The 57,671-nt window shown below is 39.0% G+C and carries 53 protein-coding genes and 1 pseudogene (1 of these 54 running past the window's edge); 37 read left to right on the forward strand and 17 right to left on the reverse strand.

From position 1 onward, the window contains the following. The first annotated feature begins 188 nt into the window (after positions 1 to 188). A complete protein-coding gene (locus I6E72_RS16185; RefSeq protein ID WP_197113123.1) occupies positions 189 to 1,001 on the forward strand; it encodes a hypothetical protein in 813 nt (270 codons plus the stop codon). Positions 1,002 to 1,036: 35 nt separating this feature from the next. Here the strand turns inward: I6E72_RS16185 and I6E72_RS19940 are convergent. After that, positions 1,037 to 1,279: pseudogene (locus tag I6E72_RS19940) on the reverse strand (IS110 family transposase); the annotation flags it as partial. Between the two features lie 146 nt (positions 1,280 to 1,425). On the opposite strand from I6E72_RS19940, the gene I6E72_RS16190 reads away from it, so the two are divergent. The 15 genes from I6E72_RS16190 to I6E72_RS16260 all read left to right on the forward strand — a co-directional run bounded on the left by I6E72_RS16190 (position 1,426) and on the right by I6E72_RS16260 (position 11,416). Beyond that, positions 1,426 to 1,755, forward strand: a complete 330-nt coding sequence (locus I6E72_RS16190) for a hypothetical protein (protein ID WP_197113124.1) — start codon at positions 1,426 to 1,428, stop codon at positions 1,753 to 1,755. Positions 1,756 to 2,380: 625 nt separating this feature from the next. Beyond that, the gene (locus I6E72_RS19785; protein WP_231620578.1) at positions 2,381 to 2,584 is read left to right on the forward strand and encodes a hypothetical protein; all 204 of its coding nucleotides are present in this window, start codon (positions 2,381 to 2,383) and stop codon (positions 2,582 to 2,584) included. A gap of 109 nt (positions 2,585 to 2,693) precedes the next feature. Continuing rightward, positions 2,694 to 3,206 (forward strand): hypothetical protein, encoded by a 513-nt coding sequence (locus I6E72_RS16200; RefSeq protein ID WP_197113125.1) that lies wholly within the window; start codon positions 2,694 to 2,696, stop codon positions 3,204 to 3,206. A gap of 163 nt (positions 3,207 to 3,369) precedes the next feature. Further along, positions 3,370 to 3,549, forward strand: a complete 180-nt coding sequence (locus I6E72_RS19790; RefSeq protein ID WP_231620579.1) for a hypothetical protein — start codon at positions 3,370 to 3,372, stop codon at positions 3,547 to 3,549. A 447-nt stretch (positions 3,550 to 3,996) separates the two neighbouring features. Continuing rightward, positions 3,997 to 4,395, forward strand: a complete 399-nt coding sequence (locus I6E72_RS16210; RefSeq protein WP_197113126.1) for a hypothetical protein — start codon at positions 3,997 to 3,999, stop codon at positions 4,393 to 4,395. Positions 4,396 to 4,473: 78 nt separating this feature from the next. After that, on the forward strand, positions 4,474 to 4,896 hold the full coding sequence (locus I6E72_RS16215; RefSeq protein WP_169044704.1) for a hypothetical protein: 423 nt from the start codon (positions 4,474 to 4,476) through the stop codon (positions 4,894 to 4,896). Positions 4,897 to 5,222: 326 nt separating this feature from the next. Beyond that, positions 5,223 to 5,627, forward strand: coding sequence for a GNAT family N-acetyltransferase (locus I6E72_RS16220; protein ID WP_024599991.1), 405 nt, complete (start codon positions 5,223 to 5,225; stop codon positions 5,625 to 5,627). 552 nt (positions 5,628 to 6,179) lie between these two features. Next, positions 6,180 to 6,527, forward strand: a complete 348-nt coding sequence (locus I6E72_RS16225; protein ID WP_024593237.1) for a hypothetical protein — start codon at positions 6,180 to 6,182, stop codon at positions 6,525 to 6,527. Positions 6,528 to 6,656: 129 nt separating this feature from the next. Beyond that, on the forward strand, positions 6,657 to 6,959 hold the full coding sequence (locus tag I6E72_RS16230) for a hypothetical protein (RefSeq protein WP_165721720.1): 303 nt from the start codon (positions 6,657 to 6,659) through the stop codon (positions 6,957 to 6,959). A gap of 115 nt (positions 6,960 to 7,074) precedes the next feature. Beyond that, positions 7,075 to 7,392 carry a hypothetical protein gene (locus tag I6E72_RS16235; RefSeq protein ID WP_165721719.1) on the forward strand — a complete coding sequence of 106 codons (318 nt, stop codon included), beginning with the start codon at positions 7,075 to 7,077 and terminating at the stop codon, positions 7,390 to 7,392. 501 nt (positions 7,393 to 7,893) lie between these two features. Beyond that, positions 7,894 to 8,190, forward strand: coding sequence for a hypothetical protein (locus I6E72_RS16240; RefSeq protein ID WP_197100839.1), 297 nt, complete (start codon positions 7,894 to 7,896; stop codon positions 8,188 to 8,190). Positions 8,191 to 8,691: 501 nt separating this feature from the next. Further along, entirely contained in the window at positions 8,692 to 10,230 is a 1,539-nt protein-coding gene (locus I6E72_RS16245; RefSeq protein ID WP_197113128.1) for a glucan biosynthesis protein, read from the forward strand. 234 nt (positions 10,231 to 10,464) lie between these two features. Then, entirely contained in the window at positions 10,465 to 10,827 is a 363-nt protein-coding gene (locus I6E72_RS16250) for a 2OG-Fe(II) oxygenase (protein ID WP_101216351.1), read from the forward strand. Further along, a complete protein-coding gene (locus tag I6E72_RS16255; RefSeq protein WP_101216352.1) occupies positions 10,821 to 11,069 on the forward strand; it encodes a DUF1272 domain-containing protein in 249 nt (82 codons plus the stop codon). The genes I6E72_RS16250 and I6E72_RS16255 overlap by 7 nt, the downstream gene beginning before the upstream one ends. Before the next feature lie 44 nt (positions 11,070 to 11,113). After that, on the forward strand, positions 11,114 to 11,416 hold the full coding sequence (locus I6E72_RS16260) for a hypothetical protein (RefSeq protein ID WP_007584337.1): 303 nt from the start codon (positions 11,114 to 11,116) through the stop codon (positions 11,414 to 11,416). A gap of 138 nt (positions 11,417 to 11,554) precedes the next feature. Here I6E72_RS16260 and I6E72_RS16265 read toward each other — a convergent pair whose 3' ends face one another. The 7 genes from I6E72_RS16265 to I6E72_RS16295 all read right to left on the reverse strand — a co-directional run bounded on the left by I6E72_RS16265 (position 11,555) and on the right by I6E72_RS16295 (position 19,178). After that, the gene (locus tag I6E72_RS16265; protein WP_197113130.1) at positions 11,555 to 12,838 is read right to left on the reverse strand and encodes an allantoate amidohydrolase; all 1,284 of its coding nucleotides are present in this window, start codon (positions 12,836 to 12,838) and stop codon (positions 11,555 to 11,557) included. A 14-nt stretch (positions 12,839 to 12,852) separates the two neighbouring features. Then, on the reverse strand, positions 12,853 to 14,082 hold the full coding sequence (locus I6E72_RS16270; protein ID WP_197113132.1) for a pyridoxal-phosphate-dependent aminotransferase family protein: 1,230 nt from the start codon (positions 14,080 to 14,082) through the stop codon (positions 12,853 to 12,855). A 3-nt stretch (positions 14,083 to 14,085) separates the two neighbouring features. Next, a complete protein-coding gene (locus I6E72_RS16275) occupies positions 14,086 to 14,910 on the reverse strand; it encodes a sulfite exporter TauE/SafE family protein (protein ID WP_024599978.1) in 825 nt (274 codons plus the stop codon). Then, on the reverse strand, positions 14,898 to 16,499 hold the full coding sequence (locus I6E72_RS16280; protein ID WP_076924282.1) for a gamma-glutamyltransferase family protein: 1,602 nt from the start codon (positions 16,497 to 16,499) through the stop codon (positions 14,898 to 14,900). The genes I6E72_RS16275 and I6E72_RS16280 overlap by 13 nt, the downstream gene beginning before the upstream one ends. Next, entirely contained in the window at positions 16,496 to 17,701 is a 1,206-nt protein-coding gene (locus tag I6E72_RS16285) for an amidase family protein (RefSeq protein ID WP_197113134.1), read from the reverse strand. The genes I6E72_RS16280 and I6E72_RS16285 overlap by 4 nt, the downstream gene beginning before the upstream one ends. A 337-nt stretch (positions 17,702 to 18,038) precedes the next feature. Then, positions 18,039 to 18,521, reverse strand: a complete 483-nt coding sequence (locus I6E72_RS16290; protein ID WP_197113136.1) for a putative 4-hydroxy-4-methyl-2-oxoglutarate aldolase — start codon at positions 18,519 to 18,521, stop codon at positions 18,039 to 18,041. Positions 18,522 to 18,524: 3 nt separating this feature from the next. Then, on the reverse strand, positions 18,525 to 19,178 hold the full coding sequence (locus I6E72_RS16295; RefSeq protein WP_024597735.1) for a TetR/AcrR family transcriptional regulator: 654 nt from the start codon (positions 19,176 to 19,178) through the stop codon (positions 18,525 to 18,527). Positions 19,179 to 19,626: 448 nt separating this feature from the next. On the opposite strand from I6E72_RS16295, the gene yddG reads away from it, so the two are divergent. Next, complete coding sequence (gene yddG / locus I6E72_RS16300; protein ID WP_197113145.1) at positions 19,627 to 20,547, forward strand: aromatic amino acid DMT transporter YddG; 921 nt, start codon at positions 19,627 to 19,629, stop codon at positions 20,545 to 20,547. Positions 20,548 to 20,609: 62 nt separating this feature from the next. On the opposite strand, the gene I6E72_RS16305 is transcribed toward yddG, so the two are convergent. Further along, complete coding sequence (locus I6E72_RS16305; RefSeq protein WP_197113147.1) at positions 20,610 to 22,160, reverse strand: PepSY-associated TM helix domain-containing protein; 1,551 nt, start codon at positions 22,158 to 22,160, stop codon at positions 20,610 to 20,612. A 671-nt stretch (positions 22,161 to 22,831) separates the two neighbouring features. On the opposite strand from I6E72_RS16305, the gene I6E72_RS16310 reads away from it, so the two are divergent. After that, complete coding sequence (locus I6E72_RS16310; RefSeq protein WP_197113233.1) at positions 22,832 to 24,883, forward strand: TonB-dependent receptor; 2,052 nt, start codon at positions 22,832 to 22,834, stop codon at positions 24,881 to 24,883. 116 nt (positions 24,884 to 24,999) lie between these two features. Here I6E72_RS16310 and I6E72_RS16315 read toward each other — a convergent pair whose 3' ends face one another. Together I6E72_RS16315 and I6E72_RS16320 are read right to left on the reverse strand one after the other, a co-directional pair. Next, positions 25,000 to 25,680: a LytR/AlgR family response regulator transcription factor gene (locus I6E72_RS16315; RefSeq protein ID WP_197113149.1), complete on the reverse strand. Its 681-nt coding sequence runs from the start codon at positions 25,678 to 25,680 to the stop codon at positions 25,000 to 25,002. Continuing rightward, positions 25,674 to 27,182: a sensor histidine kinase gene (locus I6E72_RS16320; RefSeq protein ID WP_197113151.1), complete on the reverse strand. Its 1,509-nt coding sequence runs from the start codon at positions 27,180 to 27,182 to the stop codon at positions 25,674 to 25,676. Before I6E72_RS16320 ends, I6E72_RS16315 begins: the two co-directional genes overlap by 7 nt. 343 nt (positions 27,183 to 27,525) lie before the next feature. On the opposite strand from I6E72_RS16320, the gene I6E72_RS16325 reads away from it, so the two are divergent. Beyond that, on the forward strand, positions 27,526 to 28,389 hold the full coding sequence (locus tag I6E72_RS16325; protein WP_197113153.1) for an ABC transporter ATP-binding protein: 864 nt from the start codon (positions 27,526 to 27,528) through the stop codon (positions 28,387 to 28,389). Further along, on the forward strand, positions 28,383 to 31,538 hold the full coding sequence (locus I6E72_RS16330) for a M1 family aminopeptidase (RefSeq protein ID WP_197113155.1): 3,156 nt from the start codon (positions 28,383 to 28,385) through the stop codon (positions 31,536 to 31,538). Before I6E72_RS16325 ends, I6E72_RS16330 begins: the two co-directional genes overlap by 7 nt. Before the next feature lie 72 nt (positions 31,539 to 31,610). Here I6E72_RS16330 and I6E72_RS16335 read toward each other — a convergent pair whose 3' ends face one another. Both I6E72_RS16335 and I6E72_RS16340 read right to left on the reverse strand, forming a co-directional pair. Then, positions 31,611 to 32,126, reverse strand: coding sequence for an ankyrin repeat domain-containing protein (locus tag I6E72_RS16335; RefSeq protein WP_024591942.1), 516 nt, complete (start codon positions 32,124 to 32,126; stop codon positions 31,611 to 31,613). Positions 32,127 to 32,225: 99 nt separating this feature from the next. Next, positions 32,226 to 33,752 carry a catalase gene (locus tag I6E72_RS16340; protein WP_197113157.1) on the reverse strand — a complete coding sequence of 509 codons (1,527 nt, stop codon included), beginning with the start codon at positions 33,750 to 33,752 and terminating at the stop codon, positions 32,226 to 32,228. Positions 33,753 to 34,179: 427 nt separating this feature from the next. Here I6E72_RS16340 and I6E72_RS16345 point away from each other — a divergent pair, with 427 nt between their 5' ends. From I6E72_RS16345 to I6E72_RS16365, 5 genes are all read left to right on the forward strand, one after another. After that, positions 34,180 to 34,854 (forward strand): HAD family hydrolase, encoded by a 675-nt coding sequence (locus I6E72_RS16345; RefSeq protein WP_149593207.1) that lies wholly within the window; start codon positions 34,180 to 34,182, stop codon positions 34,852 to 34,854. Positions 34,855 to 35,064: 210 nt separating this feature from the next. Next, the gene (locus tag I6E72_RS16350; RefSeq protein ID WP_121954407.1) at positions 35,065 to 36,786 is read left to right on the forward strand and encodes a purine-cytosine permease family protein; all 1,722 of its coding nucleotides are present in this window, start codon (positions 35,065 to 35,067) and stop codon (positions 36,784 to 36,786) included. A gap of 60 nt (positions 36,787 to 36,846) precedes the next feature. After that, on the forward strand, positions 36,847 to 38,370 hold the full coding sequence (locus tag I6E72_RS16355) for a mannitol dehydrogenase family protein (RefSeq protein ID WP_197113159.1): 1,524 nt from the start codon (positions 36,847 to 36,849) through the stop codon (positions 38,368 to 38,370). 2 nt (positions 38,371 to 38,372) lie between these two features. Next, positions 38,373 to 39,290: a carbohydrate kinase family protein gene (locus I6E72_RS16360; protein WP_007584308.1), complete on the forward strand. Its 918-nt coding sequence runs from the start codon at positions 38,373 to 38,375 to the stop codon at positions 39,288 to 39,290. Between the two features lie 269 nt (positions 39,291 to 39,559). After that, positions 39,560 to 41,029 carry a carbon starvation CstA family protein gene (locus tag I6E72_RS16365; RefSeq protein ID WP_165721703.1) on the forward strand — a complete coding sequence of 490 codons (1,470 nt, stop codon included), beginning with the start codon at positions 39,560 to 39,562 and terminating at the stop codon, positions 41,027 to 41,029. An 88-nt stretch (positions 41,030 to 41,117) separates the two neighbouring features. Here I6E72_RS16365 and I6E72_RS16370 read toward each other — a convergent pair whose 3' ends face one another. After that, complete coding sequence (locus I6E72_RS16370; protein ID WP_165721702.1) at positions 41,118 to 41,636, reverse strand: TetR/AcrR family transcriptional regulator; 519 nt, start codon at positions 41,634 to 41,636, stop codon at positions 41,118 to 41,120. A 390-nt stretch (positions 41,637 to 42,026) separates the two neighbouring features. On the opposite strand from I6E72_RS16370, the gene I6E72_RS16375 reads away from it, so the two are divergent. The 4 genes from I6E72_RS16375 to I6E72_RS16390 all read left to right on the forward strand — a co-directional run bounded on the left by I6E72_RS16375 (position 42,027) and on the right by I6E72_RS16390 (position 44,501). Continuing rightward, positions 42,027 to 42,647, forward strand: coding sequence for a glutathione S-transferase family protein (locus tag I6E72_RS16375; RefSeq protein WP_024593260.1), 621 nt, complete (start codon positions 42,027 to 42,029; stop codon positions 42,645 to 42,647). Between the two features lie 49 nt (positions 42,648 to 42,696). After that, the gene (locus tag I6E72_RS16380) at positions 42,697 to 43,389 is read left to right on the forward strand and encodes a cupin domain-containing protein (protein ID WP_121954411.1); all 693 of its coding nucleotides are present in this window, start codon (positions 42,697 to 42,699) and stop codon (positions 43,387 to 43,389) included. A gap of 121 nt (positions 43,390 to 43,510) precedes the next feature. Further along, positions 43,511 to 43,891: an STAS/SEC14 domain-containing protein gene (locus I6E72_RS16385; RefSeq protein ID WP_002960091.1), complete on the forward strand. Its 381-nt coding sequence runs from the start codon at positions 43,511 to 43,513 to the stop codon at positions 43,889 to 43,891. 157 nt (positions 43,892 to 44,048) lie between these two features. Continuing rightward, positions 44,049 to 44,501 carry a nuclear transport factor 2 family protein gene (locus I6E72_RS16390; protein ID WP_024597778.1) on the forward strand — a complete coding sequence of 151 codons (453 nt, stop codon included), beginning with the start codon at positions 44,049 to 44,051 and terminating at the stop codon, positions 44,499 to 44,501. Between the two features lie 84 nt (positions 44,502 to 44,585). Here the strand turns inward: I6E72_RS16390 and I6E72_RS16395 are convergent, their stop codons facing one another. Continuing rightward, on the reverse strand, positions 44,586 to 45,479 hold the full coding sequence (locus tag I6E72_RS16395; protein WP_197113161.1) for an AraC family transcriptional regulator: 894 nt from the start codon (positions 45,477 to 45,479) through the stop codon (positions 44,586 to 44,588). A gap of 172 nt (positions 45,480 to 45,651) precedes the next feature. Between I6E72_RS16395 and exaC the strand changes: the two genes are divergently transcribed. From exaC to I6E72_RS16435, 8 genes are all read left to right on the forward strand, one after another. After that, a complete protein-coding gene (gene exaC, locus I6E72_RS16400; protein ID WP_007584266.1) occupies positions 45,652 to 47,172 on the forward strand; it encodes an acetaldehyde dehydrogenase ExaC in 1,521 nt (506 codons plus the stop codon). A gap of 745 nt (positions 47,173 to 47,917) precedes the next feature. Next, positions 47,918 to 48,265, forward strand: a complete 348-nt coding sequence (locus tag I6E72_RS16405) for a BufA1 family periplasmic bufferin-type metallophore (RefSeq protein WP_076924258.1) — start codon at positions 47,918 to 47,920, stop codon at positions 48,263 to 48,265. Then, positions 48,255 to 49,178: an MNIO family bufferin maturase gene (gene bufB, locus I6E72_RS16410; protein WP_197113163.1), complete on the forward strand. Its 924-nt coding sequence runs from the start codon at positions 48,255 to 48,257 to the stop codon at positions 49,176 to 49,178. The genes I6E72_RS16405 and bufB overlap by 11 nt, the downstream gene beginning before the upstream one ends. After that, positions 49,178 to 50,005 carry an HvfC/BufC N-terminal domain-containing protein gene (locus I6E72_RS16415; RefSeq protein WP_197100831.1) on the forward strand — a complete coding sequence of 276 codons (828 nt, stop codon included), beginning with the start codon at positions 49,178 to 49,180 and terminating at the stop codon, positions 50,003 to 50,005. Before bufB ends, I6E72_RS16415 begins: the two co-directional genes overlap by 1 nt. Before the next feature lie 32 nt (positions 50,006 to 50,037). Next, entirely contained in the window at positions 50,038 to 50,580 is a 543-nt protein-coding gene (locus tag I6E72_RS16420) for a DoxX family protein (protein ID WP_231620580.1), read from the forward strand. Positions 50,581 to 50,769: 189 nt separating this feature from the next. Then, entirely contained in the window at positions 50,770 to 52,008 is a 1,239-nt protein-coding gene (locus tag I6E72_RS16425; protein ID WP_197113165.1) for a cation:proton antiporter, read from the forward strand. A gap of 98 nt (positions 52,009 to 52,106) precedes the next feature. Continuing rightward, positions 52,107 to 52,661 (forward strand): GNAT family N-acetyltransferase, encoded by a 555-nt coding sequence (locus I6E72_RS16430; protein WP_197113167.1) that lies wholly within the window; start codon positions 52,107 to 52,109, stop codon positions 52,659 to 52,661. Between the two features lie 63 nt (positions 52,662 to 52,724). After that, complete coding sequence (locus I6E72_RS16435) at positions 52,725 to 54,197, forward strand: S41 family peptidase (protein WP_197113169.1); 1,473 nt, start codon at positions 52,725 to 52,727, stop codon at positions 54,195 to 54,197. A 52-nt stretch (positions 54,198 to 54,249) separates the two neighbouring features. Here I6E72_RS16435 and I6E72_RS16440 read toward each other — a convergent pair whose 3' ends face one another. Together I6E72_RS16440 and I6E72_RS16445 are read right to left on the reverse strand one after the other, a co-directional pair. Then, on the reverse strand, positions 54,250 to 57,183 hold the full coding sequence (locus I6E72_RS16440; protein ID WP_197113171.1) for a TonB-dependent receptor: 2,934 nt from the start codon (positions 57,181 to 57,183) through the stop codon (positions 54,250 to 54,252). 65 nt (positions 57,184 to 57,248) lie between these two features. Continuing rightward, positions 57,249 to 57,671 carry the 3' end of a glycoside hydrolase family 16 protein gene (locus tag I6E72_RS16445; RefSeq protein ID WP_197113174.1) on the reverse strand. Its footprint extends 2,238 nt past the window's final position, so the window shows 423 of its 2,661 coding nt (coding positions 2,239-2,661); its start codon lies off the right edge, out of view; it ends in the stop codon at positions 57,249 to 57,251.

Raw genomic sequence — 57,671 nt, forward strand, 5'->3', positions numbered from 1 at the left:
GCAGCCAAAGCTTGGGCCTCACATTACCCGAACTTGGTTAAAGTATTAATTAATTTATGGGTTTATTATCCATACAAGAAAATCAACAAGGACTAAAAACAGCGGCTGTTCGCTCCGCTCCATTTTAGCCCACTATTTTTAGCCTGTTATTTAGCCTGTTATTTAGGCGTTGTTTTACAGGAAGTATCGTGAGTGATTTAGATAAGTTCATTAAACAAATAAACCAATTAACAGAGCCTGCTCGAAAGATTTCACGGCAAATGGATAAAATAATTCCACCTTATGTGCAAAAGCTTAACCAAGCATTTGCTCCATTGCGTCATCAAGCAAACGTGTTATCTCAATTACATAGCCCCTTGTTTGAACAAGTTCACTCATTAGTTCAAAAAACTGCAGCAGCTGCGAAAGAGTGGCAAACTGCGAGAAAAGCTGATGTTACAGTTATGGCGGAAAATGGCTGGTACCCGAATTGGTTTACTTTCTTTTATCAGCCAGAAGAAGAACCAAACTCTTTAGATGAGTTAATGGTAATGCACTTAGAAGATAAATGGGCTGATTTAACGGTAAAAATAATCGAACTTTGTCCTAATCGCGAACATGTTCTAAAAACGGCTTTCAAGTTACATGAAGAAGGAAATTATATTGCAGCAATTCCTTTGTTTTTCTCTCAAGCTGACGGTATATGTTGTGAAGTTTTAAAAAGTTTCCTATTTACCGGAAATGACACAAATGAAAAGCTTGATACACTGATAGAAAATGGGGAGCTAGAGGTTAACATGCTACTCGATGTTTTCTTAGAGCCTTTTAAATTAAAAAACCATCATAATGCTGGGATTTCAAAAGCAAGTGTAGCTCACAAAAAGAAAGCCCCAAATAGAAATGGTATTTTACACGGACATCGTAAGCATTTAGATTACGGAACCAAAATAAATTCTTTAAAATGCTTTTCTCTACTTGCTTTTACCGTATATACAGTTAAAGAAATGGTCAGTGGTAAGTAAAACATAACAACACGCCCTGAGGTGGACAGCAAGCGCTAAAGCTCACTTTCCACCGCAAATTTCAATAGCGATGATCCCTTACTTTTCAATGCAGTTAAGTAAGTTGATTCATCGTAGGGCGTATGTGTTTTCCAGCACCTAAATAGTATTCGTATCCGCTTAAATGCCAATGATCTGATGATGGTATTATAGAGTTTTCCTTTGGCTCCTTGCTGCCAACTATCGTGACCAAGTAGCGATGCTTTAGCCTAAAATAAATAACGCACAGATAATCCTGCTCATTCTAGAAAGAGTAAAAAAACACCCAGACTAAATTTTCCAGTAATACTTTCAAAACGCCAATTGAAACAACATCAAACACTTTTTTATATGCTATGTAAAAGTACAGTAATAGATTGAACCAAAATAGGAACTCAGCTATGGTTTGTTTATCAAAAATAATAAAAAACGAGTCAATCTACAGGCTCGTTATAATTCAAATCTGATAGGTGTTTATGCGTTATATATTTTTTTCTTACTATTATTTTTAAGTGGTTGTGCTTCAGCCCAAAGAGATGCTTTAACTTTTGACCAGGTACAGCTACCTCAACCAAATGAAGAGCTAAGTGTTTTAGTATTCCATAGGTTGCTTACCCCACCAGCAGCATCAGGTATGCGTGTAAGTATAAATGATAAAAAAATTGTAGCACTACCAAACAATACTTTCTCTTACATAAAATTACCGGCGGGTAATTATGATTTAAAAATTAGCTAGAGCCCACTCACAGGAGTGTGGAGTAATACAAAACAGCTAATAATTGCACCTAATCAAACTAAATATTTACAATTAAATAGCAGTGTTTATACGGCAATGGGTGTTGAACTTGGTTCGAGTAAACACGATCCATCTAACAAAGAGGCCGCAGAGACCTTGTTAAGGGAATGCTGTAAATATGTACAAGCTACTGAACTCTAATAGTTAGCTTTTTTGTTCGTACTTAGCTTATTTTAACCAGCTATTTTACGCTGTTTAATTGAGGCGTTGAGGTTGTAGAGTTACTCCTTTTAAGAAGAAACAGTCTGTTTAATGGGTAATACATTTATTACACATTGCATTAAAATGCTTAGAATTAATTAAAGAAACTCATTATTTAATTGAATTTGGCTATTGGAACTATTCTACAGCCTCGTTGTATTGCTAAAGGATTATCGTGAAATACTCTAGGATTGTACTCTTTTCAGTAGGTTTGTATTTATTGCTAGTTGCTCTATCAATAATAGCAACAAAGATTGTTGGCTTTGATGAGATGACTCAAAGTACATCATACATTTTTATTCATTAGGTCTTCGGCTTTATAGCCTCTTTAATCGCGTATTGTTACTTAGGCTATAAGCAAATAGTGAGTCCCTATAAACAAGCCTTTTTAGTTGCGGCGGTTTATTGGTTTATTGATCTAAGTGTCGGTGCCTTACTATACATTTTGTTAAAAATACCAATGGAGCTTTTGATATATTTACATCCAGCTTTGCTGCATGTTATTGCTGTTTTATTAGGGACATTACTTGGTATTCAATTACGTCGTAAAATAGTTGAGCGTAAATAAATAAATCGTAAAGCAGAGCAAAAACAGCTGGTTTTTGCTTTTTCACCCTAACCTTAGATAACAACCTTACGGCCTATTTATTCGGCATAAGTAAAAAAGGAATTTAAATTTGCTATTCGATTGGTTTAGCTCTGAAAAGCCAAATGTTTATTTGGGATCGTTAGCTGTAGCTAATAAAAGCCATTTTTCTAAGGTAGAGTCGTTTTTTTATATAACGGGCGATTCACTACAAGATCATATGCACAAGAAGCTTGAAGATATTTTTTGTCTTCACAGCATTTCGTCTATTAAAGAGCCTAAAAAGTCAGATATTGGTTTAGATGTTGTTATAGTTACTTTACATGGTGGTGATGCATTCACTATAGATTTTGATACAGCTGTTATTCCGCTATTTTGGCGACCAAAAGTTAAGTTAGTATCGCGCTTGTATAATATTAAACACAATAAGACGATTAAAACGTTCAGCGTTTCTAAATCTGTTACGTGGCGCGAATTCATAGCTAAAAAATTTAGCTTAAGAGGCTTTTTTCGTTGGGGTCCTTTGTATCATAACGAAGACATGGAAATACTGTTGTATAAAGCATGCTACGAGTTATTAAATAAAATGCGAAAGGCTATTTAACCAGTAGCCAATAAGAATAATTAAAATAAGATAAAAATACATTTTGCTCTTGGTGAACATTATTACAAACAAAAGAGGAACTCAGCTATGGTTTGTTTATCAATAAAAACAAATAAAAAACGAGTTAATCTAAAGGCTCGTTATGTTTTCAGGGAGTCCGTAGTTGAATTCAAGTAACTGGGATAATGCTGTAATAAAAAGTATTGGCTATGTTGGTATAGGAATCCCTGTATGGTTTTTATTCAATGGGCTGGCACCTTCATCACTTGGTGATATTTCTGGACTTGCCGTTACTTTTTTACTTTATATTGGCGTTTACCTACTAATTTCTATCGTTGGTTAGTGGTTGGCTTTCCTGTTCACTGGTTTTCAAAAAAGTACACTAACGGCTCTTATGCTTTTTATATCGCAATACCACTAATAGTTGTGGTTGATGGCTTGTTTAATAACACCCCTCAAATATTAGGTTTGGCGGCATTATTCCAAGCCTTTTTGTTTAGGTATTATCTGTACAAAAAAACATAACAAAATAATTTGACATCATCCATCCTAAATTTTGCTACGCACTAAGAAGAGTAAGCCCTTTCAACCTAAATTAAAGCTGTTCAACCACCCGTAATACCTTACAAGATGCCAATTAAAACAACATCAAACCCTTTTATATTCTGCGTAAAAATACAGTAATCGATTGAACCAAAATAGGAACTCAGCTATGGTTTATTTATCAATAAAAACAAATAAAAAACGAGTTAATCTACAGGCTCGTTATGTAACTACGTGAGGAGAGATGATGAACAAGGAAACTATAGGGAAATACGTCGCAGTTTTGGGATTATTGCTTTTCTGGGCACCTCTTTGGGGAATTGTTGATTCGTATTTAATTATGTCCTCTTCATTTCAAGAGATAACACTGTTTGGAAGTAATGAACCTAAAATATCACAAGAAGAAATGTCATCAACAGCTTTGTCTACAGTAACAGGGTTCATCTTATTTTTAGTTGCACTTTGCTTTTTAACATTTTCCGTTGTGGGCTTAAACTATCGAACTAAGTGGCTTTTTTGGGCACTAATAATATATTCAACATTGTTACTCTTCATGTTCCCTGTTGGTACAGTGTTAGGAGTAACTGTGCTGGCAGCGCTAGTTTTAAACAAGAAAAAATTTGGACTTGACGGTGACGCTATATAACAAAACCATTAACCGGATTAGTACAAGAGCGCCACAAATCGGTTATGGCAGGCGTTAGCTTTCTAAGAAGGTTTCGAGTTGAGAACAATATTTAGCTTTATTTTAGCCTCTTTAGTTGTTGCATTTTTAGCGCCAATGGCAATTGAAATGAAATTTACTATTATTCCTTTTGGTATATTTATTTGGACGTTAATAGTTGTTCTAATTTTGGTTCCAGTAACAGCATTTCCCATTTATAAATTTATCACTAAAAGCTGTGGTTATTCGCTAAATACAGTGCTCAAATCTTCAGTTATATCTACTTGCTTAGTTTCTTTCTTTTTTGTTTTCCCTTCAGGTTTAGATAGCTCAATTATTAATGGTAAGGTATTGGTCGAAAATGGTTCAATTACGTTAATAGGTTATGGATATAGCTTTTTACAATTGTTTTTATTTTCTATAGTAGGTCTTGTTGCTGGTATTGTATTTTACGTTTCAAAAATAGAGTTAAACAAAAGCTAAAGAATTAGGATGAAATTCATTCTAACTTTTACATAAATAATAAATTAAAGCAGCGGGTTAAGTGAGTTTTATAAAAATGAATCACGCAAAAAGCTGAGCTACAATGAAAGAAAGAGTAAAAAGCCAACCACACTAAACTTTCCCGTAATACCTTCCAAAACACCAATTAAAACAACAGCTAACTCTTTTTATATTCCACGTGAAATACAGTAAAAGATTGAACCAAAATAGGAACTCAGCTATGGTTTGTTTATCAATAAAAACAAATAAAAAAACGAGTTAATCTACAGGCTCGTTATAAGCCAATGGAGGCTCTGCAAAATCATATGGAAATTCGCAATATTTCCTGGGAGCAAACAATCCCGCTTCGACAAAGTGTTCTTTGGCCAAACAAGCCTCCGGAATATTGCCATGTTGATGGCGATCATGACGCAATGCATTTTGGTGCCTTTGTTAATGACGAGCTTGTTTGTGTTGCCTCCGTATACATAAAATCAGATAAAGCTCGCCTACGTAAGTTTGCTACTAAAACTGATTATCAAGGGCAAGGCATTGGCTCTCAAATGCTAAAGTTTATTCTTCACTCTCTTAATAATACGGTTGTAAATTTTTTTTGGTGTGATGCTAGAGAATCAGCTTTAAGTTTCTATCAGCGCTTCGGTATGCAGCCATACGGGGAACGTTTTTATAAGGCTGATGTTTCTTACTTTAAAATGGAAGTTGCTTTATAGTAAGTTTAAAGCGGCATATAACAACACGCGCTGAGGTGGGCAGCAAGCGCTAAAAGTTAGGATGACACCCATTCTGACTTTTACGTCAATTATCAATGATAGCAGTGAGTTAGGTTACATCCATGAAAGTGCATCACGCAAAAGTCTGAGCTGTATTGACAAGATGAAAGTAGTAATTGGTAGCCCGATAGACGACAACAATTTTTATTAAAAAATGGTAAATAACTCGGCTTCATTGAGCCTAACTTCCTTTAAAATAAAAGTGGGATATTACCAACGTTATGATGATCCTCAACTGCTAGGTTTTTTCTGCTGCATCACTTATTTTAACAAATATATTTTGCCCATCAGAGTAAAAAACACCCACACCAAATTTTCCAGTAATTCCTTCCAAAACGTCAATTAAAACAACACCAAACTCTTTTTATATTCCACGTAAAATACAGTAAAAGATTGAACCAAAATAGGAACTCAGCTATGGTTTGTTTATCAATAAAAACAAATAAAAAACGAGCCAATCTATAGGCCCGTTATAAACCATAAGGAAGTGTCATGAAAAAAATATTTGTCGGAGCAATAATTCTGGTTAGTTCTAGTGTATTCGCTAACCCATATAAAAGTGGGTTCGTTGATGTTTCAATTCAAACACAAGAAGGTAAAGAAACTTTTAAACTAGTTTGTCAGCCTAAAATCACTGTGGGGAAATTACCAAAAAACTGGGTTAGTTCTTGTAACGATATCGGCAAGAAACTTCTGGAGTTAGCTGTCGAAAACGGAGTGAAAGTCGATCCAGTTGACAAAGTATTTGGTATGGCTGGTGACTTTGCTCAAAAGGCTTCTAGTGATCTACCAGAAGATATTGTCCCCGCAGCAATTGTTAGCCGAGAATTTGGTAGTTAATGGTTTATAACAAGTAATAAACTAGGACAAATAACATTTTTCTGCGTCTCTATTTTAACTTACTATTATTTGGCTGTTAGAGCTATTCTACAGCCTCGTTATACGCTTCTAAAGCTCGGTGTAAATAAAATGTTTGATGATGCAATTAGACTTGCTACCAAATTACTTGAAAGCGATGATGATTACTTAAATATAGTTATGAATCTTTGTCAAATTGGAAATAAAAAGTATGGTCAATGCTGGAATACTGAGTTTCATGTATTTGGTGTAATTTCATCTGATACAGATCATTTACCTTTAATTCATGTTAGAGAAAGATGTTCCGCTGAGTTCTTAGTTAAATCAGATAAAGAGTTAGCTGAAATTGTAGAGTATTACCGATCTGATGTGGTGATAGCTTGTAATCTAATAGTGAGTAGTAAAAACGTATAACAAGTCGTAAAGCAGAACAAAAAAAATCTGGTTTTTACTGCTATGTCGCTTACTTTAGCAAATATATTCTGCCTATTTAAGGCAGTACTAGATATAAAAATACAAGGATGCATAATTGAATTATTTAAATTGGTTACAAAAAACATACCCAGAGCTAAATGAGATATCAAATGAAACTATTAACTCTCATATCGACAAAGCAAAGTCTGATACAGAGCTTTTTAGGGAATTCATTAAAGTACTAGGTAGCTTATTTTTTATTATCCCGTTCAACTTATACCTTTATATTTCGGGTATTCAGGAATCTAACAGCTCTTTATATTGGTTGTTGGTTGTGGCTTCAATTGCTGTTGGTGGTTTTATCGGGCTTTATTGCGAGCAAAAGGTCATTAAAAAACGTCTTAAAAAAATAATACAGTTAAAGGCGTTTTGAATGACTAATGATGAAGGGCAGTTAGGGTGACCTTATTCTAACCGTTACGGAAATTATCAATTATAGAATGGTAAACAACTTGGCTTTATTAAGCCTGATTCTCTTTAAAATAAAAAGCGGAATATTACGGTCAATAAATGCATGGGTAAATTGATTTTAAGTTGATAGGAACTCAGCTATGGTTTGTTTATCAATAAAAAATAAAAAACGAGTTAATCTACAGGCTAATTATACGTATCTCAGATTATGGAGAATCTTTTGAATCTTAAAATTAAAACATCTAAAGCCGACTATGACGCTTTTTACGCTCACACAGCATCCAAGGCGTTGAAATCCTATACATGGATACCCATGCTTAAAAATGTGTGTCTTTGGTTGGTGCTAACTTTTAGTTTTATGTCCTTCTTTCAGTTTCAGTCTGGCGGAATAGAAAATAAGTTGTTCTTTTCTGTTTTCACATTATCCATTTTATTTTTTATTTACGTCGCTCTCAGTAAATTTATGGAAGTGAAAATTGCACAATGTTTTACACCAAATGAAAATGGAATAATGATTGGTCCTAAAGAGTTTGAAATAAGCGCTGATGGTATAAAAGAAATCCACCAATATGGTTATAACTTTTATAACTGGGATGTTGTAGAGCATATCGAAGAAGTTAATGGTTCAATCTATGTATATGTTGATAAAGTACTTGCCATAATTTTCAACCCTGAGTCGTTGAAACCTGATAAATGTAAAGAAGATCTTTTAGCTACGATGAACAAACACGTAACAACACGCCCTGAGGTGGACGACTAGTCAAATTTAGCTATTAATTGCAAATTTTAAAAGTGGTGAGCCTCTTTGTTTTCAACACCTAAATGTAATCCTTATCGATTTAAATACCAGAGTTCTATATAGGCTTATCCTTCACTTATTACTGCTTATAATACGCTTTAGCCCAAATCAACTATGTAACTACAACGAATAGAAAAACCAGCCACTCTACAAATATTTGCCTTGGAATAGTGGGCAACTAAAACCTAAATATATCCATACCTCTTGACGGCTTCGTCCAATAAACTGCGCTATTTCCGTTTATTTTCACTTCAGCGATATCATTAAACGCGCGCAATCGCCCTTAAAATTAATTCCCGTAAAAACAAATTAATTATGGGAGGTCCTGTAGTCAAATAACAATACCTTAGTAAACGCTAGTTCATATTACGTCACGTAATATCCATACAGAACTTTAAGTTAAACATACGTTCGTGCAGCGTTCCCATTTTTATTTGACTCAATTTATTGGACATTCTTTTTATGAAATTAAAGTTATTTATCGCAATTATTTTTAGCACTTCGATGTCGTCTTACGCGACAGAAGCTGTAGATCAAACGGAGTTCTCATTCGAAGACTTAAAAGCGCTGGCAAAAGCCTCAGCCGAAAAGCCCTATACGCCAACTAAGGTGCCAGCGCCGGAGTTAATCGATAAAATTACGTATGACGAACATTGGAAAATACGCTTTAAAGAAGATGAAACCTTATACCCAAGTGGAAAAAAGGCGCCCGTACAATTATTTTACCCTGGCCGATATTTTCCAGAGCCTGTAAGTATTTACATCCGAGATGATAAAAATCAGGTTCAAAATGTACCTTTTAGTAATGACGTTTTTGATATGCCTGATGACAGCCCAGCTCACGATCTCCCAGAGGGGTTTGGATTTGCAGGCTTTAGAATAATGCGCCCAGATATGAAACCAGATTGGATATCTTTTTTAGGTGCGTCTTATTTTCGTACCGACGGGCCAGAGGGGCAATATGGACTGTCAGCCCGAGGTATTGCAATTAATACGGGTATGAATCAGCCAGAAGAATTTCCGCGCTTTTCTGCATTTTGGATTGGCCCCGCAGAGAAAAAAGGTGAAAGTGTGTCTGTTTGGGCATTGCTTGAAGGGCCTTCTATCACTGGTGCTTATCGATTTGGTTTAAGCAAAGATAACAAAGAAGCTAAAGGCCATATTACCTCTGTAACGGCTAATTTGTATATGCGCGCCGATGTTGAACGCTTAGGCGTAGCACCGTTAACCAGTATGTATTGGTACTCACAAAAAGATAAAACAGAAGCTAAAGATTGGCGCCCAGAAATTCACGACAGCGATGGCCTGGCGATTCACACAGGATCGGGTCAATACGTTTGGCGCCCGTTAAATAATCCTCAGTCGGTTTCGACCAATAGTTTTATTGATGAGAACCCAAAAGGGTTTGGTTTAATCCAAAGAGATCGTGACTTTAATAACTACCAGGACGATGGCGTATTTTATAATAAGCGTTCATCAGCGTGGATAAAACCTACTGACGATTGGGGCAAAGGCGCAGTTCAGTTAATAGAGATTCCAACAAAAGATGAAACGTTTGACAACATTGTTGCCTACTGGGTGCCTGAAAAAGAGGCGCGCAAAGGTGATGAGTTTACCTTTTCTTATGATATTGAGTGGCGTCCACTCGATCCAAAATCAAAAACGCTTGCAAGCGTTGTAAATACTCGACAAGGCTTAGGCGGAATTCCCGGCCAGCCAATTCCTGAAGGCGTTAACAAAATGGTGATTGATTTTGAAGGTCCAGTGTTTAAAGGCTTAGATAACAAAAGTGGTATAAAGCCGATTGTTGAAGCCAGCAACGGTGAAATACTAGAACCTATTGGAGTTTATCCGGTAGTTGGTACAAACCAATGGCGATTAGCATTTGACTACAAACAAGCTAACAACAATCCGGTGAACATACGGGCGTATTTAGTTGATAAAAATGATGAAGCTATAACTGAAACATGGGTAAGTGATGCAAAGGTAACGATTAAATAAGCTTTAAATAAGCATTAAAGTAAAACGGGTGGCTATATTTTGATTTGCTAGGTAATTATAGCCACCATAATGTCTTTTAAAACGCCAATCAAAACACCATTAAAACTCTCTTTTATATCCCACGTAAAATACAATAATCGATTGAATCAAAATATGAACTCGGCTATGGTTTGTTTATCAATAAAAATAAAAAACGAGTTAACCTGCAGCTTGTTAGCTGTTTCGAGGGATTGTATGTTTTTTTTGAGTAAATTATTTTGTTGGGAGCGAGGCCGACAAAAATCAGGCTACGATAAAATGTTGATTTGTGGTGCTACGTGGCCAATTAAATTTGATACATATTTGCTTAAATTCCCACAAGGAAGTGAAATAGCACCACACACAGACAAAGTTGAATCTGGTAAACACTATCGATTGAATATAGTGCTTAAAAAAGCAGATTTGGGTGGTGAGTTTATTTGCAGTGATCCGATATTTGAAACAAAGCGGGTTAAGCTATTCCGGCCTGATGTAAGTGAGCATCAGGTATCAAAAGTTATAAAAGGTAATAGATATTTACTCAGCATTGGGTGGATAAAAGGGAGCTCTAAATGCTAGATTTAAGACCTAATTGTGAATGTTGTGATAAGAATCTACCTGCACAGTCCACAGAGGCTTTTATTTGTTCATTTGAATGCACATTTTGTTCTGGCTGTGCCCAAACGCTGTTAAATAACGTGTGCCCAAACTGCTCAGGTAATTTGGTTCAGCGGCCAATTCGCCCTTTGGCTGCACTAAAAAATTACCCAGCATCGACTAAGCGGGTATTAAAAGAAAGTGTTTGTGCGCCAAACACATAAAAACATAAAGTATAATAATTACATTTTCTGAATATGGAGATCTGATGAGAAAATCCTTTGAATTTACCGTTAAATCAATCAAAGTTAAAATAATTAACTCTTGGTTTAGTGGTGCTAAATTATATGTGAATGGTGACTTACGAGATACTGACAAAACTTTGTTAGCTATTAGGAATAATACTTTACTATCTGCAAATTTAGGTGAGTTGGGTGTTCTAGAAATCAAGCCATTATCGGGGCTAATTACCGTTGAAATGGATGCATATTTGGTCAATGGTACAAACATTCAACATGTATATAGCTCACATAAACGCCTTAGCCTAAAAGAGCAAAGGGCAGCTCGATAAAGCTACTTTAAATAACGTATATTCCTGTGTTTTCCTGCATTTACCTGCCTTCAGTAATAACCTCCAAATGACTTTGAGGAGGTTTAAGCCCCTAAGCATACCAAGTTAATATACTTGGTTTACTCGATTACCTTAAAATCACTCACACTCTTTCACATAAAGTAAAAGCGCGCTGTACATTACACTGAGTGCTTTTCTTACATCGCTGTCGATAACCGCTTCTGCTGGGTGATGGCTTATACCGCCTGGGCTGCGTATAAACAACATGCCAACGGGGCAAATAGGAGCGACTGCCATTGCATCGTGCCCAGCGCCTGAGGCAAGTGAAGGCGATGCTTGGTTGTTGAGTTTACATGCGCTTGAAAACAAATGCTGAATATTGGTGTCGCACGCTACGGCATCGGCGGCATGCGTCCATTGCCAATCAAGCGTTAAATTGCGTTTGTTTGCTATAGATTGAGCGCTGCTTTGTATGGCGCTTAGTAAATTAGCCAGATCGGTATCGCTTTGTGCGCGTGCGTCTAGGCTTATGGTTGTTTTACCTGCGATCACATTTGTAGCCCCAGGGCGAGATTGTATTTGCCCTACGGTGGCAACTTCACCATTTTTAGCATTACTTGCTAGTTTTTCAATTTCGATTACTAATTCGGCGCAGCCTGCTAACGAATCCTGACGTAAATTCATAGGCGTAGTGCCTGCATGACCGCTTTGGCCAGTTAGGGTAAGCATGGCGCGTTTTGCCCCTGCAATAGCCGTTACAACGCCTAACGCCTGATTAACCGATTCGAGCACCGGACCTTGCTCTATATGGGTTTCCCAGTAACCTAGTAATTCGCTTTTATTTAGTGCAGCTTTTGCGTAGTCGTTGGGATTTAAGCCAAAGTCGAGCATGGCTTGGCGCATAGTTATGCCGTTTGTGTCTTCAATGTTTAGCCACTGTGGGTCAAATTCGTTAGCGAGGGCTTTTGAGCCAATTAAAGTTGTGGCAAAGCGAGTGCCTTCTTCATCGCAAAAGCCCACTACATCTAAATGAAAGGGCAGGTCGAGCTTTAACTTATGTGCAAGCGCGGCTATTTCTATTCCCAGTAGTACACCTAAAATACCATCAAACGCTCCTGCGTTTGGTACTGTGTCGAGGTGTGACCCTATAATTAAACGTTTAGCATGTGGGTTTGATGATTTTAGTCGCCCCCAAAGGTTGCCCACTTCGTCTTGCCACGACTGCATGCCTGCCTCTTCCATCCATGATGCAGTAACAGCGTTACACTCTTTGTGCTCTTTTGATAAGTACACGCGGTGAATACCATCTTGCATTTGCGATAGTGCGCTGAGGGTTTTACAGCGAGATAAAGCGCGTGTTGCGTATTCATCAGCAAGTTCTTTATCTAATAAAGGGCTGTGTTGTGGGCTTACAATCGTCATGCTAAATCCTTTTTTTATTTATAGTGAGCAAGGGCGGCAATGGCGGCTTCGCCTTTAGGCCCTTTGTAACCGTTGGCATGTAAGCAAGCGTCTAGGCTAGCAAGAGTCTGTAGTACGGTGTCTTTTCGGGCATTGTAGCCCATGGTGCCAATACGCCAAATTTTGCCATGCAGTGGCCCAAACGAGGTGCCAATTTCTATCCCAAAATCGGTTAGCATTTGTCCGCGTACGTGGTCGGCGTTAATGCCCTCGGGTATATAAACACCCAGTACGTTGTTCATTTTATGTGTTAAATCACCAAATACATTTAAGCCTAATGCTTGAATGCCTGTTAGCATGGCATCGCCATGTAACTTGTGGCGCGCAACGCAGTTATCTACACCCTCTTCAATTACTATACGGGCACATTCTGAGGCGCAATACAGCATGCTGGTGGCTTCGGTATGATGATTAAGGCGCTCCTCTCCCCAGTAATTCATGATCATACCTAAATCAAAATAGTTGGAGCGCACAAAGGGCTCTGTACCATCGGTATGTTCGGCTGTACGAATGCCTGCTTCTACCTTTTTACGTTTTTGGATCCACTCAGCGCATTTGTCGCTTAGTGTTAATGGCGCAGACCCAGAAGGGCCGCCTAAACATTTTTGTAGGCCAACAGAAAGTGCATCGAGTTTCCATTCATCGGCGGGTAAATCGTTACCTACAATCGATGCGGTGGCATCGCAGTAAAATAGTACATCGTGCTTTTGGCAAATATCGCCAATATGCTCAAGAGGTTGGTTCATGGTGGTGGATGTATCACCTTGTACCATGGCAAGTACATGGGGTTTTACATCAATAATGGCTTTTTCGATTTGTTCGGGCGTAAACACTTCGCCCCACGGTACGTCTATTGTGTGCACCTTTGCGCCAACGCGTTCTGCAATTTCAGCCAGTAAATGCCCAAAGCGCCCCATAATTGGTACAAGTACTTTATCGCCTGGGCGTAAAATAGAGCATAATACGGCTTCAATACCAGCGCGCGATGTGCCATCTATTAGCATGGTCCATTCGTTTTTAGTTTTAAAAATTTCTCGGTAACGCGCCATGGTTTCGTTCATAAAACCGGTCATTACTGGGTCGTACTGACCTATAAGCTGCGCCGACATAGCACGTAAAACACGAGGATCTGCATTAATTGGGCCAGGGCCCATTAATAAACGCTGTGGTGGGTTTAAGGTTTGAACTTGCGTGTTATTAAACATATTTTAGGCTCCCAGAGTCTGAATGAGCATGCGAATACCCGTTATCATTAAGACAACGGCAAAAGCGCGTTTTAGTTGTTTTTGATCCAGCTTACTACCAATTTTTACGCCAATAGGCGCAAATAAAATAGTTAGCGGAATAATAAGAAAAAAGGCAGGGAGGTTAACTAACCCCCACGTACCTAGGGGAGCATCGGTTGGCGTTGTGCCAATACTTAATAAGGTAATTACGCCAGGTAGCGCAATCAATAAACCAAAAACGGCCGCAGTACCTACTGCAACGTGGGCACGTACATTAAATGCGTTTAGCATAGGTACGCCAATAGTGCCGCCACCTATGCCAATCATTACTGATAAACCGCCTACAATACTTGCCATAATGCCTTGCCCAAATTTACCTGGTAGTTGGTTTACAAGTGCGGGTGCGCCGGCTCTAAATAACATGTTTAAACTGACTAAAATAGCAATGCAGGCAAACATGAGCACTAATGCGTTACCGCGAACGGTATGAGCAATAATACTACCGACTACCGCCATAACTAATATAAACGGTGCCCAGTATTTTATTAGCGCAAGGTCAATATTGCCTTTGCTATGATGCGAGCGAATAGATGAAAGCGAAGTAGGTACTATGGTTGCAAGTGATGTAGCTGTGGCTATCATCATTGCCGACTCTGGGCTTACGCCAAAGCCTTGCAGTAAAAAATACAGCACAGGTACGATAACAATACCCCCGCCTACACCAAAAAGTCCTGCTAAAATTCCGGCAAAAATACCGGTTGCTATTAAGGCTACTACTATTGGCCATTGGTTTATTATTTCTGACATTGTGTTCCTGCTGTAGTTACGGTTGCACGTCCATCTGAACGAGGATCTGTTGCTGCTTCAAGGCTTGTAGGTGTATCTAAAATAGCCCCAGCGTGCCCCATCATTTCGTTATTATTATCAACGCTTACCCAATCGTGGTCACGTTGATTTAATTCATGTTCTATATGAAAAACTAACCCTTTTTCAATTTTTAAATTTGTACTTGTATCACCCCATGTGCGCCCAAGTAACCAACGAGGGTCGCTAATGGCTTGGTTTATTGATTTATTTCGCCATGCGTAGCCTGCAAAAACAGCGGCTTGGGTTTGTGGTTGCCCTTCACCGCCCATAGTGCCGTAGGCAAGGCGACGACCATCGCTAAACTTTGCCATTGCTGGGTTAAGTGTATGAGCCGGCTTTTTATTTGGCGCAAGGGCGTTAATATTGTTATCCGCATCAATACCTTCATTGTTTAAACTAAAGCTTAAACCACGGTTATTCCACACAAAACCGCCTTCGCTCATTAATATTCCGCTGCCAAATTCCCAATAAATACTTTGAATAAAGCTGACTAATTGGCCGTTTTTATCTCTAGCTGCCATCCACACGGTATCGCCAGGCTCTGCGCTAAAAGGCCATTTTTTGGCTTTGGTCATATCAATATTATTAGCAAGTTGGCTTAAGCGATTATCGGTTAGTGCGTTTTTATAACCGTCTCCTAATACTTCAGGGTCAGCCCAAAGAGTTGGGCGATGGGTAAAGCTTTGTTTGGTTGCCTCAACAATTAAATGCATCCAGTCGGCATCGGTTTTAGCTTTGTGTTTTAGTTTATTTACGGCACCAATTATTTGCAGTGAATGCACGCCTTGTGTTGGTGCGGGTAAGTTATAGCAATCAATACCTGATAAGTTTGCATTTAGCGCAGTAACGACCTCGGCTTTAGTATTTGCAATATCACTTACGGTAATTGAGCTACCTGCTTTTGCTAAGTCGGCGGCAAATGAGTTAGCAAGTGCACCTTCATAAAATGCGTTTAAACCCTGTTTTGCTAAGTGTTCAAATGTTGCTGCAAGTTTAGGGTTTTTAAAATGCTGACCTGCTTGCAAGGGCTTACCATTGGGTATATAGAGGCTTTTAAACGCGTCATTGGTATTATTTGCAGCAGCTAGCTTTTCGCAGCCTGCTTGCAAGCTTTTTGTAACGGTAAAGCCCTCGCGAGCAAGTGCAATGGCGGGCGCTAAAATTTTTGACAGTGGCAGTGCTGCGTGTTCATCTAGCTCAAGGGCTTTTTGCCAACCGCGTATTGTACCCGCTTGAGTCAATGCGCTTAGTCCGCCGCGCTCTGGTATTTGTGTGAGCGTGTTATAAGCACTTGTATTACTTGCAGCTCGGCCGCAGGCGTCAATAGCGATGGGCGTTTTTTGGTTTGGGTTATCGATAAGCCAAAAGCTATCGCCACCAATTGAGTTCATATGTGGATATACAACGCTGATAGCAGCGGCCGCGGCTACCATAGCCTCGGTGGCTGTACCACCTTGTTTTAATATACTTATACCTGCCTCAGTGGCCGAAAAATGAGACGCGGTAAATGCAATGTTGTGTGTGGTCATGCCGGTGTGTCCTTTTTTAAGTGTGCAGCTAATTGTTGTACGCACGCAAGTAGGCTTTTATCGTTACCGTGGCTCATCATTAATGAAAAGCCATACGGATGTGCATTTGCTAAATTAGCCAGCGGTAAGTGTACTTGCGCCGAACCACTCAGCCCTGCAATTGCCGAAAGCGTAATAATTTGCATGCGTAAGGCGCTTGTGTCGGCGCCTAATTTAGGTGCGGTTGTAGGGGTGGTAGGTAAAAATAAGCAGCTGTGCTTATTTAGGTTTTTAGCGACGATTGCTTGCCACTCATACTGTATTTTTAATGCCTCTTGTTCTTCTTGCTCGGTTAAAGCCAGTGCCATTTTAAAACGAGCTGCAATTGCTGGCGCAAAATGAGAAAGCTGATCTGGGAGTTCAATCCAATCTCGGTGCGTTTTAGCAATCGCACGACCTTGTAATATTCTAAAGGTATCGGCAAGCTCACTTAGTAAACCAACGTTGGGGAGTTTAAACTCGATATGATGATTAAAATAAGGTTTGATTTTTTCTAAAAGCTTACCCAGTGGTGCTTGTAAAGAGGGGTCAACAAGTTCAAAGAGTGCTTCGCAAATAACTAACGTATTTACTTTATTAATAGGTTGTTGTGGTAACAATACATTACCTACATCGCTTAATAGCTCGGCGCTTTGGGTAAGCCAACCTATGGTATCAAAAGGCGGTGCCAACGGTATTAGGCCGTCTTTTTCAATCACGTTATGGCTTGGCCTTATACCAAATAAACCACAATAGCTGGCGGGTATTCTAATTGAGCCGCCAGTGTCGGTGCCTAAGCCAATATCGGCTAAGTTAGCAGCAACGGATGCAGCAGACCCCATACTCGAACCGCCACTTGCATGACCGCTAAGTTTTGGATTTTGTGCTGCACCATAGTGAATATTATTACCCTCTAAGCTGTAAGCAAGCTCATCGGTATGGGTAAAGCCTGTAAAGCTACAACCCTCGTCCATTAACATATTTACGGCACTTGCTGTTTGCTGGGCCGGTTTTGCTGCTTTAAACCAGCTAGGGTTACCTGCGCTGTTGCGCTCGCCTTTTATTGCAAATACATCTTTAATTGCAAGACGCTTATTAATAAGCGTGCCTTGGTAATGTGTTTGCCATGCCTTAGGACCATGGTCACAAAAAATACCGGTCGTATTATTATTTTTGGTACTCATATCACCACTCGTTATAAAAAATCTGACCAAGCAGTTCAGATTTAGAGTGATTAAAAAGACGGATTAATTTTTATTATTTTTCAGCTCACTGCGTAACATCTTGTTTTTATTTTACAGAGCCTGATCCGCTTTTTAATCGGTTAGCTTATTATATTGTTTAAAACCTAAGCAAGAGGAATGCCATAAATTAAAACCCTGTCCAATTGGTCAGGATTTGGCGAGTTGTATGAGGTTAGTAAATATGGGCTGTAAAAATAGTGGTATTAAAATGAGCTAAAACAAACCAATTTGGTGCGCAGGTGCACCAAATTGGTCTTTATTTATATGGTTGTGAGCGCTAAATAAGGGACGTTTTACTGATGATTAAACCGTTAATATCGGCGTAAACCCAATCGTTAGGTTCTATGGTGGTGCCAAGCATGGTAACAGCTTGGTTTTTATCACCAAAGCCGCGCTTTAAGGTACTACGCGGTGTAGAGCCTAGCGCCATAACCGGTAAGTCCATAGTGGCGAGTATTTCTATATCTCGGCAACAGCCATTTATTATTACCCCTTCCCAGCCATTATTTAGGGCACGCTCAGCCATAATATCGCCAATAAACGCAAAGCGTTTGCTCGCAAACCCGTTTATAACTAATACTTTACCTTCACCATTTTCATGCAATATATCGGCGGCAAAAGAGTTGTCTTCTGGGCAGGTAACGGTAACGACTTGACCGTAAAACGTGGTTTTTTTACCAAAGTGATAAAGGCCACTGTCGGCTACTTGTACGCTATCGCGATGATCGTCAAATAAATCGGGTGTAGTAAAGGGTTTCATGGGTTAAGTCTCACTTTGCTCAGGTATTTTAAGACCAATACCTTTTAAAATTATGTGGGCAATTGATTGCGTAATTTGTGCCACATCGGTTTTGTCGTACTCTAATTTGTTCATTACGAGTAAAACCTCAGCCTGAAAATCGGCGTAATACTGCGTGGTAGACCAAATAGTAAAGAGCAAATGGTAGGGATCAACCTTATCCATTTTATCTGCGTCCATCCACGCTTGAAGTACATCAACTTTTTGCTTAACCCAAGGGCGGGTATTGGTTCTAAAGTAGTTTTGTAAATAAGGGGCACCGCGCAGTATTTCGCTGGCAAATAAGCGAGATTGCATTGGCTGATTTACGGCGAGTATTACTTTACTTTTAATATAGTTATAAAGCACGGTAGCTGGATCGTCGTTAATTGTGACGTTATCTAGCCCTAAGTTCCAATTAGCTATTATGCGGTCGATCACAGACTCGTACAGACCATCCTTACTTTTAAAGTAATACAAAATATTAGCTTTTGGCACCTGCGCTTCTTTAGCAACCATGCTCATACTTGCTCCGTCGTAACCTAATTGCGAAAACAATTGCTCGGCGGCATCTAAAATTAGTTTTTGGTTTTTTTCGCGTGTTACTTCTTTTTTATTTGGTTTTATTTGTGTGGTCATTGTTGAGTTTGCGTGTTTAACGTATTGATTGATTGTAGCTTTACTGACCAAAAGGTCAATTACTAAAAAGTGTGAATGTAAAAAACAGGGGAAGAGGTTTAAGCTATAAACTTTAGGGTCTGTTGATCTTTGCGGATTAAAATTTGTTCAAACTATGGGCTATTTAATCGCGGCGCGAGATTTGTAACCTAGTGGGCTAAGTAAAAACCGAGCAACAAAGAGTAAGTAGTCCCTAGGAAGAACCCTTTGGGCAGCGCCTGTTTGGCATTAATGCTACGTTATCGCCCATTTATGGGGAATAACCACACTATATAGGCTCTGCCTTGCCTAAATACCAAACAGACTGCTGCAAATTTAACCTTGAAAGATCAACAGACCCTAATTGTTTAATTAAATAATTACTGTTAGTTTAGTTTCAAATTTACGAGTAGTACTTTTGGATTGGCAAATGGAGTTTTTAAGCAAAAATAAATACACGCTTTATGGAGTTGCTGCAATATTACTGTGGAGTTGCTTAGTGGCATTACTACGGGATATTTCTGAGTTGTTTAGCCCCATTGGTGGTGCTGCGGCTATGTACTCTGTCAGTGCGATATTTTTAATTTTGGTTATGGGAGTGCCTAAGTTTAGTGGGTTTTCAAAACGCTACCTGGTAGTAGGTACTTTATTATTTGTATCGTACGAAATTTGCTTAGCGCTTTCTATTGGTATGGCAAACAGCCGTCATCAGGCAATGGAAATGGCGGTTATTAATTATTTATGGCCCACGCTAACTATATTGCTCTCTATTATTATTGGTCGCAAAAAAGTAAGTTATTGGGTGTACCCAAGCATGATTATTGCTTTTTTAGGCGTTGCTTGGTGTATTACGGGCGATCAAGAAATGTCACTCGATACGCTTGTCGCTAACTTTGCTGATAATCCTGCTACTTATTTAATGGCATTAACTGCAGCGTTTATATGGGCTATTTATTGCGTGGTTACGCAAAAGCTGAGTAATGGCAAAAATGCCATTACGTTATTCTTTACTGTTACGGCAATGAGTTTATGGGCGCAATATGTTTTTAGTAATGAAGCACCATTAACGTTTTCACTCAGCTCAAGCATAACATTGCTATTAGCAGGAGTAGTGGTAGGGAGCGGGTATGCACTGTGGAACCAAGCTATTATTGGCGGTAACTTAATGCTGCTTGGCACACTTTCGTACTTTACACCGGTGTTTTCTACTATTATTTCAGCGCTGTATTTATCTATTACGCTGAGTGCTTCGTTTTGGCAAGGAGTTGTACTGGTAACCGTGGGCTCGCTAATTTGCTACTTTGTAACGCGAGAAAAGTCTGTTACAGAGCCAGCAAAAACACTAAGCTAAATTATATTTATATGTAACTAGATTAATGAGGCGTGCTATACGCCTCATTAAGTTTGTGGCAACTATGCAGGCATAACGGCATAGCTTGCTGATTTGTATCTAACTTTTTTTGCACAATAATAAAATATTAACGCAAATACTGCAGCGCTAATATCAACAATACCGCTTTGATAATATTTAAAAAAATCATCAGCTAATAAAGCCTGTACAAGTGTTGAAACTCCCATACTAGCAGATAAAAATGCAATGCCGATTAAGCCCCAATAGCTAGCGTGGTGAGTTCCTTTAAAAAAGGTATAAGCAACAAAAACAAAAAATACCAAATAGTAACTATAAAGGTAACTGTAATTTGCGTTCTCTATATATAGGTTTGTCCATTTAGCTTGCAATAACGTGGCAACCACGGCAATTATTGAACCTACACACACACCAATTGTTAAATTTGCCATAAATCGTGTGCTTCGTTTATTTGGATCTTTTTTAAAGCGTTTGTCTAACCACAATAAGTTACCAGAATAAAATAAGAATGCGCCAAGCAGCCCCATAATAAAATACCCCCAACGCCCCCATTCACCTCCATAAGTACCAAAGTGAAGTGAAAAGAAACTTGCTACTATATTACCCCAAATACCCTCATCTCCTTGCGGATAGCTTGAGTTAAGCACTTTTAATGTATAAGGGTGTAAAAATAAGTAGTCTGTATCAGGTCCGCGAACAACGGCGCTGCTATTACTCATTTTTAATGTTGCTGTTGGACTGTTTGTGTTTAAACGATTAAACGCAATATGAATTGGCTCATAACCTGTAGCGTAGTTTTTTGCCGCTAGGATCTGTTTATCTATACTTGGTAAATTTGCAATATGATAATTATGTGCTGCTGGGGCAGGGCGTTGAAAAAAGGATTTATCGTCATAAAATGCTGATAGACCATCATAAATTAGGTCATGAAATGCAAACACAACAACAGTAAACGCTATAATTAAATGAAAAGGCAGGCTGGCGATCCCAACTAAATTATGGCTGTCGAGCCAAAAACGACTAGCACCTTTTTCTTTTCGTATTGCAAAAAACGTTTTTATAAGCGTAGGTAGTAAAATAATTACGCCAGACACCAATGCTAAAAAGTACAGCGCAGATGCTATACCGAGTATATACACCCCTGATTGGTCGTGACCAATCTCGCCTGCAAACCCTGCAGTTCGATGCAAATAATCTATTAAATCTGCAAGTTTATTCTCACTTTGTTGCTGTATAACCAGATTATTTTGCTGGTTTATATGTAGCGCCTGTAATTGGTTATCAAGTGCCATACCGCGCTCTTTTCCTTGGCTGTACCAAGAGAGCGGTGCTTGATCTGTTAGTAAGTCAATAGAAAAACCATTGCCCATTTGCTCAGGGTACTTAACTATTGCTTGGTCAACTAATGTTTGGTAATTGTTAGTGTGTGGTTTAGTCACTGGTGCACTGACGGGGTTTGCCCACTGTGCTAATTCGTGCTTAAACATGGTTAAACTACCAGCATAAAACCCTATGAAAAGGACTAAGCCTGCGATTATTCCTGTCCATGTATGCACACCTTGATAGGTGCGCAAAATATCGGCTCTAACTCTCATAGCCAAGTCCTTAAAATTATAAATAAACTATATAGCGTTATATTTAAGCCCCCAAGCGTCAGCCAAGCATTTTTTGCCGAGCTAAACAGGTATGTGAAGCTAAAAATGGTTAACCATAAAAGAGGGATTATCCACATATTAAATTGCACTTTATCAGGCGCATCTATTCCTCCCGCTCCGTACCATGCAAAAAAAGCAACGAGAATAAACGCTAGTGCGAGCCCTAAAAAACAACCCGCCAAACTTTTTCCAAGCCAAGTTGGTTTTATTTTTTGCCTTTGTGCAGATGACATTATTTAACTTCCTTGCGTTTAATTAGGCTGACGAGCGGAATTATTATTAAAGCGAGCATTATCATTAAAATGATAAAAAATACGGCTGCCGCATTAGAAAAAGCATATAAGGCTAATGGTATTGCAATAACAAAAAGGACAAATGTGAGCTTGCGCCAGCTTTTATTAATGGGTTTGCTTAGTGGTCGCTGGTGGCGGTTACTAAGATAAAACAGCGATGTAGCAGTAAATAAAATAAGAGAAAGGGTAAGTTGCAACATAAATAAAAACACTTGTTAATGATATTGTCATTCTAAATGATAATTAAACTCAATTGCAACAAGTGCGTGTTTGCGCTATTTTTCCGAAAAATAAAATAACCATCCATAAAAGGGAATAATAGCGGTGCGGTCATTCAAACTAAATAAGCTTTCACTAATCATTACAGGCTCTTTATTGTTGTCTCAAAGCAATGCATTTGCTGATGAAACAAGTCGTGAATCAATAGATACAATTACTGTAACAGGCGAAAAAATCGAAAGGTCACTCAAGGATACGATTACATCGGTTGCAGTTGTAGATAGTTCGTTATTAGAAAATGGGCAACTAGGCTCTGTTTCTGAAGCCTTGGCAGAAATGGCAAATGTGGTGGTACTTACTGGCGCTGTGCCAGATATGCGCGGTGTGTCGGGTAATGGTGGTGCAACTGGGTTTAACTCATTTAGTGGTGGCTCAAAAGCGCGAGTATCAACACTTGTTGATGGGGTTAGTCAGCCATTTGTTGCTGATTTAACTGGTGATACCGGTTTATGGGATATAGAGCAAATAGCGGTATACCGTGGACCGCAGTCAACAAGTAATGGGCGTAATAGTATTGGTGGTGCTGTTTATATGACAACTAAAGCGCCAACACAAGATTTTGAAGGTGCTGTACGCGTTGGTTATAAAAATCAAGACAGCTACCTTGATACAGCGGCCGTTGTTTCGGGGGCATTAGTTGAAGACGTATTAGCATTTCGCTTGTCTACTCAATATGTAAACGGTGAAACCTTTAGTAATCCAACGGTATATGAAACCAATCCAACAGATAAGAACTTAAATAACCTTAATACCAGCAGTACGCGAGCAAAATTACTGTATACCCCAACAACAGATTTAGCTGTACAGCTGACTTACTCAACGTATAGCGAAGAAGGTAATACGGGTCGTAAGTATTATGAAGGTGATAAACCGTTTGATTATGTGCCTTTATTTCAGCGTGACATGGATACCCAGTCAGACACGACTCAGGTAAATATTGATTATAAAATTAATGATAACTTTTCGTTCGATATATTACTTGCTTATATGGATTATGAATGGGGCTACGAGGCTTATGAAGCACTGGCAAGCGCTGAGTCTGATATTTCTATGGATGAAAAAAATATCACCATTGATAGCAAGTTAAACTTTGGCTTAAATAGTGAATTTTATTCAGGCTTTGTTGGTATTGCTTACTTTGACCGTGACCAAGACTTTAAAAGCGTTGGTGCAACCAATTATTTTGGTGACGATAGTAGTGACTCTAAAGCAATTTATGGCGAAACCAGCTTTAAGTTAACTAATGAGCTTACTTTAACCGCTGGGCTTAGAGTTGAGCGTGAAGAACAACTTCGTAATTTTGACATGGCTTTTGGTGGCAGTAGATTAGTTGAGCAGCTAGACAATTCTAACACTATAAAGCTACCGACCTTAGCTATTCAATATAAAATTAACAATGATACGACCCTATCTGCAAGTGCTCGTCGTGGTTATAACGCTGGTGGTGGTGCTTTGAATTTTACCGCGCAGGAATATTATTACTACGATCAAGAATCAGTAAATACGTACGAGTTGGGCTCGCGTAGCGTACTAAATAATGGTGATTTAAATATTAGTGCTAATATTTTTTACAATAATTTTGATGGTTATCAAGCATTAAGTTCTGATAGGAAAATTACTAATATTGACGACGCACATAGCTATGGTTTAGAGCTTGAAGCATATAGCATGTTAGGTGAGCAATGGCAGTTACACGCAGGGCTGGGTTTATTAAAAACTAAAATAGATGAATCAACTACTTATTCTGATGCAGTGGGCAATGAATTAAATTCAGCACCAGAACTGACTGCAAGTTTAGGGGTATCGCATTGGTTTACAGATACCTTAAAGCTAAATGTGAGCGCTAATTATGTAGACGAGTACTACGGTGATTTAACTAACACCGAGGAGCGTGTTGCTGGCGGTTACACAATTACGCGTGCAACAATAAGCTATAACAGCGATCATTGGTTGGTGAGTGCTTTTATTAATAATACATTAGATGAAGAAGCATTTACGTCGGTAGAGCCTGCAAGCGGGCGTTACCCAACGGGTTATGTTGCTGTTGTTAACCCACAAACATTAGGTGCTTCAGTAACGTATCGTTTTTAACGTGCTTCTAAAATAATGAATTGGAAATTGTAACGCTACCTTTTAAAGGTAAAATAATTTAAAGCCCTAAAGCATTAGGGCTTTTCAATAAAGGGGGAGCTTTAACCGAGCTTAAATTAAATAATGTCGCGCACTTGTTGTTTAAATGACTTGCCAATTTTAACTGACACGCCTGATGCTAGTTGAACGCTTTCATTACTTAACGCAACAACTTTATTTTTGTTAATAACGTAAGATTTGTGGACTTGAATAAATGAAGTATCAAGCTCTTGCAATATGTATTTGAGAGTACTGCTTGCAAGTAATGCTTTTTCACCTTGCCATACTTTTACATAATTTCCATAAGCCTCAAACATGTCTATATCGCCTAATTGAATTTTATGTTTTTCACGATCGATTTTAAGGGTAATAGTCAGAGGTGCCTTGGGATTTAGCGTTATGTGTTTTCTTTTTTTCCGTACTTTATTGAGTGCTTGGTCAAGCCGTTGAGCAGAGACTGGTTTTAGTAGGTAGTCAGTTACGTCAAGTTCAAAACCGGCTAAAGCATATTCTTGATATGCACTAATAATAATCACTTGTGGTCGATTCGCGAGCACTTTTAGTAATGCAATGCCCGATAGTTCGGGCATGTTTATGTCTAAAAATAACAAATCAATAGATGATGTGGCTAAAGCACATAATGCATCTTTAGCGTTAAGGTATTGTCCGCTTATATAAATGTCTTTATGTGCACTTAAATGATGAAGTATAACTTCATGCGCGAGTGGCTCATCATCTACAATTATTGTGTTTAGCATGCAGCCAGCTCCAATTTAAGTGTGGTTTGCCAAAGGTTTTTATTTTCATTAATAATTAATGTGTGCTTATTTGGATATAAAAGAGTCAGCCTACGGCGTAAATTGTTAAGTCCCACCCCATGCTCTGAATTGTTATTAGGTAGAATAGGGTTAGAGGAAAATAGCGTTAGTATGTTATCGGCCATGGTGATTTTAAACACAACCGTTACTTTTTGTGACGTGGGCTCTACACCATGCTTTATCGCGTTTTCTAAAATCATTATTAACAGTAGTGGCGAAATTAAATAGTGTTGTTGATATTCAGGCCATTGCACATCAAAGTTGCAGCGCTCAGCGCTTCGTAAACGCTGTAATGCAATAAAACCTTTTAAGTAATTAATTTCTTTTTCTAAACTCACCTGTGCTTTTTGGCCTTCATAAACACTGTAACGCAGTAAGTTAGCTAATTGCATAACAAGATCTGGTGCATTATCTGATTTTTTTAATGTCAGCGCATAGAGGTTATTTAATGTATTAAATAAAAAATGAGGGTTAATTTGCTGTTGAAGTAGCTTTAGCTCTGTTTTTGTTTGTTGTTGGGCAATGTTGCTAATTTGAACATGTTGTTGCTGTCGTTCAAACGCTAAAATAATCGGTGTGCTTATGGCTAAAAATAAAAATACAAACTGATAATTTTCAGGGCTGAAAATATTATTATTACCGCTAGGTGTTAAGTTAGCAATGCCTGAGGGTAAATCGTTAATAGGTAACAGTAGCAAGCACGATGTTAATACAGGTGTAAGTGCAACGAGGCTTATTAAACTTGCAAACAAAAATATTAATACACCATGATAGGTTAATACGTAGCGTATTAATAAATATCTATTTAATAAATACACTCCATATACTAATCCGGCAGAAAAAGTAATTTGCCAAAGATAACCCAAAAAAGTATCAAACTGTGTGAATACTTTATAAACGTCAATAACAGGCTCAATAGGCTGGTTTAACATAGGATCAGTGTGCGTATTGAGTATGCTTGATGTAACTATTGCCCAACCTAAAAGTACTATAAACACGACTGTATCAAGTGAAAACAAGGATTTAAGCCATTTATTACTCAACACATTGTTATTTTTATTAGTGCGTTTAGTAATAAGCCATATACCACTTGCAGATGCGCACAGTGTCCAACATTGTGCATCAAGGTATTGCCATTGCGAAAAGTTAAGAAGCTGGTTATTAAATACTAGCAAGAGAGATGGATAGGCTAAAAAGCCTAACAGCCAAACTATGATTGCGGGTGTAAGTAATAAACGATATGCAAACGCATGGGCAATAAAAAAGGGAATACACTGTAAAAAAAGTTGAATATTAATAGCCAGATATTGGCTAGTTGAATCCATATGTGATGACAAAAAGCGTATATGAGAGTCGAGCATAATAGCAGCTATTAGCGGTAAAAAAATTATTAGCTGGGTAATGCTAAAGCGTTGCCATATTGGTGTATTGGCTTGCTGCATATGTGACTCCGTTTTTATTATAGTTTCTGAGCAGATACGCTTAGATAAAATTGTCTTTTTATTTTAAACATTACCTTTGCACAATTCACTACGCTGAGCGCGCTAGTTTATCCATAAAATTGTTTCAATCATAATTTATTTTTAAAATAATTATTTTATTTCATAGGGTTAGCAACCATTTTAAGCATACTAGGCAGTTTATTTAAATGATGAAAGGTCATATTTAAATGACCAACGTTACTTTTTTATGTTCATCATTTATTTCAATACGTTAACCATTGTTTTCTCGCTTGTATTGACTTGCTTTCTTAAGCTGGTGCTATACCAATTAAGGATGAAACTAATGCTTACACTGAAAAATATCAACAAAAAATACGCAGATGGTACGCAGGCTTTGAATGATGTGACGATCACTCTACCCGCCGGTATGGTCGGTCTACTTGGCCCAAATGGGGCGGGTAAATCAACACTTATGCGCACACTCGCGTGTTTACAAAATGCCGACTCCGGGCATATTAATTTTAATGGCCTTGATGTGATTGGCCAACCAGATGCGCTTAGATCGCAGCTAGGTTATTTACCACAATATTTTGGCGTGTATCCCAATATGAGTTGTCGGGCGTTACTTGAGCATATTGCCGTATTAAAAGGCATAGATGGTAATGCACGCAAAAACCAAATTAATAGTTTACTTGAGCTAACCAATTTGACTCAGTTTGCTAATAAAAAGGTCGTTAATTTTTCGGGAGGAATGAAGCAGCGTTTTGGCGTGGCTCAGGCTTTGTTAGGTAACCCAAAACTAATTATTATGGATGAACCCACTGCTGGGCTTGATCCTGTGGAACGAGAAAGTTTAAATAATTTACTCGTTAGTATTAGTCAAAATAGGTTGGTATTGTTATCGACCCATATTGTTGAAGATGTAGAAAATTTATGTCACTACGTGGCCATTATAGATCAAGGAGTACTCATACAAAGTGGTGACGTAAAAGAGTTACTAGTTCCTTTAGAAGGTAAGATTTGGCAGCTCGAAAGTTTACCTACGGGCATACCAAATCAGCATGTATTAAGTAAGAGCCATCGCTATGGTAGAGAGTCATTTCGTGTCTATACAGACACAGCGCCTGCACAAAATGCAATAAACTCGCCCGCTACGCTCCAAGACAAGTACTTTTTTGCACTCAATGAAGGAAGTCACACATGTTAATTTTTAATGAGTGGCGATATGCAGTGCGCCAACCACTTGTTTGGCTGTGCATTATTATTCCTTTAATATTTTCGGTTATGTTGTCCTCTGGGCTTGCAGCAGTTGAAGTTGATTCGTTAAAACAATTTAAGTTAAATATTACAATGCTACAAATGATGCAGTTACCTGTGCTTGTAGGAGTATTGGCGCCCGTTATATTTTTACGAGATCAGCACGCGTCTATGCAGGAGCTTATTTATGCTACGCAAACTAGCCTATTTAAGCGCAGTTTAGCAAGAGTATGTTTACTGATTTGCTTGGTTTTTATTATTAGCTTAATCAGTGTTTTAGTAATGATATACATGCATGTAAGGCAATTTGGCTATATACCAAATATGGTTTCTTTTACTGTATTTAATAGCTTTTTAGTGTTGTTACCAAATAGCTGCTTTTTAGTTGTTGTTGCCTTTTTTGTTTGCCATAAATCAACTACTTCATTACCCAATTATGTTGTTTTTGCGGTGTTGTGGATAGGCTACATAATGCTTGCAAGTATTACCGGAAATCCATTACTTGCTGGAAGTAGTATTATAAGCCATCGCTTTTATACATTATTTGTTTGGCTTGACCCTTTTGCATACACAGCCGTAATAAACAGTTTAACCAATTCATTAGGGGCTTCATTTGCTATTAATCGCGTTGTTGTGAGTATGCTTGCTGTTGGTATTTTTTATATTACTTTTAGTAAAAATAAAAAATACACATTATTAAAGAGTGAAAATGGTAAAAATACTAACGAATACATTCGTTACAACACGTTAGAACCCGCTGAATATAAAACAGCGAAAGTCACAAAAAAACCATTTTTGATGATGGCCAGTTTATACAAAATTACGCTGGTTAATTTGGTTTCACACCCTGTCACTTTACTGATTATTTTTGTTTGGCCGGTGATAGTTTTTAATAGTGTTGCCTCGTCGTCTGGTTATGTTGAACCAATGAGTGTTATGAGCACCACAAGCCTTGATGCGATCAGTTATTATGCATTTGATATGCAATTGTTGTTTGGCACTTTATTAATGGCTTTGTGGAGCTGGCAAGTAAGCTGTTTCGCTAAATACTATAATATAGCTGAGCTGATCGCTGCCACACCGCTCAAAACATATTACTTTTTAAACAGTCAGTTATTGGCCCTAGGTACTATGATATTGTTTTTTTTAACAATGAGCTTATTAGGGGCAAGTGCAGCTCAGTGGTTTTTACACAGTGCATATCAATTTGAAGTACATTTAACCATTTTATTTTTGATGGCAATTGTGCTTGCCATTATTGCGTGTGTATTTTTGTGTGTATTTAATTTGTGTCGTTCGCAGCTTATTGCGGGTTTGCTAATTGCTGTTATTTTACTGATCAAATTTACACCGATAATGACTAGCCTTGGCCTCACGCATACATTGTGGAGTGTTGGTTGGACGCCTTTGCAGGCACCTGATAACTTTTGGGGTTATCGTGCAAGTATAAGTAGTTATTGGCCTTATATATCAGTTTGGTTAGTGGCGTGTATAAGTTTAGTTATAATTACGGGGATTTTTAATCACCGAGGTGCCGGGTTGAGCCAAAGAGTAATGGGGGTTAAACATTTTTGGTTACTTATACCTTTACTTATTACTGTGGCACTATTTACTCAATTACATTTAAGACTGGTTGAGGAGAAGCCTTTAACCAACTCGCATAAACGCGAGGCATTTAAAGCACAATACGAAAAAGCATTCTCACAATGGCGCAATGTAGCACAGCCAAACATTGTGCACATTGATGCTAATGTAGGCTTTTATCCGCATCAGCAGCAAGCTCATTTTTCCTTAATATATACCTTAAAAAACACCCATCAAGATCCTATTAAAGAGATATTGGTTGGGCGCTCTGGTTTTTATAAATGGGCCGATATTGAAATCGATGGCGCGCAAAGGGCTAAAAGCTTTCCCTTGCTTAATCAAGCTGTGTTTAAGTTTGAGAATGAAATGCAGCCAGGAGAAATACGTAAACTAGTTACACGGTTTGATGTTCATCAAGCTAAGCTTTGGCCAGTAAGAGGCCATCAGATAATAACCCCTGAATTTAGCTATATACGATCAGTGCCTTTATTACCGACTGTTGGCTATCAAGATAATTATGAATTAACCGATCCTATACTTCGTCAGCAACACGCACTTAAAGTGAAGTCGGTGATTAGACCCACGAAGCTATTTGCTAAAACGGCGAAAGCAAGTACTCATTACCAGTGGCTTACTATGTCGAGTAAAGTGAGTACAACAAGGGGTTATCAGGTTATAACCCAAGGAGAGGAAATATCACGTACCAGCAAAGATGACCGCGAAATATTTCATTTTGAGACTCGTACACCCATAAATGCAATCCCAGCTTGGGTGACGGTGCCTTATTCCCCTGTTACCAAACAGCAAAATGGCGTGATATTAAACGTGTTTGCTAAAGATAAAAACGAGCCAGCACGAGCGGAGTCTATAGCTGTAAACCTTAGCGCAATGGGCGATACAATAAAATGGCTTAATAATATAAGCCCTTATAGAGCAAAACAATTGAGTTTAATAGGCTCGCCTAGTGTTGGTGCTACAGGTTATGCATTGCCGCAACTTATACTTATTGAAGACAGTGTTGGTTTTAGATCAAAGCCAAGCGCTAATGCAGGCTTTGATCAACGCTATCGCCGTGCAGTTCATGAAACCGCGCATCAATGGTTTGGCCATGATATTGGTAATGGGGTATTTTCAGATAGCGCTTTTTTAGTGGAGTCTATGGCAAAGTATATTGAGCTTGTTGTTATAGAGCAGCGTTATGGGAAAGCGACAATGCAAGCGCTGGTTGAGTATGAAACAACACGCTATGAGCAAAGTATGCTGATGAACATAAAGGAGCGAACAGCCTTGGTTGATGCTACACAAAGCTTTGACCAATATTCGCGAGCAACCATTGTCTTTGCTAAGCTACGCGCTGCTATTGGGGATGAACCCATTATTAATGCGCTCAAGTTGGTTTGGAAAAATCATGGTTATCCAAACAGTCCCGCCAATTCTATGGATTTTATACGAGCATTAAAACATGAAGCTGGAAAAGAACAAGAAAGCTTAATAAACACACTGTTTTTAGAGTAAGTACGTTTAATTTGAACATATATTTAGTAAATCAAAAGCCCTATTATTTTAGGGCTTTTTGTTGCGCGCAGATTACTTTGCATTATTTACCTGTGCTAGTAACTCTATAACTTTTTGTTGACCAAAGGTTTGTGCAAATTGCTCTGCTGTTTGGCCGGCTTTGTTTTGATGCGCGTTGTCGCAATCAAGTGATACGAGTGTTTTAGCTATACTAAATTCACCTCTAAAAATAGCGGCCATTAGCGCTGTGTTGCCACGGTTATCTTCTAGACAGGCATTAGCGCCTAAGTGTAAAAGTGTGTTAACCGTGTTTTTATTACCATGGTAAGTAGCAATCATTAACGCGGTGTAGCCTTTATTGTTGTAGCTGTCGATAGGAATACCAGCATCTACAAATTGCTCTATTACAGCGGTGTCGTTTGTACGTGCTGCGGCAAAGTAATAAGCAAATAAGCTTTGGTATTGTGTTTTTGCAGAATGTTGGCTTTCAACTTGCGTACTGGGTGTTTGTGTACTTGGGGTATTTTGAGCGTAAACGCTACTGGTAAAGCTCAGTAGTAGAGCGACTATAATTAATAAATTACGCATAACCATTGCCTTGTATAAAAGGAGGAAGGGGTTTTCCCTCCCTCATGGTTGTGGTTTAAATAGCTATTTAGTTGGGACTAATTGCTTTTAACTAGTTGCTTATAAGTTAGCTGCAAGTTGTTTAACCATTTTAATATCGCCGTTTACAGCTTTAGTTAAGCGTGTACCGTACTCACTATCTGCTTTGTAAAAGTGGCTAAGCATTTTGTGTTTAACACTGCTGTTTTGCACTTTGCCTAAATCGCCTGCTAGGTTATTAATTAGGTTTGTACGTTCTTGCTTGCTAAAACCACGGTATAAAACACCGGCTTGAGCAAAGTTTTGCTGCTTTTTAATCGCTGCTTGTTGTACGTAGCCTTTAAGCTCTGTATTACTTCTGCGTGCAATTGGGTTTTCAGCTACGTTTTCTTGGCTTGGCTGGTAGTTCACATTGCTTGTTGTGTTACCAATATTCATTGCGCCGTCTTGGTTGTAGTTAACCACTTCAACTTTTGCACGGTTAATTGGCAATTGCTGGTGGTTAGCACCTAGGCGGTACATTTGTGTATCAGCGTAAGAAAACATACGACCTTGTAATAAACGGTCTTCTGATGGCTCAATACCTGGAATAATGTTTGCTGGTGCCATTGCTACTTGTTCTGTAGATTGGAAGAAGTTAGTTGGCATACGGTTTAAGGTCATTGTTCCTACTTTAGTTTCTTTAATGTCTAACCACATTTTTGTTGCATCTAACGGGTTGTAATCAAAGTCATCAAGTTGCGACGGATCAAGCGTTTTAATGTACAGATCCCATTTTGGGAAATTGCCTCTGTTTATTTCAGTGTATAAATCTTGTGTTAAATGCTGAAAGTTTTGACTTTGTACTTTAGCTACTTCTTTAGAATCAAGGTTATCAATACCTTGCTGGCTTACCCAATGAAACTTAACGTATTTAACATCACCCGATTTATTAATCATTTTGTATGCATGTACACCCCAACCGTCCATTTTACGAAGACTTGCTGGTGTACCGTAGTCACTGTAAACCCACGTTAGCATTTGTGTAGAACCTGGTTCGTGTGAGAAAAAGTCAAATACACGGTTAGGATCTTGAATGTTATCAACCGGAGATGGCTTTAAAGAGTGCACCATGTCTGGAAATTTGATTGCATCACGAATAAAGAACACAGGTAAGTTATTACCTACTAAATCCCAGTTACCTTGGTCTGTGTAAAACTTAGTTGCAAAGCCACGTGGGTCACGCAGTGTTTCTGGGCTACCTTTAGAGTGAATTACAGATGAAAAGCGAACAAATACGTCTGTTTCTTTACCTGCTTGTGCAAACGGTGCTGCAATTGTTAAATCGTCTAGCTCTTTTGATGCTACAAACACACCGTGTGCGCCAGTACCACGAGCATGCACAACACGCTCAGGAATACGCTCACGTGCAAAGCGTTGTAGTTTTTGAATTAGTTGTACGTCTTCTAGTAATACGCTGCCACGTTCGCCAGCCGTAATTGAATTTTGGTTGTCGCCAACAGCTGCGCCGTTGTCTTTAGTTAACGTAGTCGCTGCGCTTGCCGGTAATGCCATTGCAAGTGCTAGTGCACTTAGTGTTAATTTTGTTTTGTTTATTTGAGTATTCATTGTCGACCTCATCTATTTAAAAGTGCCGGCAGTGGTGCAGGCTGTTAATCTGTTAACGATAGTATTGATTTTATTAACTTCGGTAAAACTGATTAATTAGATTGATGCGATTTGTAAAACAGATGAAATAAATTAACAGGAGCACTTTTTACGTTAACTGAATTTTTTTACTACGACCTTGGTCGCAATATGCTTTTATAAAGTTGATTAAATACAAAGGTTTTTAGTTTTATCTGGCGGTATTTTCACCAAGCTGGTGCGTTTTATACTTACAGTGTGTTGACATATTCGCGCAATAAAGGGAATATGCTCAACCGGTGAGCTTATGCCCACTACTGAGTTGCACTAAAAAGTTGCACAATATTAATCGCGCTTAACTCGTTATACTTAAATTAGCTAAACCAAACAGTTTTAATAAGGTGACAAGATGAATACTAATATTGAGCTAGTGATATTTGATTGTGATGGCGTTGTTATTGATAGCGAAATTTTAAGCGCACAAGTACTCATTAATATGCTTGTTGAAAAAGGCGTTGAGATTGACCGCGCTTATGTACAGCAACACTTTTTAGGCTGCAACTTTAAAACAGTAAGCCAAAAAATAGCGGATGCATTTAATGTCACTCTTCCTGAAAGCTTTGAAGGTGACTACCGCGAGGCACTATTAAACGAATTTGAAACCGGACTAACCACGACTGATGGTATAGAAGACGTACTTAACAATTTAGCTGTGCCTATTTGTATAGCTACTAGCAGCAGCCCAGCACGCACCGCAAAAGCGTTGAGTGTAGTGAGTTTAAGTAAGTACTTTAGCGATACGGTTTTTACCAGCAGCGAAGTTAAGCGTGGTAAACCAGCACCTGATTTATTTTTACATGCAGCTAAGCAAATGGGTGTAAAGCCAGAGCATTGCCTAGTAATTGAAGACAGTAAAGCCGGCGTAAATGCAGGAATTGACGCCAATATGCAAGTACTGCATTACAGCGGTGGGCAACATATGCAAGGCTCTGTTAATCACGTGCACAGTGCTTACCCAAATGTTGATCATTTAACGCATTGGCAAGATTTTTTTAGTGCATACCCTGCACTTAAAAAGCAGTAAACACGCGGCTTTTTAAATAAACAAAGTTTTAAACGTGATTTGCTCGCCTTACACACTGACAGGCAAGCAAACGCAAAATATAAATGTAGATGGTTTTGCTTTACTAAAAATAAAACAAAACATGGCAAAACATCATGCGTTTATAAGCCAAATTATAAAAGGCGAAGTATTTAGGTATTAAGTACTTTGCTGTTAACAATAGGAAATACCATGGCAACGAGTCCACACACACAAACATTTAAAGATGTAAACGAAGAGCAACTTCCTGTTGCTAATAATAAGCTTCACGGCTGGAAACATTTTGCAGGGCTATATGCTGGCGAACATGTTGCGGCTACTGAATTTGTTATTGGTGCAACGTTTGTTGCATTAGGCGCTTCAACCATCGACATTCTACTTGGTTTATTAATAGGTAACCTGTTAGCAATGTGTTCTTGGTGGCTAATTACTGCACCCATTGCAGTGGAAACCCGCTTAAGTTTATATAACTACTTAAACAAAATTGCTGGTAACTCAATGACCAAGCTCTATAACTGGGCTAACGTGGTTATTTTTAGTGTTATATCGGCCGCGATGATCACGGTATCCTCCACCGCCGTGCGGTTTTTGTTTGATATACCTGCACAACTTGATTGGTATCCAAATAGCTTTTGGTTTGTAGCCATTGTTTTAGCTGTTGGCTCTATTGTTGTGTTTGTTGCGATGTATGGCTTTTCTACGGTTGCTGACTTTTCGAAACTGTGTGCGCCGTGGCTATTTGTTATATTTATTGCAGGTTCGTTCGCGTTATTCCCTGAGCTTTCAAATCACGTATTAGGTTCTACCTCTTTAACTAGCTTTAGCGACTTTATGACCATAGGCGACTCCTCCATATGGACGGGCACCAATGCCGATGGTGAAAAAGGTATTGGCCTATTAGAAGTGATTGGCTTTGCATGGGCTGCTAACTCAATTACTCACTTTGGTTTAATCGACATGGCTATTTTTAGATTTGCTAAACGCAAAAGCTATGGCTTGTTTTCTGGCGTGGGCATGTTTTTTGGTCATTACTTAGCGTGGATCTCTGCCGGTATTATGGGCGCAGGTGTTGCGGTATTACTTAAAACAACTATTTCATCACTTGATCCGGGCGATGTTGCATACCATGCATTAGGTTGGACTGGCTTTGTTATTGTAATTATTGCCGGTTGGACTACAGCTAACGCAAACCTTTACCGTGCAGGTCTTGCAGCACAATCTATATTTGTTAATCAATCACGTGAACGCACAACCGCTATTGTAGGTGTTGTAACCGTGATTATTGCGTGTTTCCCGTTTGTATTTTCACAAATGCTTCCGCTACTTACTTACGCAGGCTTATTAGTTGTGCCAGTAGGCGGCATTGTGTTTGCTGAACATGTGTTATTTCCTAAAATTGGCCTAACACGTTACTGGGCTAAATATAAAAACATTACCCGCAGCGTACCGGCTATAGCATCTTGGGCGTTAGCGCTTGTGTTTGGCTTTGGTTTAAATGCTATTGATGTAATGTCGTTTTACTACTTGTTTATTCCTACGTGGATTTTCACCATTGTTATTTACACGCTTTTAGCTAAAAAATATGGCGCTGGTGACGATTACACACAAGAGATTGCAGCAGAAGAGCAAGAGCAGCGTGATATTAAAGAATACCAAGCAGCTGAGGCTAAAGACATTCCTAAGCCAGTAATTGACAGCTCTGTATTTACCAAAGTACTTAATGCGGTTTCTACGGTTTCACTGGTTATTATTTTTATATTTGCCAGCCAAGTGATGTTTTTCAGTGAAACTATGAGTATGTACAGCGCTAATAAATCGCAGTTCGAAATAGCCTGTTTTATTTGTACTGTTATTTATTTTGTTACTGCGTACTGGTCGTTAAAACGCCATAAAGTACTCAATACAGCATCGTAATTACTTATCGTAATACAGTATCGTAATTTATATTTTATTTTTGTTTAGTAAGGTCGCACCATGACGCAACATCAACACACTGACGCTCTAGTTACAGGGCTAAACCAACAAAGCTTGGCTCAACTACCAAGCCATGTTGATACACCAACCTACGACCGTAGCGCAGTTAAAGCCGGTATTGTTCATATTGGCGTGGGCGGTTTTCATCGTGCTCATCAAGCGGTATATGTTAACGAGCTTTTAAAAACCCCAGGCTCTGAGCAATGGGGCATATGTGGTGTTGGTCTTTTAGAGGGTAACCGTGGTCTGCGTGATATTTTAAAGCAGCAAGATTACCTTTATACGCTTACTGTTAGACACCCAGACGGTACAATAGATAACAAAGTAATTGGTTCAATGATCGACTTTTTGTTTGCTCCAGAGGACAAACAAGCGGTAATTAATAAGTTAGCGCACAGCGATACTAAAATTGTGTCGCTTACTATTACCGAAGGCGGCTACAACTTTAACCCGGCAACGGGTGAGTTTGATTACAATAATCCAGATATTATTAACGACATTAATAACCCGAACGACCCAATTACAGCGTTTGGTTACATTACTGCTGCGTTAAAACTGCGTAAAGAGCAAGGTTTAGGCGCATTTACAGTGCAGTCGTGCGATAACATTCAGCACAACGGTAACGTAACACGCAAAATGCTTTTAGCCTTTGCTACAGAGCAAGACAAAAACCTAAGTGAGTGGATTGAGCAAAACGTATCGTTTCCAAATGCGATGGTTGACCGTATTACACCGGTATCTAAAAAGAATGATATTGATTACGTGGTTGATGCATATGGTGTTAGCGACGAGTGGCCAATTACTTGTGAGTCGTTTACACAATGGGTAATAGAGGACACATTTAGTGACTCTCGTCCAAATTGGGATGTTGTTGGTGCTCAGTTTGTTACTGATGTAACGCCTTATGAAACCATGAAAATACGTTTACTTAATGCAGGGCATTCTGTACTTGGTTTATTAGGTTCAATCCATGGCTATGGCACTATTGATGAAACGGTATCGGATGAATTATTTGCCACATACCTGCGTGCTTTTATGGATAAAGAAGTAACGCCAAATCTTGAACCACTTGAAGGCATTGACCTTGAAAGCTACAAAGATACGTTAATAGAGCGTTTTGCTAATCCTAATATTAAAGACAGCCTAGCGCGTATCTGTAGTGAAAGCTCAGCTAAACTGCCTAAGTTTTTAATTGCCACAATTAACGAAAACCTAGTACAAGGTCACGATGTATCACTGGCAACGCTTGTTATTGCAACTTGGTGTTTATACAGCGATAAGGGTTTAAGTGAAAACGGCGAAAAGCTTGAAATTCAAGATGCGATGCACAAAGAGCTTAATTCTTACGCGCAAGAGACTCAAACTAGCCCGTCTGCATTTTTAAAGTTAACGAGCTTGTTTGGTAAGCTTGAGCATAACGAAACGTTTACTGCTGAATATAAAAAGTCGATTGCTGCGTTGTATGCACCTAATAGTAAAATTAAAGCCATTATGCAGGCTGTACTTGATCAAAAGAGTAACTAATTATGAGCATTTTAATTAATCATAAATCAGGCGAAAACGTAAGTGTTAGCTGCTTTGGCGAAGTGCTGTGGGATTGTTTTGATTCAGGTAAACGCTTAGGTGGCGCGCCACTTAATATGTGTGTGCGTATCAACTCACTAGGCATTAAAGCCGATATGATCAGCGCTGTTGGCAACGACGAGTTAGGCGCTGAGCTACTAGGCGAAATTACTAGCAAAGGCGTAAGCTGCGAATACATTGCTATTAATAGTGACAAAAAAACCAGCACGGTTGAGGTAACACTCGACAGTGGCGGCTCAGCAAGTTATGAAATAGTGGCAGACACTGCGTGGGATAATATAGCGCTTACTGATGAGTTACTTAGTAAAGTTAAAAGTAGCGATGTATTTGTATTTGGCAGCCTAATTGGCCGAAGCGAAGCGTCTTTAGCAACGTTAAATCAACTAGTTGATGTAGCAAACTTTAAAGTATTTGACGTAAACCTACGTGCACCGCATTACAAGCTAGAAACACTTGTAGATTTAATGAATAAAGCAGACTTTATTAAATTAAACGATGAAGAGCTATACGAAATAGCAAAAGCGATGGGTTGTAAGTTTCATTCGCTTGAACAAAATTTAGCGTTTATAGCACAGCAAACAAATACCGATTACTTATGTGTAACCAAAGGTAGCCACGGTGCTTTATTAACAATCAAAGGCGAGAATTTTTATAATTCAGGTTATTTAATTAGCGTAATTGACACTGTTGGCGCAGGGGATTCGTTTTTAGGTTCGTTAATTTATCAGCTTTGTAGCAACGACGACGCGCAATATGCCGTTGACTTTGCATGTGCCGTTGGAGCAATGGTCGCCGAAAGTTCTGGCGCAACACCTACTTTAACGCATCAACAAATTAGTGAGTTTATGAACCCACTTTAAAAAACATTGTGTGTGAAAGCGGTTATAACGTAAAAGTTTAACCGCTTTTTTTGTGCCCAAAATAAGACGTGTGTAATAAATATTCAATGTGGAGCGTTAAGTGTGCAGGTTGCGTAAATAGTGGCTTATATCGATTATTGTATTAGCTAAACGTCTTATTGTTTGAGGGTTGAAGCTTTGTTATTGTTCGTCGATTATTCACGGATTGAAAAGGCGGGGCGACACACAATGCGCTCTATAACTAAAATACAAAAAGAGAAACGTGCTTTATGATCATCTTTTTTATCTGCCTCACTATTTTAATACTGGGCTATAAGTTTTACAGCCCATTTGTTGAAAAACAAGCCGGTTTGGATTCAACTGCTGACACACCACAAAAACGCTTTAGCGAAGGTGTTGATTACGTAGCTATTCACCCTGTACGAGCATTTTTAATTCAGTTTTTAAACATTGCTGGCGTAGGTCCAATATTTGGCCCAATTTTAGGTGCTTTATACGGACCAGTTGCACTAGTATGGATTGTACTTGGTAATGTTTTAGGTGGCGCTGTACACGACTTCTTCTCAGGTGTAATGAGTATAAAAGAAGACGGTAAAAGCCTACCAGAAATCGCAGGCCATTATTACAACGTCGTATTTAAAGGCTTTATGCTTGTATTTACTGCCATGCTACTGTTTTTTGTAGGTGTGGTATTTATTATGAGCCCTGCAGGTTTGCTAAGTAACCTTGATTTTTTTGAAGGTACAATACTGGCAAATAATACCTTTTGGGTACTCGCTATTTTAGCGTATTACTTTTTAGCTACCTTGCTACCAATTGATAAAATTATCACTAAGTTTTACCCAATTTTTGGTGCGCTAATGATTGTAATGACAGTGGCAATTGCTATTTCATTACTTATTAATGCGCCGCACTTACCGGTACCAAGTGACTTTTTAGCTTACTTTGAAGCTGATCACGCACATGACTTTTTAGAGCCAAACCCAGATGGATTACCAACATGGCCATTGTTATTTATAACAATTACCTGTGGTGCTATTAGTGGTTTTCACTCTACTCAAGCGCCAATTATTGCGCGCTGTTTAACTAACGAAAAATACGTACGTCCAGTTTACTACGGCGCTATGATGTGTGAAGGTATTGTAGGTTGTGTATGGGCACTTGCTGGTATTGCAGCGTTCCCAGATGGTTACGCGGGCTTAAAAGCATTGCTTGATCAAGGTGGTCCAGGTTTAGTTGTTAACCATGTAGCTAACAGTTACTTAGGTGTATTTGGCGGTATAATGGCAATTATTGCAGTAGCCGTTTTCCCAATTACTTCTGGTGATACAGCGTTCCGCTCATTACGTTTAACAGTTGTTGATGCGTTTAATATTCCGCAAAGCTTACGTAACCGCTTATTGGTAGCGGTACCTATACTTGCTATTGCATACTTTATGACGAAGCTCGATTTCTCGTTAATTTGGCGCTACTTTGCATTTTCAAACATGCTGCTTTCTACAAGCGTATTATGGCTTGCCACTAAGTACTTGTTTGACCGTGGAGCATTCCACTGGATTGCGAGTGTTCCTGCTGTTATAGCAACAGCGGTAACGGTTTCTTATATTGGCACTGCAGCAATTGGTCTTAACTTATCAAGCGATTTAGGTAAACCTATTGGCGCTGTAGTGACAGTGATTGGCTTAATTGTTTTAGCAATTGTGCACTCTAAGCATAAAGTTAAACCAACAGCGGTTTAATAATAATCACATAAGTTATTTCAAGCATTAAAAAAGCGAGCTATTCATAATCAATAGCTCGCTTTTTTTTGTGTACTAAATTTAGGTATTACTGAGTTGCAAGTTCAAAGTAACTGTTATCGTCGAGCGTTTTGCTTATCATCATAGCACCCTCAAGCAAGCTCACTGTTTGAATAGCCGCTTTAGTAGGGTTAAGCTCACCATTAGCTAGGTGCGCAGCGCTAAGCCATGTTAGGTTTTGATTAAAAAAGCGTTTTACTTCAAGGCGTACTTTATCTGGAAGGCTATCGCTTTCGGCTCCTAGTAACCCACATAAACACATTTTTCGGTCGGTAACTAATGCACTTCTAAAAAGCTGAGTGTACACATCAATAGGATTTTTACCGCTGGCTTTAAGCTTGCTTGGCTCGCCTAACGCAGCTAAAAAAGAATTAGTATATTGATGAGCAAGCTCTGCACCTAAATCGGCCTTAGTCGGAAAGTGATAGTGCACACTGGCGCTTTTAATTCCAACTTCGCTGGCAAGCTCTCTAAAGCTAAAATTGCTGTACCCGCCAAGGCGTACCTTGTTTTCAGCTGCTTTTAATAAAGCTTCTTTTTTACTCATTTTTAATATTTTCCTATCTGCAGTAATACCAATTTTATTAAAACATGATCATTGTATCGCATTAAATAACTCACTAACTGCGTTAAAAATTATTCATACAGAATAACTGCATGTCATGATTTTCGTCTTGTTATTGTGCTATTTTCTTAGCGCAATAATAGGTCATCTATTTAATGCAATTGGTACAGCAAAATTATCGACCAGTAGGTAGTTATTTACAAGCGTTTTTATTTTTAAGCAACCCCCTAATTTTATTATGAATTAAGTTAAATCCTATAAATCAGAAAAATTTAAACGTTGACTTAAATTTAGTTTAATATTATAAATTACCTATCGGTAGGTAGGTTACTGCCATTAATTCACTTTTAAACAATAAAGATAGAGATTGCTATGAAAATTTATGATGTAGAAAACTTTCCAAACCCACTTCGTGTTCGTATCGCTTTAGCTGAAAAAAATGCCACTGCAAATGTTGAGTTTGTACCTGTTGATTTATTAAATGGTGAGCACAGAACAGAAGCCTTCTTAGCTAAAAATCCATTAGCAGGTGTGCCCGTATTAGAGCTAGATGACGGCACGTTTATATCAGAAAGTACCGCTATTACTGAGTATATTGATACCGCATTTGAAGGCCCATCTTTAATGGGTGAAACCGCAAAAGAGCGTGCAGTAATTAACATGATGCAAAAACGCGCAGAATCTATGGTGCTTGACGCTGTGGCAACTTACTTTCATCATGCAACTGATGGCTTAGGTCCAGAGCTTGAAACGTATCAAAATGTGGCTTGGGGTGAAAAACAAGGCGAAAAAGCACGCCAAGGGTTTAGCTATTTTAATGATGTACTAGCGCAATCGGCATTTGTTGCTGGTGAACAATTTAGTATTGCTGATATAACATTGTATGCTGGACTGGTATTTGCTGGATTTGCACAAATAGCAATCCCGAATGAGTTAACCCATTTAGTTGCATGGCAAGAAAAAGTAGCAAAACGCCCAAGTGTTGCGGCTTAATTAGGTTATTAGTTTAAAATTTAAGTGGAGTTACGGTTAGGAGCCAAATATGAAAATTGCTGCCGATTTTAGTAAACGAGTTGTGGTACATAGCGAAACGCTCCCGTGGGTTGCATCGCCAATGGTGGGCGTTGATAGACGAGCACTAGATCGAGTAGGCGATGAAGTTGCTCGTGCAACAACAATTGTTCGCTACGCACCTGGCAGTGAATTTTCGCCGCATGTACATACAGGCGGTGAAGAGTTTGTTGTGCTTGAAGGGGTATTTCAAGATGAGCACGGTGACTTTGTGGCAGGTTCTTATATCCGTAATCCACCGCAATCAAAGCACAAACCGGGGTCTGAAAATGGCTGCGTTATATTTGTAAAGTTATGGCAGTTTCAGCCAGATGATCGAACCCACGTGCGTTTACAAACAGACTTGATGCAAAGTACGGCGCACCCTAGTTTTAAAAATGTAGCCGTAACCCCTTTATACAAAGACAGCTTTGAAGAGGTAAGCTTGCTGCACTTTAAGCCCAACGCCTGCATGGTTATAAACGCAAAAGGCGGAGCAGAGCTGCTAGTACTTGAAGGCTCATTTGATGAGCAAGCCGATACCCTTGTAAAAAACAGTTGGTTAAGAGTGCCTATTAACAGCTCTGTTAACGTTAAAGCGGGAAGTAATGGTGCAAAAGTATGGCTTAAAACGGGCCATTTAACTGATGTAGAAAACCAGATATCTCGCGTACAAAATGCGTAATTGAGTCGTTTATTTGAGACTATTTAATGATCTAACTCAGGACTATTTATTGATTTAGTTCAGGACTAATTAATTTTAGAAGGTGTACTTTTACCACTCAGCCTATTTAAGGAGAGCAGTGATGGTACACACAACACATGGTTTATCGATTGGTCTTGAACGTGCAGGAAGAGAGTTTTTTTTAAAACTTAAAGCCGTTGGTACGCTTACTCACGACGACTACAAAATAATTACCCCAATGATAAACTCAGCTCTTGGCGAAGTTAAGCACCCAGTCGTGAACGCCTTAATAGATGGTAGCGAACTTGAAGGTTGGGAACTACGCGCAGCGTGGGATGACTTAAAGTTAGGTGTTAAGCACTCTAAAGAATTTAAAAAAGTAGCTATTTACGGTAATAAAGAGTGGCAAGCTCGAATGGCAAAAATAGGTAACTGGTTCATATCGGGTGAGGTTCAATACTTTGAAAATGCTACCGCAGCCATAGATTGGCTAGATGAATAGCTTGATTGAAAAAATTAAATTAAAGCACTCTTATAGAGTGCTTTTTTGCTCTATGGGTAACGTTATTAAGTAGTTACATTCGCTTTATTTCAATTGTTAATACTGCTCTATTAAAATACACTCATTATTATTGAGCAAATTACATATTATAAAAACAATGAAACAAGTACTTACCTTTATTACATTCCTGATATTTTCTACATCAATACATGCAAAAGATAACAACATATTCACGCCGGTTAGCGATCTTTTTTTAGCTGTTTCTAACGTTGATCACTCGCAAATGCGTGCAGCCGTTGATGATTCATTTCTACTTTTAGAACACGGTGAAGTGTGGACTATTAATGACTTTATAAATGTAGTTAAGCCTTCTGACTTTATAAGAACTAATTATTTTAGTGTTATAAATTCGCGTGTAGTGGGTGATGTTGCATTTATTAATTACTGGAATAAAGCCAATATTAAAAACACTCAAAGAAGTATTGATATTTATTGGTTAGAAAGCGTTGTTGTATCAAAAGTGGGCGATAAATGGTTGTTATCGCAAATGCACTCTACTCGGTTACCCCAAGATGAAATACCTAAAGGTGTCACCTTTATAAAGCAATAGATCTAACTCTAATTTAAAGCCCTGTAATATGGGGCTTTAATCATTTAAATTACATCAGCCAGTACAGGTAATGCCCCTTTAGGGCTAATGTCGGCACTCTTTAGGCGCAATGCCAAAGGTTTGTTTAAATAGGCGACTAAAGTGGCTCGCGCTATTAAATCCAACATCAAAGCAAACTTTGCTAATTGCATGGCCTTGTAGTAATTGAGTACGCGCTTTTTTAAGTCTTAATTGTTGCTGCCAAAGGGCTGGGCTAGTGCCAAATGCGAGTTTAAATTGCTGATAAAACTTACTTCGGCTCATACAGGCTATTTTGCATAAGGTATTTATGTCGAGCGTTTCACTTAAGTGTTCTTCAATATAAAGCAGGGCATCGCTCACTTTTGTTTTAAGGCGTGGCTTATCGCAGCTAGCCAGCAATAGCTCGCGGCTTTGTTGTTGTAATAAACGGGTGATCAATTCGTTCAACGACAAATCAATCAAGTAATGTCGCTGTGCGCCTTGCTCACTAAATAAATGCACCATGCGCTCTAATAATTGCTGCGTTTGAATATTATGTTGGGTATGCACTAACTGAGGTACATATTCAAATAAGCCATCGTGTGCAAAATTTTGCTGCATGTTTAGTGCATTCGCCACGCTCGTTATTTTATCTGTGCTAATTTCAATGGCTAAACAGGTGGTTGGGGCGTGCATTGATGCCTGTGGAAAATCAATTAAGACACCTTGCTCTGGCGCTAATACAAACGACTCGTGTGGTAAAAATACTTTATGGTATTGGCTCCTTTCTACGTGCATTACCTTTTTGCCGCTTAGCATGGCACAAAACAGCAGCTCGTTTGAGTGCAGTGCTACCTTTTGCGCGCTTTGATACGTGTCGTAAATACTCAACTCACTGCTATCTGCAGCGAATGTGACTTTATTTTCTATTAATACATCAAGTTGTTGGCGTTTTTTGTTTAACTGAGATGTGTGCATATCAATCCTTTAGGTTTTTATTAGTTTGGACTCACAGACAACTTTTGTGGACAGCTAATCAAGTTTTTAGGTACTTGTTAGTTTAATGTCAATCAACATTGATTAAATATAAAGCATTTCGTTTTATATAAATGTTCGACCTTTAGCTAACAACAATAAAGAGAGCACACACATGATATATGCAAATCCAGGTAGCGATGGCGCACTCGTAAACTTTAAACAACAATACGGGAACTACATTGGCGGAGAGTGGGTGAAGCCAGTAAATGGCCAATACTTTGATAATATAAGCCCAGTAAACGGTAAGGTATTTTGCCAAATACCGCGTTCAGACAAAGACGACATAGAGCTGGCTCTCGACAAAGCGCATGCAGTGCGAGAGCAATGGGGCACAACGTCGGTGACCGACCGAAGTAACATACTGCTAAAAATAGCCGACCGAATTGAGCAAAACCTAGAGTTACTAGCTGTTGCCGAAACATGGGATAACGGTAAAGCAATTCGTGAAACACTCGCTGCTGATATTCCGCTAGCGGCAGATCACTTTCGCTACTTTGCAGGGTGCCTACGATCGCAAGACGGCACTATAGGTGAAATAGACGCAACCACCGTTGCGTATCATTTTCATGAGCCACTAGGGGTTGTTGGGCAAATTATTCCGTGGAACTTCCCTATTTTAATGGCCGCCTGGAAACTAGCGCCAGCACTTGCTGCAGGTAACTGTGTAATTTTAAAACCGGCTGAGCAAACACCAGCTTCTATTTTAGTTTTAATGGAGATAATTGGCGATTTACTCCCTGCAGGCGTATTAAATATAGTAAACGGCTTTGGTAAAGAAGCGGGTGAAGCACTGGCAACAAGCAAGCGTATCGCTAAAATTGCATTTACGGGTTCAACGCCTGTGGGCTCACATATTTTGAAATGCGCTGCTGAAAATATTATTCCTTCAACGGTCGAGCTCGGTGGTAAATCACCTAATATATTTTTTAATGATGTAATGGAAAAAGACGATGCGTTTTTATCCAAAGCTATTGAAGGCGCCGTGCTTGCTTACTTCAACCAAGGCGAGGTGTGTACGTGTCCATCAAGGCTGTTTATTCAAGAAGACATTTACGAGCAGTTTATTGAGCGAATACTCGAACGTACCTTAAAAATTAAACGCGGAAACCCGCTAGATAGCGAAACTATGGTTGGCGCACAAGCTTCAAAAGCGCAATTTGATAAAATACTGAGCTACATTGAAATAGGCAAAAAAGAAGGCGCTGAAGTACTCACTGGCGGTAATGTAGAGCAGCTAAGTGATGACTTAAACGGTGGTTACTACATACAACCTACGTTATTAAAGGGCACAAACGATATGCGTGTGTTCCAAGAAGAAATTTTTGGCCCTGTTATTTCAATGTCGACCTTTAAAGATGAAGCCGAAGCACTCGAGCTTGCCAACAGCTCTGAGTTTGGTTTAGGTGCAGGTGTGTGGAGCAGAAACATGAATCGTGCTTATCGTATGGGTCGCAAAATAGAAGCAGGGCGAGTGTGGACTAACTGTTATCACATGTACCCAGCACACGCTGCGTTTGGTGGTTATAAAAAATCAGGAATAGGGCGCGAAACGCACAAACTGGCACTGGAGCACTACCAACAAACTAAAAACCTATTAGTGAGCTACAGCGAGGATCCGCTCGGCTTCTTTTAAATAAAGAGCCTAAGCTTTAAATAAACAACCATTAAGTAATAATGCCAGCGCTACCTATTTGTAGCGCTTTTTTTATAGGCAATCAACCGTTGATAATGGCCATGTAGTCCAACATTTTAGCGTTGCAGAAAATAACATTATAATGACGGTGTTTACGAGTCCTACTTAAAAAGCGCTAATTTAGCGAGTTGTAGTGGTGTAAATATAAGGAGCCTTTAAATAATATTTTTATCCTTCCTCAGTTAAGTAAATTTCTATTTGTAGATCATTACCAAAACAAAGTGCCTCAATGCATCTAATCCACTAAATATGAACTTTTCCAAGCTTATTCATTATCAAAACAATTAGGTTAGCTTTTCTAATGTTTGTATTAACTGCTTAGTCCACTATATTTACTTCTTGTTTACAGTTGTTTTTTCGTTGTAAGCAAATAATCTGAAAGTTTTTATAACAACGATAGGTCTATTAAATTGATAAAACGGCGATATTGCTTATCTCCATTGTGCTTGTTTATCAAAATATGAGTGTTTTTATACCAATTCGCTTAATTAAGTGATTTATTTTGAGTATGGAAAAACGTGTTGATAGCTAGGCAAAAAATTCGCTATTTAGTTGTTCTAAATGAGAATTTTTAACGCAGGTAGCGACACGTTTAGCCCCGCAAAATGATTAAGTATTATTGCGGATTGGTATTATTAACAATCATTGATAAAACAAGAAAAATTTTTTAATCCGGAGCATAAAAATGAAAAAAGTAAATTTAACTAAGGCTTTATTAATCGGCGCATCAGCAGCAGTTTTGAGCGCGGGTGCTGTGGCAGGTCCAAACAGTCAATTAACTGTTGCAGAAGGTGCTTCAGCAAAAGTACAAGAGCAATTTAAAGGCTGGGTAGCCGGTGATAAAGTTCGCGGTCGTAAAGATAAATGTTTTGGTATTGCTTTAGCGGGTGAAAACGATTGTAAAGCAGGTGCAGGAACAAGTTGTGAAGGCACTTCAACGACAGACTTCCAAGCTAATGCATGGACATATGCACCTAAAGGTGTATGTGAATCAATTGTAACTCCTAATGGTAAAGGTTCGCTTGAAGGTTAATAAAGCAGGTTTTCCCCAGCACATTGTTGCTGGGGAGCAATTAGGCGCGGGTCTCAGTTTAAAACCAGAACATCTTAACGACATTTTAGCTTTACCCGTAGAGCTGCCATCTACAAATAATAATCTTTGGTTTGAAGTGCATACAGAAAATTATTTTGTGGCAGGTGGTCCTCGGTTAAATTATTTGAGAGCTGTACGTGAAAACTTTGATATCAGTTTTCATGGTGTTGGCGGCTCTTTAGGCTCTGATCATAAAGCTATGCTTGCTCATACTAAACGGGTAAAAGCGCTAATTGATGAATTTCAGCCAGTGCTGGTATCTGAACACGCTGTATGGTCTAAGTCGGATGGCAAATATTTTGCAGACTTAATGCCGTTACCTCGCACCCAAGATGCACTTGCGTCTTTAACTAATGGTATTGATTGTTACCAGACGGGCATTGGCCAGTCAATCTTAGTTGAAAACCCAAGTAACTATTTAGATTTTATAAGTGATATGGATGAACCTCAATTTTTAGTTGAGGCAGCGAAGCGTACTGGATGCGGCTTACTTATCGATATTAATAACTTATATATCAGTAGTAAAAACACGGGTATTGATGCGCTTGATTATTTAAAGCAGATCCCCGCTGAGCTTGTTGGAGAAATTCATATTGCAGGACACGATCCTGATCCAGTTCTTGGTCAGTCACTATTGATAGACAGCCATGGCGCACCAGTGGCAACGCCTGTTTGGGATTTGCTAGAACAAGCAATTGAGATATTTGGTCAGCGACCAGTACTTGTTGAGCGAGATGCGAATATTCCATCGTTTGAAGAGCTTATGATCGAGCGGGAAACTGCGCAAAGCTATTTGAATCAAAGTGAGCTACAAAGTCGCTTAAATATATCTCATAAAGAAGTGGTTCGCTGATGAGTACCAACCAATATATTGATGCTTTTACTCGCTATTTGCGAACGGGCGATCCAAGTGAAATGGAGCATTTTTGCGAAAATCCATCGCATATTAAAAGGTTAGCTGTGTATCGTAACGGGTTTTATAAAGGCTGTGTTGATGCATTAATAGCTAACTTTCCTATGTGTGAAAAAAAAGTAGGTAGTGAGAACTTTCGTAAAATGGCACGACTTTATGTTGACCGTTTTCCGCCAGAGCAGGGCACTTTGGTGGGATACGGACTAAGCTTTCCTGGCTTTGTAACTGATTTGATTAAAGATGGTGAAATTGAAAATAAACATATTTTAGAAGTTACTGAAAATCAGCAAAGTGCATCAAATTTATATATGAACTTAGTTGATATTGCGCATTTAGATTACGCGTGGTTAATGAGTTTGATGAGCGCTGATTCAACTGAAACTTTAACTATAGAATATGTTACTCAACTAATGGAACAAGGTACTGAGCTTACTGAACTTAATGTAAAGGTTAACTCCAGCGTACTGTTACTTAGTGTGAGTGAAGACGCTTTTTTAGAATGGATTTCGCTAAAAACAAATAATAATGATGGCGTTGTAACTAAATCCTCTGCTGAGGATTTTATTATGTTATGGCGTTTGCAAGGTGCGGTGCAAGCCCGCTCTCTTTCTATCGCAGAAGTTGCACTTATGCAGGCTCTACAGGGTACAGGTAGGTCTTTAGGTGAAGCTTTTGATGCAGCAATAACGGTAGATGAACACTTTGAAGTGAGTGATGCTTTTACAGCATGCTTACAAAATGAATTATTAGAAATCCAAATCAATTAGTACATATTACAAGAGTAGGAATAAATATGGGCATGATAAAAAAAATACAACAACTGTACGTGCAGATGGGAGAACAGTTATCGCGGTTCTTGGAACCTATAGCACTGTTTTTTCTTCGTTTTATGGTTGCTAAAGTATTCCTCGACTCGGGATTGAGCAAATGGGATGGCTTTTTACAATTTAATGTTGATAAATACGACCTATTTAAATATGAATTTTTCTGTCCTGATCCAGTTAGAGAAGGTGCTTTGCAGCTTTGTAATCCTCAAACCTTAGATTATGTTGATGGCTCATTTCTTGTAAAAGTAATTGAAACGCTTGCTGTAGTTGCTGGTGTTGTTGAGGTGTTACTTCCAATATTACTGATTATCGGTTTGTTTTCTCGCTTTGCAGCGTTAGGCCTTATTGGTATGACGCTGTTTATCCAGCTTGCAGTTTTTCCTACACTCGATCATTGGATTAATCCTGCTTCGTGGTGGGCTGTTTCATTATTAGTGATATTTGCTCGTGGACCTGGCTTTTTATCTATTGATAAGTTGCTTGGATTAGACGCAAAACGTGCAAGTGCTAAGTAAGCTTTTATATATTAAACGTTAAACGTAACCGGCACGCTAATATCACTTAGGTGCCGGTTATTATTTAGATTAAAGTTAAAAATACACTTATACAAATTAACTCAATAAATTGTGCTGATTTAATATAGCTAACCCCAACCCTGATATTTTCTAATAAAAATACCAAGCCATGCCTAATAGGATTTCCCAATGGAAATAGGATTACTCATTCTTCTTTTCTCAGTTAGTGCTTACGCTATGCTAGCTAAAAAGCTGTCCACAACCATTATTACCGCACCAATGGTATTTTTGGGTATTGGTTTTGCGGTTTCTCAACTTGGGTTTATTAGTATTGGAGACGCACATGAAACCGTATATTTAATAGCAGAAATATCGCTAGTTGTATTATTGTTTTTAGATGCTTCACAAATAAACCTACGAAGATTAAAAAGGCAAAATACGTGGCCTCTAAGAATGCTATTGATAGGTTTGCCGTTGAGTATTTTGATTGGTACAGGCTTTGCTTATTTATTCTTCCCACAGTGGCCTTGGGCAATGCTAGCCCTAGTTGCGGCAATTTTAGCACCTACTGATGCTGCTTTAGGTCAAGCGGTTGTTAGTAATGAGAGCGTACCTTTAAACGAGCGACAAAGTCTATCTGTTGAAAGTGGCTTAAATGACGGGCTAGCATTACCCGTTATTTTATTTTTTGCCAGTATAGTTGCTATGGAAACCGGTTCTCAAGAAAATGAAATGTCATGGTTAGTGTTTGGATTTAGCCAAATATTTATAGGTATTTTGGTTGGCGCATTAATGGGATACTCGAGCGGACGTTTATTTTTATACTCTGAGTCAAAAAAAATATCATCGACTATATATGAAGGGATTGGCGTTTTAGCACTTACCGGCACATCATATTTAATGGCTACTTTAATGGGTGGAAATGGATTTATATCAGCGTTTGTTGCAGGTTTAGCTTTTGGTAATAGTGTAAAAGGGCATTGCCGATTTATATACCAATTTACTGAAAGCGAAGGGCAAATGTTAATATGGTCTTCGTTTGTTATTATTGGGCTTGGTTTACTGCCTTCAGCTATTGAGCATTTAACCTTCCCCGTTGCTGGTTATATTCTGGTGAGTATTTTTATAGTGCGCCCTCTTGCTATTTACCTATCGTTAATTGGTACAAAAGCAAAGACATTAACAAAAGTGTTTATGGGTTTCTTTGGACCACGAGGTCTTGCCACAGCGCTTTTTGCACTTATTATTTCTAAAGATATTTTAGGCCAGTACGGTCACTCAGTTTTAATTATTGCGATTAACGCTGTATGGATGAGTACTTTAATACACGGTATTGCAGCAGCACCTATGGCTAATTGGTATGGCGCTAAAATTAAAGTGCTAAAAATTAAATCAAGAGAGCTCGCTAGGTTAAAAAACAGAAAGTAGCAATTGAACCAAAATAGGAACTCAGCTATGGTTTGTGCACAAATAGAATGAATTTAACGCGGGTGTTTTTGTAAACTCGGTTATGGCACGGAGAGCTTATGAATTCCCCAGAGCTAGAAACAGCACGTCTGATACTTACTAGCTTATCAGCAAGCGATAGTGAAGCACTTCTAAATATCTATTCAGATGCAGAAGTTGTTAAATTTTACGATATAGAGGCTTATAAGTCAGAAGCTCAATCAGCTAAATTAATTGATTTTTTCAATGCTCGCTTCACTGAGAATATTGGTATTCGATGGGCTATTCGTCTAAAGACTACAGGTAAGTTAATTGGCACTTGCGGCTTTAATACATGGAACCAAAAGATGAAAAATGCCAGCATAGGGTACGAAATAGCTTCTGAGTATTGGGGGTGTGGGTTTGCCTCTGAAGCATTACATGAGGTTATTAATGCTGCATTCTCAAATCAACTTCTATTCGGTGAACTATACCGAATTCAAGGAGATACTATGATTGGCAATCTTGCCTCAGAGTCGGTCTTGAAAAAGCTAGGCTTCAAAGAAGAAGGTATTCGCCGTGCAAGTGGTTACTGGAAAAATGAGTTTCATGACTTGAGGTGCTATGGGTTATTAAAGCCTGAATTTAAACAATAATTACAAAGTATAAAAGTTACTCCTACCGCAGCTCTATTTTGGTAAATAATTAAATGGATTTTTATGACTATAAAAAAAACAACAACCAACTATGTATTACTCGCTGCTTTTCTAATATCACCTATTGTTAATGCAGCTAAAAACCAAGCATTACCAGCCACGCCTGAGCAGTGGCGCAGCATAACAGAGCGCGATATTAACGCGGCTTATAGTATTACCGCACATAATCACCCTGGTATGTTTGATAGTAATAACCCAACTTTCCCTGATTTATTAAATCAAGCAAAAGCGGAGGCACTTACATTGTCGGCTCAAGCGAGTGGGCCGCAGGCGCATGTAGCGGCAATTGCGCGCTTTAGCACTATTTTACAAGATGGTCACGCTGGTGCGTTTTCAAGTGTAGATAGACCCGCGCGCCGCTGGCCGGGCTTTAGAGCTGTATGGCGAGGTGACGCGCTAAAAGTGTATTACAGCGAAACCAAAAATATTAGCAAAGGCGACGTTGTAAGCCAATGTGATGGGCAAAGCACTGATACCTTAATGCGTGAGATAATATTTAAGTTTCATGGTGAAGTTGCACAACCTGGGCATTGGTGGCAGCAAGGTTGGCGGTTACTAATTGACGAGGGCAATCCATTTTTAACCCCTCTAAAAGAATGCGAATTTGTTAAAGCCAATGGCAATACCTATACACAAGTACTCAATTGGTCAGTAAGGCCTAAGTCAGCAAGCAGGCATTTAGAAAATGCTTATAACGGTGATGAACTCCCCATTGATTTAACGTGGCCTGATAAAAACATTGCTTGGATTGCTATGCCTAGCTTTTCATCAACAGATAAACAAACTGCTGCATACAATAAAGTGTTTGAAAAAATACAACAGCAGCGTAGCAAGTTACTTACTGCAAAAGCCGTGGTATTAGATTTGCGTCATAACCAAGGCGGCTCATCTTATTGGAGCTCACAAATAGCCAAAGAATTATGGGGTGAAAAGGTAGTAGAACAAAAAGCAAATGATAAATCTCAAAACACGCAAGTGTGGTGGAGAGCATCAAAAGATAATACTGACTATGTAGAGTCTTTATTTGGTGTTGTAAAAGATCAACCCGAAGTACTGAAAACGCTTAAAACCGTAGCTGCTGGTATGGCTTTATCACTTAAAAATGATGCCCCATTTTATGTAGAACAAGAAACTAATACGCTAATTAACATGCCGCAAAAGCCTTTAGCGAGTGACTTTAAAACCAAAGTGTTTGTTATAGTGCCGCCGCAGTGCGCCAGTGCTTGTTTAGATGCGCTTGATAAGTTTAAGCTTTTTGACAATACAACGTTATTTGGTGCACCAAGTAGTGCTGATTCTATGTATATGGAGGTACGTTTAGCTGATTTACCTTCAGGCTTCGGTAAAGTTGTAGTGCCAAATAAAGTATATGTAAATAGAGCTCGTGGAGCAGGAGATTTTTACAAGCCGGATGTTGCGTATAACGGCCTTGATTGGACAACTAATGTGTTGCTTGAGCAAATAAAAACACTATAAAAAAAAGCCGCTTGTTATAACAAGCGGCTTAACCTTCTAACTAGGAAATAGTTTAGAACGTGTAACGAGCACCAATTGAGTAACGCGGACCGTATTGATTAGCAAATAAGAACTGCTCTTCGTAACGTCCGTAACCTTCTTCGGTTGCATTGTTTAAGTTTATGCCATCAAAAAATACCGTTACGTTTTCGTTTACATCGTAGTTTACGCTCATATCCCATTGGCCATACGCTTTAGCATATTGCGGAGGCGCATCAGCTGAACCTTGTGCTTGGCCTACACCAATTAGGTACGAGTCGCGCCATGCGTAAGTAATCTTAACCGATAGGCCGTCTTTTTCGTAAAAGCCTTGGAAGTTAGCTGAGTCACTTAAGCCTGTAAGCGGTGCTTGTTGATCTAGGCTTTCGCTATCAAATTCAACGTCGCCATCTACAAATGTTGCGTTAACACCAATACCAAAACCGGTTTCACCAATTAAGTGCTGAACAGCTACTTCAAAACCATCTACCGATTTACTGTCGGTGTTTTGTGGCTGGCTAATATTCCATGTAATTAGCGGATCGTCGCTGTTTGGTTCAATAACGCCATTTGCATTACCGTAACCGCTGGCAATCATTTGTGCAAAAATAGCGTCGGTTGTTGCTTGCTCGCCACGTGATTCAATATCGCTTACGGCTTGTAAGTAACGAGGGCCGTTTAAAATATCGTGCAAGCCATCAATAGTGGTTTGCGTAATGGTGGTTTGAATAAAGTTATCAACATCTTTTTTAAAGTAACCAACAGATGCGTAGCTGCCTTCTGCGTAGTAATACTCAAGTGATAAATCAAGGTTTGTTGATTCAAACGGTAATAAGTTTGTATTACCTTGGCCACCTGTACGAGAACCTGGTTTTGGGCTGCCTGTTAAACTACGACCACCGGCTAGATTACCTAGTGGTGCACGCGACATTGTTTTACCCCAAGATACGCGGGCTACTACGTCTTCAGTTAAATCAACACTTACGTCGATTGAAGGCAGTAAAACATCGTAATCACCTTGTTGCTCTAAGAAGTTATCATCGCCGCCCGCAGCGTATTGCATGATCCACTCTGAAGCGCTTATCCAATTAACTTGATCTTCAACGCGTTGACGTACAGTACTGGTTACGTCTGTTTGCTCATAGCGTAGGCCTGCATTTACTTTTACGTAGTAGTTACTTACGTCAAACTCCCAGCTTGATTGAACATAAAAGCTATTAGTGATTTCTTCTACGTAGCTCTCGCTATCTATTCCGTCTGCGTATGCATTAGCGGCATATGCATCGCCACCTGTTACATCTGCCGTTAAGTAAGCAATTTGGCGTGCAACAGCTTCGTCAAAGTCATAGGTATAGTAGTAACCAGGTTGTAAGTCACTGCCGCCGCCATCAAACTGATCTAAAAGGCCTGATGTATCATTACGGGTAAACATGCCGTCTGGGAATATTTCTGTATATGATGGGTTAAAACCTGGGCCACCTACTAAACCACTCCACGCGGTGTAACCACCTGTGTTTTGTTCTGTACGTGATGCGCCAAATTTAACTTTAACTAAACCAATGTCATAACTTTCGTTATACCATGTTGTATGTAGCTGTAATTGTTCAATGTTTGATTCACCCGGTGAGTGAGTAAACTGACTAAAGTTTGAATCAATTTCGCCAGGTGTTAATTCACTTGTGCCATTTAACCAATTAACTTGTGCACTAGGTACTTCGCCCGTGCGGTAATCATAAATTTTATTAGCTAGCTGATCAGACCCTAAAATTACTTGGCCTGCACTTCCCAGCCCGTTGTCGGCGCCGTTATCGGTTTCGTTTTTAGAGTCGTGGTAATCAAGCTCTACGTGCCACGTGTCGCTAATTTCCCAATCTAGGTTTAAACCAAGAGAGCGGGCTTTTACTTCTGTAGTGCCTTTATTAGCTGTGAATGACGCGTCATTACCGCTAATGTCTGCATATACTGCAGTGCCATTTTCATCTAGTTCGTAGCCATTTATATTGCTACCAAAGTCGTTCCAAATACCCCAACCAATGCTTTGAGAGCCAGTTACAGCTTTACTTGCTGTGTAATCAAGTGTTGCTACAAAGCCATCGACCGGTGCGTATTGAAAAGTAACTTGCCCATTTGTACGTTCACGCTCTACATCTTCAATAGAGTAGTTCATGTCTTTAGGGAAGTAGTAGTTACCTGCAGAATCTGTGCGGTTATCAACTACGTTGCTGCTATCTAATTCAGGTAAGTCTACGTTTGCCTGCCAGCCTTGAATATTGGCACTTTGTTTTTGAAAGTCACGCTCTTGGTGCGAAAATGAAAAACCGAAACCAAAAGTGTCATCTACAAAGGTATTGCTGTAAACAGTAGAAAACTCTGGTGTTACGTCATCGCCAGCTTCGTTCGACGAGTCGTGGTTTGCTTTAACGGTTGCCGAAAAATTTTGACCTGGCTTTTGAAAAGGTCGCGCAGTAGAAATATTAACCGTTGCACCTAAGCCACCGCTTGGCACGTCTGCACGAGCTGTTTTAAACACTTCAAGCGCACTTACGCCTTCAGAGGCAACGTTTTCAAGGTTATACGAGCGTGTATAACCTGTGCCCGGCATTTGGCGGCCATTTAAGGTAATCAAGTTAAACTCTGGACCAAAACCACGTACTGTAATTTGGCTACCTTCACCGTTAGCGCGGCTTACCGATACACCGGTAATACGCTGTAATGATTCTGCTAAGTTTGTATCTGGGAATTTACCCATTTCTTCAGACGAGATAGCATCTACAATACCCGAAGAGTCGCGTTTCATATCCATAGAACGAATAAGTGAACCACGAATACCTTTTACTTCAATAATTTCTACATCAGGCTTTGCTGATATGTCTGCTTCTGCAGCGATAGCTGTGTTTAATGTGCTCGCAGCAATGATGAGAGACACAGAAGCCGCAAGTTGGCTCTTTTTAAAATTGAATGTGTTCATAATAGCTCTGCTTTATAAAATGTTGTTGTGTAGCAATAGGCGCTAAGCGCCCATTGGTGTGTGTTTTATGGATTTGCAATAATCACGTTATCTATACGGTAAAGCGCGCCATCGCCCATGTCCCAGCTAGGAAAAACCATAATTACGTTTAATGCGCTAATGTCTAGGCCTGCATCAAATAATTGCTGAAGAGGGAAGGTGTATGTTTGCCATTCGCCCGTTACAGGTACTTGGCCTTCAACACTGCTAGATAAAGCAAGCTCTACGGCACTCGATGTACCAATTGATTCAATTTTAAATAGCCATTGTGCGTCAATATCTGAAGGGGCTGATACAACTTTCATATCAAATTGAACTACACCATTTTCAAGTATTGCAGAGGCATCAAACGATACGTCTTCATCAGCTATAAAGCCCATTACTGTAGCAGTAGAACCAATGCTAAATTGCGCTACTGCGCCATGCGCGTCATCATCGGTTTCTGTTGT

Origin of the sequence: Pseudoalteromonas sp. NSLLW24, from assembly GCF_015864725.1 — a bacterium.
GTDB classification, from domain to species: domain Bacteria; phylum Pseudomonadota; class Gammaproteobacteria; order Enterobacterales; family Alteromonadaceae; genus Pseudoalteromonas; species Pseudoalteromonas arctica.

Excerpts from the sequence above, each read along its gene's own strand:
- I6E72_RS16210 (WP_197113126.1), top strand. The coding sequence starts at position 3,997 with ATGAACAAGGAAACTATAGGGAAATACGTCGCAGTTTTGGGATTATTG.
- I6E72_RS16220 (WP_024599991.1), top strand. The coding sequence starts at position 5,223 with ATGGAAATTCGCAATATTTCCTGGGAGCAAACAATCCCGCTTCGACAA.
- I6E72_RS16225 (WP_024593237.1), top strand. The coding sequence starts at position 6,180 with ATGAAAAAAATATTTGTCGGAGCAATAATTCTGGTTAGTTCTAGTGTA.
- I6E72_RS16230 (WP_165721720.1), top strand. The coding sequence starts at position 6,657 with ATGTTTGATGATGCAATTAGACTTGCTACCAAATTACTTGAAAGCGAT.
- I6E72_RS16240 (WP_197100839.1), top strand. The coding sequence starts at position 7,894 with ATGGAAGTGAAAATTGCACAATGTTTTACACCAAATGAAAATGGAATA.
- I6E72_RS16245 (WP_197113128.1), top strand. The coding sequence starts at position 8,692 with ATGAAATTAAAGTTATTTATCGCAATTATTTTTAGCACTTCGATGTCG.
- I6E72_RS16250 (WP_101216351.1), top strand. The coding sequence starts at position 10,465 with ATGTTTTTTTTGAGTAAATTATTTTGTTGGGAGCGAGGCCGACAAAAA.
- I6E72_RS16255 (WP_101216352.1), top strand. The coding sequence starts at position 10,821 with ATGCTAGATTTAAGACCTAATTGTGAATGTTGTGATAAGAATCTACCT.
- I6E72_RS16260 (WP_007584337.1), top strand. The coding sequence starts at position 11,114 with ATGAGAAAATCCTTTGAATTTACCGTTAAATCAATCAAAGTTAAAATA.
- I6E72_RS16265 (WP_197113130.1), bottom strand. The coding sequence starts at position 12,838 with ATGACGATTGTAAGCCCACAACACAGCCCTTTATTAGATAAAGAACTT.
- I6E72_RS16270 (WP_197113132.1), bottom strand. The coding sequence starts at position 14,082 with ATGTTTAATAACACGCAAGTTCAAACCTTAAACCCACCACAGCGTTTA.
- I6E72_RS16275 (WP_024599978.1), bottom strand. The coding sequence starts at position 14,910 with ATGTCAGAAATAATAAACCAATGGCCAATAGTAGTAGCCTTAATAGCA.
- I6E72_RS16280 (WP_076924282.1), bottom strand. The coding sequence starts at position 16,499 with ATGACCACACACAACATTGCATTTACCGCGTCTCATTTTTCGGCCACT.
- I6E72_RS16285 (WP_197113134.1), bottom strand. The coding sequence starts at position 17,701 with ATGAGTACCAAAAATAATAATACGACCGGTATTTTTTGTGACCATGGT.
- I6E72_RS16290 (WP_197113136.1), bottom strand. The coding sequence starts at position 18,521 with ATGAAACCCTTTACTACACCCGATTTATTTGACGATCATCGCGATAGC.
- I6E72_RS16295 (WP_024597735.1), bottom strand. The coding sequence starts at position 19,178 with ATGACCACACAAATAAAACCAAATAAAAAAGAAGTAACACGCGAAAAA.
- yddG (WP_197113145.1), top strand. The coding sequence starts at position 19,627 with ATGGAGTTTTTAAGCAAAAATAAATACACGCTTTATGGAGTTGCTGCA.
- I6E72_RS16305 (WP_197113147.1), bottom strand. The coding sequence starts at position 22,160 with ATGAGAGTTAGAGCCGATATTTTGCGCACCTATCAAGGTGTGCATACA.
- I6E72_RS16315 (WP_197113149.1), bottom strand. The coding sequence starts at position 25,680 with ATGCTAAACACAATAATTGTAGATGATGAGCCACTCGCGCATGAAGTT.
- I6E72_RS16320 (WP_197113151.1), bottom strand. The coding sequence starts at position 27,182 with ATGCAGCAAGCCAATACACCAATATGGCAACGCTTTAGCATTACCCAG.
- I6E72_RS16325 (WP_197113153.1), top strand. The coding sequence starts at position 27,526 with ATGCTTACACTGAAAAATATCAACAAAAAATACGCAGATGGTACGCAG.
- I6E72_RS16330 (WP_197113155.1), top strand. The coding sequence starts at position 28,383 with ATGTTAATTTTTAATGAGTGGCGATATGCAGTGCGCCAACCACTTGTT.
- I6E72_RS16335 (WP_024591942.1), bottom strand. The coding sequence starts at position 32,126 with ATGCGTAATTTATTAATTATAGTCGCTCTACTACTGAGCTTTACCAGT.
- I6E72_RS16340 (WP_197113157.1), bottom strand. The coding sequence starts at position 33,752 with ATGAATACTCAAATAAACAAAACAAAATTAACACTAAGTGCACTAGCA.
- I6E72_RS16345 (WP_149593207.1), top strand. The coding sequence starts at position 34,180 with ATGAATACTAATATTGAGCTAGTGATATTTGATTGTGATGGCGTTGTT.
- I6E72_RS16350 (WP_121954407.1), top strand. The coding sequence starts at position 35,065 with ATGGCAACGAGTCCACACACACAAACATTTAAAGATGTAAACGAAGAG.
- I6E72_RS16355 (WP_197113159.1), top strand. The coding sequence starts at position 36,847 with ATGACGCAACATCAACACACTGACGCTCTAGTTACAGGGCTAAACCAA.
- I6E72_RS16360 (WP_007584308.1), top strand. The coding sequence starts at position 38,373 with ATGAGCATTTTAATTAATCATAAATCAGGCGAAAACGTAAGTGTTAGC.
- I6E72_RS16365 (WP_165721703.1), top strand. The coding sequence starts at position 39,560 with ATGATCATCTTTTTTATCTGCCTCACTATTTTAATACTGGGCTATAAG.
- I6E72_RS16370 (WP_165721702.1), bottom strand. The coding sequence starts at position 41,636 with ATGAGTAAAAAAGAAGCTTTATTAAAAGCAGCTGAAAACAAGGTACGC.
- I6E72_RS16375 (WP_024593260.1), top strand. The coding sequence starts at position 42,027 with ATGAAAATTTATGATGTAGAAAACTTTCCAAACCCACTTCGTGTTCGT.
- I6E72_RS16380 (WP_121954411.1), top strand. The coding sequence starts at position 42,697 with ATGAAAATTGCTGCCGATTTTAGTAAACGAGTTGTGGTACATAGCGAA.
- I6E72_RS16385 (WP_002960091.1), top strand. The coding sequence starts at position 43,511 with ATGGTACACACAACACATGGTTTATCGATTGGTCTTGAACGTGCAGGA.
- I6E72_RS16390 (WP_024597778.1), top strand. The coding sequence starts at position 44,049 with ATGAAACAAGTACTTACCTTTATTACATTCCTGATATTTTCTACATCA.
- I6E72_RS16395 (WP_197113161.1), bottom strand. The coding sequence starts at position 45,479 with ATGCACACATCTCAGTTAAACAAAAAACGCCAACAACTTGATGTATTA.
- exaC (WP_007584266.1), top strand. The coding sequence starts at position 45,652 with ATGATATATGCAAATCCAGGTAGCGATGGCGCACTCGTAAACTTTAAA.
- I6E72_RS16405 (WP_076924258.1), top strand. The coding sequence starts at position 47,918 with ATGAAAAAAGTAAATTTAACTAAGGCTTTATTAATCGGCGCATCAGCA.
- I6E72_RS16415 (WP_197100831.1), top strand. The coding sequence starts at position 49,178 with ATGAGTACCAACCAATATATTGATGCTTTTACTCGCTATTTGCGAACG.
- I6E72_RS16420 (WP_231620580.1), top strand. The coding sequence starts at position 50,038 with ATGATAAAAAAAATACAACAACTGTACGTGCAGATGGGAGAACAGTTA.
- I6E72_RS16425 (WP_197113165.1), top strand. The coding sequence starts at position 50,770 with ATGGAAATAGGATTACTCATTCTTCTTTTCTCAGTTAGTGCTTACGCT.
- I6E72_RS16430 (WP_197113167.1), top strand. The coding sequence starts at position 52,107 with ATGAATTCCCCAGAGCTAGAAACAGCACGTCTGATACTTACTAGCTTA.
- I6E72_RS16435 (WP_197113169.1), top strand. The coding sequence starts at position 52,725 with ATGACTATAAAAAAAACAACAACCAACTATGTATTACTCGCTGCTTTT.
- I6E72_RS16440 (WP_197113171.1), bottom strand. The coding sequence starts at position 57,183 with ATGAACACATTCAATTTTAAAAAGAGCCAACTTGCGGCTTCTGTGTCT.